The 57,671-nt window shown below is 69.3% G+C and carries 46 protein-coding genes and 3 pseudogenes (2 of these 49 only partly in view); 34 read left to right on the forward strand and 15 right to left on the reverse strand.

Features of this window, described 5'->3' with window-relative positions:
- From KCH87_RS17445 to KCH87_RS17480, 8 genes and pseudogenes are all read left to right on the forward strand, one after another.
- Positions 1-882, forward strand: partial view of a maleylacetate reductase and hydroxyquinol 1,2-dioxygenase domain-containing protein gene (locus KCH87_RS17445; protein WP_210587035.1) — the final stretch only. The gene continues 1,056 nt to the left of window position 1, outside the view; 882 of the gene's 1,938 nt are visible here — the last part of the coding sequence; its start codon lies off the left edge, out of view; its stop codon occupies positions 880-882.
- Between the two features lie 2 nt (positions 883-884).
- A complete protein-coding gene (locus tag KCH87_RS17450; protein WP_210587036.1) occupies positions 885-2,645 on the forward strand; it encodes an FAD-dependent monooxygenase in 1,761 nt (586 codons plus the stop codon).
- An 85-nt stretch (positions 2,646-2,730) separates the two neighbouring features.
- Complete coding sequence (locus KCH87_RS17455; protein WP_210587037.1) at positions 2,731-3,825, forward strand: LacI family DNA-binding transcriptional regulator; 1,095 nt, start codon at positions 2,731-2,733, stop codon at positions 3,823-3,825.
- Positions 3,826-3,935: 110 nt separating this feature from the next.
- Entirely contained in the window at positions 3,936-5,252 is a 1,317-nt protein-coding gene (locus KCH87_RS17460; RefSeq protein WP_210587038.1) for an ABC transporter substrate-binding protein, read from the forward strand.
- A 232-nt stretch (positions 5,253-5,484) separates the two neighbouring features.
- Positions 5,485-5,922: pseudogene (locus tag KCH87_RS17465) on the forward strand (NAD(P)-dependent oxidoreductase); the annotation flags it as partial.
- A gap of 35 nt (positions 5,923-5,957) precedes the next feature.
- The gene (locus tag KCH87_RS17470) at positions 5,958-7,898 is read left to right on the forward strand and encodes a DUF2264 domain-containing protein (RefSeq protein ID WP_210587039.1); all 1,941 of its coding nucleotides are present in this window, start codon (positions 5,958-5,960) and stop codon (positions 7,896-7,898) included.
- Positions 7,899-8,318: 420 nt separating this feature from the next.
- Complete coding sequence (locus KCH87_RS17475) at positions 8,319-8,963, forward strand: endonuclease (protein WP_210587040.1); 645 nt, start codon at positions 8,319-8,321, stop codon at positions 8,961-8,963.
- A 31-nt stretch (positions 8,964-8,994) separates the two neighbouring features.
- Positions 8,995-9,894, forward strand: coding sequence for a fructosamine kinase family protein (locus KCH87_RS17480; protein ID WP_210587041.1), 900 nt, complete (start codon positions 8,995-8,997; stop codon positions 9,892-9,894).
- A 61-nt stretch (positions 9,895-9,955) separates the two neighbouring features.
- On the opposite strand, the gene KCH87_RS17485 is transcribed toward KCH87_RS17480, so the two are convergent.
- Positions 9,956-12,130, reverse strand: coding sequence for a hypothetical protein (locus tag KCH87_RS17485; RefSeq protein WP_247196377.1), 2,175 nt, complete (start codon positions 12,128-12,130; stop codon positions 9,956-9,958).
- Positions 12,131-12,304: 174 nt separating this feature from the next.
- Between KCH87_RS17485 and KCH87_RS17490 the strand changes: the two genes are divergently transcribed.
- The 5 genes from KCH87_RS17490 (at position 12,305) to KCH87_RS17510 (ending at position 18,708) form a co-directional block, all read left to right on the forward strand.
- Positions 12,305-13,375 (forward strand): LacI family DNA-binding transcriptional regulator, encoded by a 1,071-nt coding sequence (locus KCH87_RS17490; RefSeq protein WP_210587043.1) that lies wholly within the window; start codon positions 12,305-12,307, stop codon positions 13,373-13,375.
- Between the two features lie 119 nt (positions 13,376-13,494).
- Complete coding sequence (locus KCH87_RS17495; protein WP_308298847.1) at positions 13,495-14,826, forward strand: extracellular solute-binding protein; 1,332 nt, start codon at positions 13,495-13,497, stop codon at positions 14,824-14,826.
- Positions 14,827-14,840: 14 nt separating this feature from the next.
- Positions 14,841-15,788 (forward strand): carbohydrate ABC transporter permease, encoded by a 948-nt coding sequence (locus KCH87_RS17500; RefSeq protein WP_247196378.1) that lies wholly within the window; start codon positions 14,841-14,843, stop codon positions 15,786-15,788.
- Positions 15,785-16,618 (forward strand): carbohydrate ABC transporter permease, encoded by an 834-nt coding sequence (locus KCH87_RS17505; protein WP_210587044.1) that lies wholly within the window; start codon positions 15,785-15,787, stop codon positions 16,616-16,618. The genes KCH87_RS17500 and KCH87_RS17505 overlap by 4 nt, the downstream gene beginning before the upstream one ends.
- A 29-nt stretch (positions 16,619-16,647) precedes the next feature.
- A complete protein-coding gene (locus KCH87_RS17510) occupies positions 16,648-18,708 on the forward strand; it encodes a beta-galactosidase (RefSeq protein ID WP_210587045.1) in 2,061 nt (686 codons plus the stop codon).
- Here the strand turns inward: KCH87_RS17510 and KCH87_RS17515 are convergent.
- Both KCH87_RS17515 and KCH87_RS17520 read right to left on the reverse strand, forming a co-directional pair.
- Complete coding sequence (locus tag KCH87_RS17515; protein WP_210587046.1) at positions 18,690-19,748, reverse strand: LacI family DNA-binding transcriptional regulator; 1,059 nt, start codon at positions 19,746-19,748, stop codon at positions 18,690-18,692. The genes KCH87_RS17510 and KCH87_RS17515 overlap by 19 nt on opposite strands.
- 316 nt (positions 19,749-20,064) lie before the next feature.
- Positions 20,065-21,258, reverse strand: coding sequence for an MFS transporter (locus tag KCH87_RS17520; protein ID WP_308298848.1), 1,194 nt, complete (start codon positions 21,256-21,258; stop codon positions 20,065-20,067).
- Between the two features lie 126 nt (positions 21,259-21,384).
- Between KCH87_RS17520 and KCH87_RS17525 the strand changes: the two genes are divergently transcribed.
- Entirely contained in the window at positions 21,385-22,185 is an 801-nt protein-coding gene (locus tag KCH87_RS17525) for an SGNH/GDSL hydrolase family protein (RefSeq protein WP_308298849.1), read from the forward strand.
- Positions 22,186-22,213: 28 nt separating this feature from the next.
- Positions 22,214-22,783 carry a PadR family transcriptional regulator gene (locus tag KCH87_RS17530; protein ID WP_210587049.1) on the forward strand — a complete coding sequence of 190 codons (570 nt, stop codon included), beginning with the start codon at positions 22,214-22,216 and terminating at the stop codon, positions 22,781-22,783.
- A gap of 21 nt (positions 22,784-22,804) precedes the next feature.
- Here the strand turns inward: KCH87_RS17530 and KCH87_RS17535 are convergent.
- Positions 22,805-23,139, reverse strand: a pseudogene (locus KCH87_RS17535) (helix-turn-helix domain-containing protein); the annotation flags it as partial.
- A gap of 67 nt (positions 23,140-23,206) precedes the next feature.
- Positions 23,207-23,425, reverse strand: coding sequence for a hypothetical protein (locus tag KCH87_RS17540; RefSeq protein WP_210587050.1), 219 nt, complete (start codon positions 23,423-23,425; stop codon positions 23,207-23,209).
- Positions 23,426-23,540: 115 nt separating this feature from the next.
- Here KCH87_RS17540 and KCH87_RS17545 point away from each other — a divergent pair, with 115 nt between their 5' ends.
- Positions 23,541-24,446 (forward strand): LysR family transcriptional regulator, encoded by a 906-nt coding sequence (locus KCH87_RS17545; protein WP_210587297.1) that lies wholly within the window; start codon positions 23,541-23,543, stop codon positions 24,444-24,446.
- Between the two features lie 54 nt (positions 24,447-24,500).
- On the opposite strand, the gene KCH87_RS17550 is transcribed toward KCH87_RS17545, so the two are convergent.
- On the reverse strand, positions 24,501-25,064 hold the full coding sequence (locus KCH87_RS17550) for an NAD(P)H-dependent oxidoreductase (protein WP_210587051.1): 564 nt from the start codon (positions 25,062-25,064) through the stop codon (positions 24,501-24,503).
- Positions 25,065-25,162: 98 nt separating this feature from the next.
- On the opposite strand from KCH87_RS17550, the gene KCH87_RS17555 reads away from it, so the two are divergent.
- Positions 25,163-25,843: a TetR/AcrR family transcriptional regulator gene (locus KCH87_RS17555; RefSeq protein WP_210587052.1), complete on the forward strand. Its 681-nt coding sequence runs from the start codon at positions 25,163-25,165 to the stop codon at positions 25,841-25,843.
- A 7-nt stretch (positions 25,844-25,850) separates the two neighbouring features.
- Here KCH87_RS17555 and KCH87_RS17560 read toward each other — a convergent pair whose 3' ends face one another.
- Positions 25,851-26,990, reverse strand: coding sequence for an NAD(P)/FAD-dependent oxidoreductase (locus tag KCH87_RS17560; protein ID WP_210587053.1), 1,140 nt, complete (start codon positions 26,988-26,990; stop codon positions 25,851-25,853).
- A 26-nt stretch (positions 26,991-27,016) separates the two neighbouring features.
- Positions 27,017-27,700, reverse strand: coding sequence for a TetR/AcrR family transcriptional regulator (locus KCH87_RS17565; protein WP_210587054.1), 684 nt, complete (start codon positions 27,698-27,700; stop codon positions 27,017-27,019).
- A gap of 167 nt (positions 27,701-27,867) precedes the next feature.
- On the opposite strand from KCH87_RS17565, the gene KCH87_RS17570 reads away from it, so the two are divergent.
- Both KCH87_RS17570 and KCH87_RS17575 read left to right on the forward strand, forming a co-directional pair.
- On the forward strand, positions 27,868-28,905 hold the full coding sequence (locus KCH87_RS17570; protein ID WP_210587055.1) for a LacI family DNA-binding transcriptional regulator: 1,038 nt from the start codon (positions 27,868-27,870) through the stop codon (positions 28,903-28,905).
- Between the two features lie 19 nt (positions 28,906-28,924).
- Positions 28,925-30,103, forward strand: coding sequence for a 4-hydroxybenzoate 3-monooxygenase (locus KCH87_RS17575; protein ID WP_210587056.1), 1,179 nt, complete (start codon positions 28,925-28,927; stop codon positions 30,101-30,103).
- A 62-nt stretch (positions 30,104-30,165) separates the two neighbouring features.
- Here the strand turns inward: KCH87_RS17575 and trxA are convergent, their stop codons facing one another.
- Entirely contained in the window at positions 30,166-30,552 is a 387-nt protein-coding gene (trxA, locus tag KCH87_RS17580; RefSeq protein ID WP_210587057.1) for a thioredoxin, read from the reverse strand.
- A 119-nt stretch (positions 30,553-30,671) separates the two neighbouring features.
- Here trxA and KCH87_RS17585 point away from each other — a divergent pair, with 119 nt between their 5' ends.
- On the forward strand, positions 30,672-32,105 hold the full coding sequence (locus tag KCH87_RS17585) for an NAD(P)/FAD-dependent oxidoreductase (protein ID WP_210587058.1): 1,434 nt from the start codon (positions 30,672-30,674) through the stop codon (positions 32,103-32,105).
- A gap of 15 nt (positions 32,106-32,120) precedes the next feature.
- Here KCH87_RS17585 and KCH87_RS17590 read toward each other — a convergent pair whose 3' ends face one another.
- Positions 32,121-32,768, reverse strand: coding sequence for a peptide deformylase (locus tag KCH87_RS17590; RefSeq protein WP_210587059.1), 648 nt, complete (start codon positions 32,766-32,768; stop codon positions 32,121-32,123).
- A 144-nt stretch (positions 32,769-32,912) separates the two neighbouring features.
- On the opposite strand from KCH87_RS17590, the gene KCH87_RS17595 reads away from it, so the two are divergent.
- A complete protein-coding gene (locus KCH87_RS17595; RefSeq protein ID WP_210587060.1) occupies positions 32,913-34,316 on the forward strand; it encodes a PepSY domain-containing protein in 1,404 nt (467 codons plus the stop codon).
- Between the two features lie 61 nt (positions 34,317-34,377).
- Here the strand turns inward: KCH87_RS17595 and KCH87_RS17600 are convergent, their stop codons facing one another.
- From KCH87_RS17600 to KCH87_RS17610, 3 genes are read right to left on the reverse strand one after another with little or no spacing between them, the layout of a single operon-like run.
- Entirely contained in the window at positions 34,378-34,725 is a 348-nt protein-coding gene (locus KCH87_RS17600) for a tetratricopeptide repeat protein (protein ID WP_210587061.1), read from the reverse strand.
- Positions 34,726-34,783: 58 nt separating this feature from the next.
- Positions 34,784-35,230: a winged helix DNA-binding protein gene (locus tag KCH87_RS17605; protein WP_210587062.1), complete on the reverse strand. Its 447-nt coding sequence runs from the start codon at positions 35,228-35,230 to the stop codon at positions 34,784-34,786.
- On the reverse strand, positions 35,227-35,718 hold the full coding sequence (locus tag KCH87_RS17610) for a MarR family winged helix-turn-helix transcriptional regulator (RefSeq protein WP_210587063.1): 492 nt from the start codon (positions 35,716-35,718) through the stop codon (positions 35,227-35,229). Before KCH87_RS17610 ends, KCH87_RS17605 begins: the two co-directional genes overlap by 4 nt.
- Before the next feature lie 102 nt (positions 35,719-35,820).
- Between KCH87_RS17610 and KCH87_RS17615 the strand changes: the two genes are divergently transcribed.
- The 3 genes and pseudogenes from KCH87_RS17615 (at position 35,821) to KCH87_RS17630 (ending at position 38,055) form a co-directional block, all read left to right on the forward strand.
- Complete coding sequence (locus KCH87_RS17615) at positions 35,821-36,786, forward strand: pirin family protein (protein ID WP_210587064.1); 966 nt, start codon at positions 35,821-35,823, stop codon at positions 36,784-36,786.
- A 208-nt stretch (positions 36,787-36,994) separates the two neighbouring features.
- Complete coding sequence (locus KCH87_RS17620; protein ID WP_210587065.1) at positions 36,995-37,213, forward strand: hypothetical protein; 219 nt, start codon at positions 36,995-36,997, stop codon at positions 37,211-37,213.
- Between the two features lie 12 nt (positions 37,214-37,225).
- Positions 37,226-38,055: pseudogene (locus KCH87_RS17630) on the forward strand (methyltransferase domain-containing protein).
- A gap of 97 nt (positions 38,056-38,152) precedes the next feature.
- On the opposite strand, the gene KCH87_RS50760 reads toward KCH87_RS17630, so the two are convergent.
- Both KCH87_RS50760 and dapB read right to left on the reverse strand, forming a co-directional pair.
- Positions 38,153-38,497 (reverse strand): alpha/beta hydrolase, encoded by a 345-nt coding sequence (locus KCH87_RS50760; RefSeq protein ID WP_210587068.1) that lies wholly within the window; start codon positions 38,495-38,497, stop codon positions 38,153-38,155.
- Between the two features lie 31 nt (positions 38,498-38,528).
- On the reverse strand, positions 38,529-39,275 hold the full coding sequence (gene dapB, locus KCH87_RS17640; RefSeq protein ID WP_210587069.1) for a 4-hydroxy-tetrahydrodipicolinate reductase: 747 nt from the start codon (positions 39,273-39,275) through the stop codon (positions 38,529-38,531).
- Between the two features lie 743 nt (positions 39,276-40,018).
- Between dapB and tcuA the strand changes: the two genes are divergently transcribed.
- The 10 genes from tcuA to KCH87_RS17690 form a co-directional block, all read left to right on the forward strand.
- On the forward strand, positions 40,019-41,467 hold the full coding sequence (gene tcuA / locus KCH87_RS17645) for an FAD-dependent tricarballylate dehydrogenase TcuA (protein WP_210587070.1): 1,449 nt from the start codon (positions 40,019-40,021) through the stop codon (positions 41,465-41,467).
- 260 nt (positions 41,468-41,727) lie between these two features.
- Positions 41,728-43,089, forward strand: coding sequence for a lysine N(6)-hydroxylase/L-ornithine N(5)-oxygenase family protein (locus KCH87_RS17650; protein ID WP_247196379.1), 1,362 nt, complete (start codon positions 41,728-41,730; stop codon positions 43,087-43,089).
- 21 nt (positions 43,090-43,110) lie between these two features.
- Positions 43,111-43,386, forward strand: coding sequence for an MbtH family NRPS accessory protein (locus KCH87_RS17655; RefSeq protein ID WP_210587072.1), 276 nt, complete (start codon positions 43,111-43,113; stop codon positions 43,384-43,386).
- A gap of 74 nt (positions 43,387-43,460) precedes the next feature.
- Complete coding sequence (panD, locus tag KCH87_RS17660; RefSeq protein ID WP_155057330.1) at positions 43,461-43,874, forward strand: aspartate 1-decarboxylase; 414 nt, start codon at positions 43,461-43,463, stop codon at positions 43,872-43,874.
- A gap of 976 nt (positions 43,875-44,850) precedes the next feature.
- Positions 44,851-46,716 (forward strand): siderophore-interacting protein, encoded by a 1,866-nt coding sequence (locus KCH87_RS17665; RefSeq protein WP_210587073.1) that lies wholly within the window; start codon positions 44,851-44,853, stop codon positions 46,714-46,716.
- Positions 46,717-46,753: 37 nt separating this feature from the next.
- Positions 46,754-47,740, forward strand: a complete 987-nt coding sequence (locus tag KCH87_RS17670) for an ABC transporter substrate-binding protein (protein ID WP_247196380.1) — start codon at positions 46,754-46,756, stop codon at positions 47,738-47,740.
- A 44-nt stretch (positions 47,741-47,784) separates the two neighbouring features.
- Positions 47,785-48,783, forward strand: a complete 999-nt coding sequence (locus KCH87_RS17675; RefSeq protein WP_308298850.1) for an iron chelate uptake ABC transporter family permease subunit — start codon at positions 47,785-47,787, stop codon at positions 48,781-48,783.
- Positions 48,780-49,889 (forward strand): iron chelate uptake ABC transporter family permease subunit, encoded by a 1,110-nt coding sequence (locus KCH87_RS17680; RefSeq protein ID WP_210587074.1) that lies wholly within the window; start codon positions 48,780-48,782, stop codon positions 49,887-49,889. Before KCH87_RS17675 ends, KCH87_RS17680 begins: the two co-directional genes overlap by 4 nt.
- Complete coding sequence (locus KCH87_RS17685) at positions 49,886-50,776, forward strand: ABC transporter ATP-binding protein (protein ID WP_210587075.1); 891 nt, start codon at positions 49,886-49,888, stop codon at positions 50,774-50,776. The genes KCH87_RS17680 and KCH87_RS17685 overlap by 4 nt, the downstream gene beginning before the upstream one ends.
- Before the next feature lie 157 nt (positions 50,777-50,933).
- Positions 50,934-57,671 carry the 5' portion of a non-ribosomal peptide synthetase gene (locus tag KCH87_RS17690; RefSeq protein ID WP_210587076.1) on the forward strand. Its footprint extends 729 nt past the window's final position, so the window shows 6,738 of its 7,467 coding nt (coding positions 1-6,738); it begins with the start codon at positions 50,934-50,936; its stop codon lies off the right edge, out of view.

A 57,671-nucleotide genomic window follows, 5' to 3' on the forward strand; every position in this document is an offset into this window, starting at 1 on the left:
CCCGAGGGAGCCCCCGACCTGCGCCCGCTCACCGAAGAGGTCGTGGCGAGCTTCGACCGCTGTACGAACCCGCGGCTGCGGCAGCTGCTGACCGATCTCGCCCGCACCCTCCACGCCTACACGATCCGCAACGACCTGACCCCGCAGGAGTGGCAGCTGGCGATCGGCTTCCTCACCGAGGCCGGCCACATCACCACCGACACCAGGCAGGAGTTCATCCTGCTCTCCGACACCCTCGGTGTGTCCAGTGTGGTCGACGCCCTCACCAACTCCCGTACGCCCGAGACCACTTCGTCCGCGATCCTCGGGCCCTTCTACGTGGCCGGACCGCCCGCCGCCGAACACGGCAGCGACATCGCGGGAGACCTCACGGGCACACCGCTGTGGGCGGACATCCGGGTCACCGACCGGCAGGGGGAGCCGGTCTCCGGCGCCGTCGTGGACGTGTGGCAGTCCAACGAGGACGGCTTCTACGACGTCCAACTCCCCGATCTGGACGGGCCGGTGCTGCGCGCCCGGTTCACCACCGACGAGGACGGGCGGTTCACGTTCTGGTCGATCCTCCCGTCCGAGTACCCGATCCCGGACGACGGCCCGGTCGGCAGGATGCTCTCCGCCGTGGGCCGCCACCCCTACCGCGCACCGCACGTGCACTTCCTGATCGACGCCCCCGGATACCAGCCCCTGATCACCCAGCTGTTCGTCCGCGGCGGTGCCTACCTCGACGGCGCCCCCGGGCAGCGCGACACGGTCTTCGGCATCAAGGACGACCTGATCACGGACTTCGTCCCGCGTACCGGGCCGACGCCCGACGGCCGGCCGGTCGACGGCGAGTGGCGTCGGCTCGACTTCACCTTCCGCATTGCGCGACTGGAGCAGTGAACATGAGCACGCCTGAGCACTACGACACCGACGTCCTCGTCATCGGCAGCGGACCCGCCGGCGGCACCGCGGCCCTGCTGCTGGCGACCTACGGCGTACGCACCCACCTGGTCACCAAGTACGGCTGGCTCGCGGACACGCCACGCGCCCACATCACCAACCAGCGTGCGATGGAGGTCTTCCGCGACCTCGGAATCGAGCAGGAGGCCCTGGAGAAGGGCACACCGAGCCACCTGATGGGTGACACCGTGTTCGCCACCTCGCTGCTGGGCGACGAGATCGGCCGCATCCGCACCTGGGGCACCGGGGACGAGAGCCTGACCGAGTACGGGGCACAGAGCCCGTGCGGGATGATCGACCTGCCGCAGACCTATCTGGAGCCCATCCTCCTGTCCAACGCCGCGAGGCGGGGCGCCGTGATCAGGCTCAACACCGAACTCGTCGACTTCGAGCAGGACACGGACGGCGTGACCGCCACCCTGCGCGACCGGCCCAGCGGAACCGAACACACCGTACGCGCCCGGTACATGATCGGCGCCGATGGCGGACGCAGCCTCGTCGCGGACAAGCTCGGCCTGCCCATGGAGGGGCAGATGGGCAAGGCCGGCAGCATGAACATCGTCTTCGAGGCCGACCTCACGCCTTACGTCGAGCACCGTCCCAGCATCCTGTACTGGATCATGCGCCCGGGTGCCGACGTCGGCGGCATCGGCATGGGCCTGCTGCGCATGGTGCGGCCCTGGAACGAGTGGCTCATCGTCTGGGGCTACGACATCGACAACCCCCCGCCGGAGGTGACCGACGAGACGGCGGCAGCGATCGTCCGTGACCTCGTCGGCGACGACGCGCTCGACGTGCGGATCGACAACGCCTCCCTGTGGACGGTCAACCACGCCTACGCGACACGGCTGCACGCCGGACGCGTCTTCTGCGCCGGGGACGCCGTCCACCGGCACCCGCCGTCCAACGGCCTCGGCTCCAACACCTCCGTCCAGGACTCCTACAACCTGGCCTGGAAGCTGGCGGCCGTCCTCAAGGGACACGCAGGGCCCGAACTCCTGGACACCTACTCCGACGAACGCGCCCCCGTCGCCCGGCAGATCGTCGAACGCGCGAACCTCTCCAGGGACCAGTTCCTGCCCCTGTTCGAGGCTCTCGGTGTGGTCGGAGGCGACGAGGAGGGCATCACCAAGGCGTTGCAGGCCGCCAGGCAGCCGGATGCGGAGGGGGCCAAGAAGCGACGGGCCATCCGCGAGGCGATCGAGCTGAAGAACTACGAGTTCAACGCCCACGGCGTCGAGCACAACCAGCGCTACGAGTCGGCCGCCGTCATCCCCGACGGCACCGGCGAGACGGACTCCGGCGACGCGGAACTCTTCGGCCGCCCGACCTCCCGCCCCGGTGCGAAACTGCCGCACGCCTGGCTCGTCGACCACAAGGGTGGTCGTATCTCGACGCTGGACCTGGTCGGAAAGGGCAGCTTCTCCGTCGTCACCGGCCTGGCCGGAACGCCATGGGCCGAAGCCGCCGACGCGCTGGCCCGCGAACTCGGCCTCGACCTGCGCGGCGTCGTCGTCGACCGCGACGCGCACGACGCGTACGGCGAGTGGAGCCGCCGCGCGGAGATCGACGAGGAGGGTGTGCTGCTGGTCCGCCCCGACGGCTATGTGGCCTGGCGGCGGCCGAGCGGTGCCGCCGATGTCGCCGAGGCGACACGTCTGCTGCGGGAGGCGCTGACGACGGTCCTCTCCCGGCCCGCGTGACAGGTGCACCGTTCCGCCGCTCGTCTGATCGATTGATCGGTATCATGGAAGATATCGCGGGCAATCGATCGGAAACGGTGGGGGCATGCGGGAGTCGGCGGAGCAGCGGCAGACCCGGATCGCGGAGCTGGTGCGGGCGCGGGGCGTCGCGCGCATCACCGATCTCGCCGACGAGTTCGGAGTCTCGGTCGTCACCGTGCGCCGGGACGTCGAGGACATGGCCCGGCGCGGAGAGGTGCGCCGGGGGCACGGGGTGGCCCGGTCGCTGCGCCCGGTACCCGAACCGGACTCTGCCGGGGGCGACGCCGTCGCCATGATCGTGCCCGAGCGCAACACGTACCTCACCGAGGCCGTCCAGGGCGCCCGGGAGGCCGCGGAGAAGGCCGGGCTGCGGGTCGAGCTGCACATCGCGGCCGGCGACGGCGGGGCGGAGCGCGAGGCCGTGCGCCAGGCGCTCGACGGCGGTGCGCGCGGGCTGCTGCTGTCGCCGCACTGGCGCACGCGCGCGGAGGAGACGGAGGCGGACCACGGGTGGCTGTCCGCCCTGTCGGTGCCGACCGTGCTGGTGGAGCGGCGCCCCGCCCGCACCAGCGCCATCTACCCGCTGGACTCCGTGCGCTCGGACCACGCGTACGGCGTGCACCTGGCCCTGGAGCACCTGGCCGGCCTGGGGCACCGGCGGATCGTCCTGGCCGCGCGCGACGACAGCCCCACCGCCCGGGTGATCCGCGAGGAGTTCGCCGGGCAGACCGCCGCCCGGGGCCTTGCCGCGGGATGCCGTACGATCCTCAGCTCCCGCACCGCGGGCCCCGACCCGTCCGCCGCCGACCCGCGCTCCGCGGACCTGGTGGAGGCGGTGCGGAAGACCGACGCGACGGCGGTGCTGATCCACAGCGACATGGATGCGTTGGTGCTGGTGCAGCGTTTGCAGGCGGCCGGGATCGATGTGCCGGGGCGCTGCTCGGTGGTGGCGTACAACGACGTGGTCGCCGACATGGGACCGGTCCCGCTGACGGCCGTCGCCCCGCCCAAGGCCGAGCTCGGCCGGATCGGTCTCGGCCTGCTGCTGCGTCGCCTCGGCGCGGCCCGCGAGGGACTGCGACCGGGGCCGACGCGGCACGTGGAGCTGCTGCCGAGCCTCGTGGTCCGGGGGTCCACGGGTCCGACCTCTGCCCGGTGACACAGCGCTCTGTTCGTTTGACCGCTTCGGTTTCTTCTGTTCGATGTATTGACGCCTTTTTCGTCTTCCGCTCAGGATTTGGGTGACCCAGCAACGAGGCGGGAGGCCCCATGCCTGCTCGACCACGCGCACGCCTGGTCACAGCCGCACTCCTCGCCACCCTCACTCTGTTGCTCGCGGGCTGCTCCTCGGGCGGCAGCGACACCGCCGGGACCGGGCCGCTGCACCTCACCTTCTGGTCGGCGCTCCGCGGCACCCAGGAGGTCGTGGACGAGTACAACCGCAGCCAGGACAGGATCCGGGTGGACTACGAACAGGTCCCGTCCGGCCCGCAGGGCGGCTGGGCCAAGCTCAGCAACGCCGCCCGCGCCGGCAACGCCCCCGACGTCGCCACCATGGAATACCCCCAGCTGCCCGGCTACGCCATCGACGGCGTGCCCCGCGACCTCACCGACCTGCTCCCCGACGACGTACGCCGCAAGATCCTGCCGCAGGCACTCGACCTGACCACCCTCGACGGCCGTATCTACGCCGTGCCCGTCGACATCGAGCCGATGGTCTTCTTCTACCGCAAGGACGTGTTCACCCGGTACGGCATCCAAGTCCCCAAGACCTGGGCGGAGTTCGAGACCGCGGCCCGCGCGCTGAAGAAGGCCGACCCCGGCTCCCGAATCGGCAGCTTCTTCACCAACGGCTCCCAGCACATGGCCGGTTACGCCTGGCAGGCCGGCGGCCAGTGGTTCCGGACCGCCGACGACACCTGGCGGATCACCATGGACGACGCCCCGACCCGCAAGGTCGCCGCCTACTGGCAGCACCTGGTCGACCAGGACCTGGTGCGCGTCGAGCCGGTGGACAGCCAGCAGTGGCGGGCGCACCTCCAGAACGGCGAGACCGTCGGCTATATGGCGGGCGCCTGGGCGGCCGGCTCGCTGATGAACTCCACCCCCGGCGGCAAGGGCAAGTGGGCGATCGCGCCGCTCCCGCAGTGGGACCCCGCCAAACCGTCCCTCGGCACCCAGGGCGGCTCCACCTTCGCCGTCACCAAGGACAGCCAACACCCCAAGGAGGCACTGGAGTTCATCACCTGGATGGTCACCAGCCCGGACGCCCTGCGTGCCAAGCTCTCCAGCGGCATCAGCAGCGCCTACCCCGCCGTACCCGCACTCGTCCCCGTGGCCCGCAAGGAGATGGACACCGCCTACTACTCGGGCCAGGACATCTTCGGCCTCTTCCAGCGGTCCGCCCGGCTGGTCTCCCCGCGCTGGCAGTGGGGGCCGCGCATGACCTCCACGATCACCTCCGTGGAGGACGGGTTCGCCAAGGCCGGAGCCGGCAGCGGCAGCATCATCGGCGCCCTGCGCCAAGGGGAACGCAGAACGCTGCCCGACCTCAAGAGCCTCGGCCTGTCGGTTACTACCAACTGAGGTGCAGCCGTGAGCACAGTGCTCTCTGAAGAGAAACGCAAGGCGACGCGACCGTCGGAAGCGAACCCCGGCCGTCCCCGCCGCGCCGGACGCCGCCAGCAGATCCTCGCCTGCGTCACGCTTCTGGCCCCGTTCACGGTCCTGCTCGTCGCCGTGTTCCTGATCCCCGTCGGCTACTCGGTCTACCTCAGCCTCTTCTCCCAGGACCACGAGGGACTCGGCTTCGGCGGCCGACGAAGCCCGCGAACTCGGGGCGCGGGCGGTCCCCCTTCCGGACCTCTTCGCGCACAGCGACGTCGTCAGCGTCCACACGCCGCTCCTGCCGGAGACCGGCGGCCTGGTCAGCCGCGAACTCCTCGCAAGGCTGCGAACCGGCGCCACTCTGATCAACACCGCGCGCGGCGCCGTGGTCGACCAGGACGCCCTCACCGACGAAGTGGTGTCGGGGCGCCTCCATGCCGTCCTGGACGTCACCGAGCCCGACCTACTGCCCGCCGACTCCCCGCTCTACGACTGCCCGAACGTCCTGCTCACCCCGCACATCGCCGGCTCCAAGGGCGGTGAGCTGCGCCGCCTCGCCGAACTGGCCCTGGCCGAAATCGAGTCGTACGTCCTCGGCCGCCCCTTCGCCCACCCCGTCCGGCCCGAACGCCTGGCGCGCCTCGCCTGAGGCCGCCCGAGACGAACAGGAGGCGTGGCCCCGCCATGCCCGAACTCCCGCTTCCCCTCCCGCCCGAGGACCGCACCCTCAGTCCGTACACCGGCTACACCCGCGCCCACTGGGAAGCCGTCGCCGACCACTTGCTCCAGTCCGCCCTCCGCTACGCCACCCCCGGCCATGCCCTCATCGACCTGCCCGGCCCGCCGTCCAAGTCCGGCGTCCGCTCCGACGGCCTGGAAGGCTTCGCCCGTACGTTCCTGCTGGCCGCGCTCCGCACCGCCGGAGCCTCCGGCAAGGACCCGCACGGCTTCCTGGAGCGTTACACCGCCGGCCTCGCCCGCGGCACCCGCACCCCCGGCCGCGACGACACCGAGTCCTGGCCGGAGATCGGGCACCACGGCATCCAGGGCCAGCCCATGGTGGAGTCCGCCTCGGTTGCCCTCGCCCTCCGCCTCACCGCACCCTGGACCTGGGACGCCCTCTCCGCCGCCGACCAGGACCGCGTCGAGCGCTGGCTGCGCGGTGCGCTCACCCACGCGCCCGCCCCCAACAACTGGTACCTCTTCCCGCTGACGGTCGCAGGGTTCCTGGAGTCCGTCGGCCGGGGTGACGCCGAGACCCGTCGCGCGATCGAACGTGCCCTCGACCTGCTGGACGGCTGGTACCAGGGGCAGGGCTGGTACTCGGACGGCGACGGCCGCTCCTTCGACCACTACAACGGCTGGGCCCTGCACCTCTACCCCCTCCTCCACGCCCACCTCGCCGGGGACCGGACCCTGCTCGACCGACTCGGCCCCCGCCTGCACGAGTTCCTCGACGGCTTCGCCCTCCTCTTCGACACGAACGGAGCCCCGATCCACCACGGCCGCTCCCTGACGTACCGCTTCGGCGCGACCGCCGCCGTGGCCCTCGGCGCCCTCACCGGCACCACCCCGCTCGCCCCCGGCACCACCCGCCGCATCCTCAGCGGAGCCCTGCGCCACTTCCTGGACCGGGGCGCCCTCACCGAGGACGGCATCCTCACCCTCGGCTGGTACGGCCCGCACGCGGCGACCCTCCAGCGCTACTCCGGACCCGGCTCCCCGTACTGGGCGTCGAAGGGCTTCCTGGCCCTGCTGCTCCCGCCCGAGAACCCGGTATGGACGGCGACGGAGGCGCCCGCCCCCGTGGAGGGCCCCGACCGCCTACTCGCCCTGCCCGCCCCCGGACTGCTCGTCCAGACCACCACCCGGGACGGCCTGGTACGCCTGCACAACCACGGCAGCTACAAGCTCGACTCCCGCGAACCGGAACGGCCCCCCGGAGACCCGCTCTACGCCCGCCTCGCCTACTCCACCCGCACCGGCCCCACCAGCGCCGCCAACACCCCCGACAACCACATCGCGTTGGAGGCCCGCGGCACGCGCAGCGCCCGCATCCGCATCAACCCCCTTGGCCACGGCCCGAACTGGCTGGCCTCGTGGCACCGCCCGGTCTTCCCGGAGGGCGGCCCCGTCCTGCCGTCGTCCCGCATCGAGAGCCTGACGCTCGCGCGCGGCAGCCTCGAACTGCGCGTGCACCGCACCATCGGCGTGCCGCCCGGAACGCCCGTCCACCACACCGGCTGGGCCGTCGCCCTGACACCGGAGGCCGCCTCCGAAGCGGAACAGCCCGATGAGATCCGCATCGAGGGCCCGGAGGTGACCAGCCAGTTCCTCGGCCTGTACGGCTGGCAGACGCGCCGGGTCGTCCGCGCACCGCAGGGCACGGCGTACGGCCCCTGGGCCCTGCTCCCCGAACTCACCGGAACCGTCGGTGATCACGGGTCCGGCACCGTCTTCGCCGCACTCGCCTCCCTGACCGCCGAAACGGACCCACCCCCACTCACCGGCCAGGTCACCGTCGAGGTGGACCACCTCGTCCTCACCGCCCGCTGGGCCGACGACACCAGCACGGTCGTGCACCTCGGCGAGGGCGGCCCGACCGTCAGCGAGCACCCGGCATGACCCTGCGCCTCGGCCTGTGCTCGGATGTCTTTGCACGCTCGCTGGAGGCGGCCGGCCGGCGGGTGGGTGCGGGTGGTGTGGCAGAGGTGAGGCCACGGGCACGGGTCCCATCGTGCCCGCGGCCTCAGACCCGCGGCCGCTCAGCCACTGCGTCGAGTGCCCCAGGAGACTCCGGTGAAACTCACTCCCCTTTGACCTGCCTCGTCAGCTGAGCGCGGTCACCGGGGTGGCACTGTCCGTGCTGTGCGGCGTGTACCTGCTGGGCGACCGGCCCACTCCGCCGGGTGTCCGGCGGCACGCTTCGACCGGAAGCGGAGCGGGTACCCGGATCCGACAAGCCGAGGGAACCTTGGGACAAGGGAACCTTGGGGTTGCGAAGAAGACCGTAGAAGTAGAAACCGTTGAATCGGCGGCCTGACAATGAGCGCGAAGAACGACAAGGCGGTGGTCCGGGCCCTGCTCCACCGGCAGGAACGCACCTACGCGGCGCAGGCCGGGATCAGGCTGCGCAATACCCCGGGGCCCCTGTACCAGACGCTCGTGCTGGCGATACTGCTCAGCGCCCGCATCAAGGCCGACATCGCGGTGGCGGCGGCACGGGCACTGTTCGACGCCGGAATGCGCGACCCTCGCTCGATGGCGGACGCGTCCTGGCAGGAACGGGTCGACGCGCTCGGCGAGGGCGGCTACCGCCGCTACGACGAGCGGACCGCGACCATGCTCGGCAAGGGGGCCGAACTGCTGCTGGACCGCTACAAAGGCGATCTGCGGCGACTGCGCGAGGAAGCCGACCCCAAGAAGGCCCTGCTGGACATACCGGGGATCGGTCCCACGGGAGCCGATATCTTCCTGCGCGACGTACAGGGCGTGTGGCCGGAGTTCGCACCGTACTTCGATCGCAAGGCCCAGGACGGTGCGCGGCGGCTCGGACTGCCCACGTCGCCGGAGGAGCTGGCCGGATTCGTGGGCGAGCGCGACATGCCTCGGCTGGCGGACGGCCTGGTCCACGCGGCCCTCGACAAGCCACTGGCCGACGAGGTGCTCGGCGCCGCCAGGGCGGCGTGACAAGCAACCGGGTGCGCCGGCACCCCGGCTCATGACCCCCGGTTCGGCGGGCCCCGGTGAGGACCCGCGTGCCGCAGCGGCGCGACTCACGGGGTGCCCGGTGACGAACGAACGCCGCCTCGACGCGACGCTGTCCGAAGTCACCCTCGACGGTGGCCACATGGTGATGGTCAAGCGCGGTGACGGCCCCGCCGCCACGCAGGCCGAGGCGGCCGGGCTGCGTTGGCTCGCCGATGCCGGCACGGTCCGCGTACCGGAGGTGCACGGTCACGACCGGCACTGGCTGGTGATGGACCGTGTCCCGCCCGGCGCACCGACCCCCGCGGCGGCGGTTCGCTTCGGCCGGGAGCTGGCCGCTCTGCATGCGTCCGGGGCGCCCGAGTTGGGCGCCCCGCCGCCGGGTGGTCCGGTGGACGCGTACATCGGGCTCGCACCGATGCGGAACACCCCGGGCACCGACTGGCCTGGCTGGTACGCCGAACACCGGGTGCTGCCGTACCTGCGTCCCGCGGTCGACGACGGCACGATCCGCTCCGCGGAGGCGGCGGTGATCGAGCGGGTCTGTGAGCGGCTGCCGGAGCTGGCGGGCCCCGCCGAGCCGCCCGCCCGGCTGCACGGCGATCTGTGGAACGGAAACGTGCTGTGGGCTGCCGACGGACACGCGTGGCTGATCGACCCGGCCGCGCACGGGGGCCACCGTGAGACCGACCTGGCGATGCTGCGGCTCTTCGGCTGTCCCCACCTGGACCTGGTGCTGGGCGGTTACCAGGAGACGACACCGCTCGCCGACGGCTGGACGGACCGCGTCGGGCTGCACCAGCTCTTCCCGCTGCTGGTGCACACGGTGCTCTTCGGCCGGAGCTATGCCGAACAGGCCCTGACGGCGGCCCGGTCGGCCATTGAGCAAGGGCGAGGAAAGCGAACGGACTAGAGCCATTGAGTTGGAATAGAAGGAAGCCCGTTCATGGCCTCGCCGAGACAGACCGTAGCAGTCAGCCCGGGATCAGGTCGCGCAGGTTTTCCGGCGTGAACACCCGGGAGTCCGGGTGCAGGCCGTCGGGGCGGTCGAACCCGATGTACGTGACGGGGCCCTCCGGGACCGTCTTGCCGTCCCACAGAACCGTGCCGGTCGCTCCGTCCGTCATCAGGTCGGTCAGGTAGCGGACCGTGAGGTGGTCCCGCTCGACGATGCCGCGCAGCAGCGTCGCGACGGAAATACGGTTGCCCTCCACCTGGTTGGCCGAGGGATGGCCCTTGAGGTACAGGTGCAGCCACAGCGCCCGCCAGCGGCCGTCGCCCCCACGCTGGAACGCCAGCGGCAGCGCGACCCGGCCCGGCCCGCGCAGCTCGGACTTCATACGCACGGTGCGCGGCTCGAACGGGCGCCCCCGCTGCTCGGCGTCGCGCACCATGAAGCCGAAGAACGACTCCTCCACTTCCTCGAATCCCTCGCCCGAGTAGATGTCGACCTGCGGCACGATGAAGCTGCCGCGCACGGCACCCAACCGCAGGTTGATGAACTCGGAGGCACCCTCGGGCGCTTCGGTGATGTCGCCCGAGTGCTCACCCTCGACGTCCGAGAGATGGGTGTACGACAGCCAGGAGACCGTCGAGTAGTCGGCGGCCAGCAGCAGAGCCGCCAGGTCGTAGTCGGTGTCCCGGTTCTTCTGCTTCCAGTGCACGAAGAAACGCAGCAGGTCGCCCTCGACCGGCGAAACCGAGCCACGGGGCAGCACCCCGAGCCCTGACGAAGTCGCCTTGCCACTGAGCGGGAGTGCCACGTCGAGGAAGTCCGGATCGACCAACAGCCGTTCCGGCGACGGGAGTCGGCGCCGTATCTCCGCGTCGAGAGCCGCGATCAGACGCTTGCGTTCCGACGGAAGCACAGGTGCCCGCTCGTCGTCGGCGACCCAGGCGCGGCCGAGGCGGTTGACGTAGACACGGCGCTCGCCGGACTCCTCGGGCCGGTTGTGGAGATGCTGCCGGACCGACAGCACGACGCGACCCGAGACCTGGGGCGCGACCTGCTCGGCGGCAGTGACGACGGCGTCCCGTTCGTCCTGAGTGAGTGCCGTGCGCAGCAGCCGGTCCAGGGACCGGAACAGCCTGCCCGGCGCGGACGTCAGCAGCGCCGCCGCACCCGTGACGTCGTTCCGGCCGAGGAGTTCCTCGACCCGGCTGTCGAAAGATCGCGCCGGCTTGTCACCCCGCGCGACGGCGAACACGTCAGCGGCGTGCGCCAGTTGAGGGTACTCGTGCGGGTGCAGACGCTCACCGAGCCGCTTGAAGGCCTCGCGATGCGTGCGTACGTCGGCCAGCTTGGCCTCGGACTCGGCGACCACCGAGTCCAGGCCGGCCATCAGCGTGCGCCGGACCCGGCGGGACAGACCCCGGAAACGCGTCGGCTCCTGAAGGCTCACGTCCCCGTCCGACAGTGCACAGGCCAGGCGCAGCACATCGGTCACCGTGTCCAGCAGCAGGTCGTAACCGGCGTTCAGACGGGCCCGGTTGACCATGGCCCGGTTCTCCCGCACCGGGATCGCCTCGGGCTGCGGACCGTGCACGCACAGCTCGGCCAGGTGCCCCAGGTCGCGCAGGTGGTCCTCGCTCAGCGGCGTGGTGCTGCCGGCGAGGGTCAGGTAGAGCGCGGTGACCTCGGCGTCCAGGTCGCCGCCCGGCCGCAGGACCGTCATCCGGTCACCCGCCGCCCCGATCAGCTCCTCGTGCGCGGCGAGCATCTCGGCGTATGTGTGCCGGTAGTTGCCGTACGTCGGCAGGGTGAGGAGGTTCACCACACCGGTGCTCAACTGCTCCAGCGTGCGTTCGCGCGACGTACCGTCGGCGAGCGCCTCGGCGATGCAGCGCATCCAGAAGTCGAACGTGTCGGGCACGTTGGCCGGGAAGTCGATGAAGTACACGTTGTGCGCGACATGGTCGCCGACCATCTCGCGGACGGTCCCCAGCGTACGTACGGCCGTGTCCACGACCGTTCCCTCCGACAGCCCCGACAACCGCTCCATCAGCTCGGCGGAGAGCTTGAAGCCCACGGACATCAGCGCCGCGTCGAACTGCCGTGCCGCGACGGCGCCTTCGCCTGCGGGTCCGGTGCGGGAGGGAAGCCGGCGGGTGTGGCGTACTACCAGTGCTTCGGAGCTGTGGACGAACATCCCGGAATGGTCCCAGAGCCCTGTGAGCCGGTGCATTCGAGTTTTTGGTTGGTGCCGTCCCGACCATTGACGCGCCCACTGTGACTCCCGACACTGGCATGACTACGTAGTCATAGGCGCTTCCAACAGGCTTGCGCGCCGGCATGACTACGTAGTCGGAGATGAGGAGGGCGCATGGCGACCACCGCAGCCGAGGGCGGACGACGCCGTCGCGGCCCCGGAATGACGGAGGTCGCCCGGGCCGCCGGTGTCTCGCAGAAGACGGTGTCGCGGGTCGTCAACGGCGAACCGCATGTCAGCCCAGAGGTACGCGACCGCGTCCTGCGGGTCATCCGTGAGCTGGACTACCGCCCGAACAACGCGGCGCGTGCCCTGCTCCTCGGCCGGTACCGGCGGATCGGCGTCGTCTCACTGGGCACCGCGCTCTACGGACCGTCCGCCCTGCTCAGCGCGCTGGAACGGGCGATGCAGCGGGCGGGCTACTCCTTCGCCCTGGCCGGAACCCTGGAAGGCGAGCGAAGCGAGATGGGGGTCCCCCCGGACGAAGTCTGGGGGAGGGTGTCCGTGGCCGTCGAGGCGCTGCTGGAGCAGGGCGTGGACGGGATCGTCCTGTCCGAGCCGATCGACGAAGGCACTCCGCTCCGGCTCAGCGCGGACGTGCCGGTGGTCAGCCTCGGCGAGGGCGTGGAGCTCACCGAAGGGGTGGGCGCCGTGGTCGGCGCCGATGGTGTGGCGGCAGCCCGGATGGCCACCGAACACCTGCTCGCGCTCGGCCACCGCACCGTCTGGCATCTTCCCGGGCCGCAGGACTGGTTCGCCGCCCGCGACCGTCTGCGCGGCTGGCGCGAGGCGCTCGCGGCAGCCGGTGCCCCCGAGCCGCCGCTGCCCACCGCGGGCGACTGGACCCCGGCCTCCGGGCACGCGGCCGGCCGTCAACTGGCCCAACTCTCCGACGTCACCGCCGTGTTCGCCGCAAACGACGACATGGCGATCGGCGCCCTGCGGGCGTTCGCCGAGGCGGGACTGTCCGTCCCCGGCGATGTGAGCGTCGTCGGCTACGACGACATCCCCGCCGCCCCCTACCTCTCCCCGCCCCTGACCACCGTCCGGCAGGACTTCACCGCCGTCGCCGACCACGCCGTAGACACCCTCATCGCCATGATCGAAGGAACGTCCCGTCCGGACCGACACGCCGCACTCGCGGTCGAGTTGGCCGTACGGTCCTCCACCGCACCCCGTCCCTGACCCGTCGGCGGGACGGCCGACGGCACTCCGCCGTCGGCCCGATCCGCCCTGCCCGCGTGCGCCGCCCGGGACGGCCGCGCACGCGTGACCCCGTAGCCGCACCACGTGAGGAGTCACGTGTGTACACCCCACCACGCCGAACCCTGCTCCGCAGCGCCCTGGGACTGGGAGCGGGTGCCGCACTCGCCGCCTGCGGCGCCGGGAGCACCACCGCCCGTACGTCCGGAGACGTGACGCTCTCCCTGTGGACCCACGACCCCGGCTACGAGGCCTTCTTCGCCAAGGGCATCCCGGACGCCGACCGGCTCACCGAGTTCCGCTACGGCCTGAAGGTCACCCGCGCCGGAGCCGCCGACCTCGTCACCAAACTGCTGGCCCAGGCCGTCGCCGGACGCGGCACACCCGACCTCGCGGGATTCGAGATCGGCAGCTTCCCGCGGATGCTGCGCGGCGACATCGCGCCTCGTCTGCTGCACGACCTCACCGCAGACATCGCCGCCGTCCCCGGCCTCAAGGACGACCTGCTCCCAGCCCGCACCGCGCCGTACAGCATGGACGGCAGTGTCTACGCCCTCGACTCGGACACCCCGATGGTCGTCTACTACTACCGCGACGACCTCTTCACCGAGTACGGCCTCCCGGACGCCGTCCCGACCTGGGAGGAGTTCGCCGAACTCGGCGCCCGCGTGCACCAGGACCACGACGCCTCGCTGTGCGTCGTCTCCACCGCCGGCAGCGATGTCGGCCAGGTCGTGCAGTCCTTCCAGATGCTGCTCTACCAGCGCGGCGGAGCCTTCTTCGACGCCGACCAGAACCTGGTCCTCGACTCGGCGGAGGCGGAGGAGGTGCTGCGCTTCCTGTGCGACGGGCTGCGCAGCGGATTCGTCGTCGACATCTCCGACTACTACGGGGCCGCCATGCAGACCGCCCTGAAGCAGGGCAAGGTGATCGGGCTGCCCATGGCCATCTGGTACAAGAACTACGGCCTGCTGCCCAACGTGCCCGAGCAGAAAGGCAAATGGCGGGTCAGGGCGCTGCCCCGGTTCGCCAAGGGCGGCGGGGTGACGGCCGCGGCCGGCGGTACCGGATTCGGCGTCCTCAAGGACGAGGCCAACACCCGGGCCGCCACGGAGTTCCTCCTCAGCACCTGGCTCACCCACAACGGCCAGGTCCGCCGCTTCAAAGAGACCGGCTACCTCCCCACCCGCCGATCCGTGTTCGAGGATCCCCGACTCAACGCCCTCACCGATGAGTTCTGCGGCGGTCAGCGCCTCTTTCGCCTCTACCGCTCGCTGCTCCCGGACGTGCCCGCCTTCCACCAGAGCCCCGACCAGTCGATTCTCTACGACGTCCTCGCCGGCAACCTGCTGCGCGCCTACCACGGAGACCTCAGCCCGCGTCAGGCGCTGAAGCAGACGGCGCGGGACTTCCGCGACCAGGCCGGACGCTAGGAGGGAGGCCCGACATGACCACCACCACGACCGCCGCAGGCCAGGCACGCACCGCCCGCGCACACGGCGACCCGGCGAGGACGGGACCACGCCCGAAGAATGCCTGGGCGCCCTACCTCTTCATCTCGCCCTTCTACCTCCTCTACGTCCTGTTCATGCTGATCCCCGTCGCCGTCTCGCTCTGGCTCAGCCTCACCGAATGGGTCGGCCTGGGCACCCCGCGCTGGGTGGGCCTGCGCAACTACCGCAACCTCGCCACCGACATCAGCTTCCACCGGGCCCTCGGCAACACGGGCGTCTTCGTCCTGATCTCGGTCTGTGTCGTCGTACCGCTCGCGCTGCTGATCGCCCAGGCCCTCAACACCCGGGGGCTGAAGCTCCGGGACCTGTGGCGTACGGCGTACTTCGTCCCGGTCGTCGTCTCGCCGATCATCGTCGCGCTTGTCTTCGGGCTGATCTTCGACCGGCAGTTCGGGCTCTTGAACTCCGTGCTGCGCGCCCTGTTCGGCACCGGCGGCGTCGACTGGCTCGGCGACCCCGGCATGGCCAGGATCAGTATCGGACTGGTCATGCTGTGGCGCTGGACCGGCTATCTCACCGTCTTCTTCCTGGCCGGACTCCAGGCCGTACCAAGGGAGTTGTACGAAGCCGCCGCCATCGACGGCGCCGGACGGCTGCGCACCTTCGCGACGGTCACCCTCCCGGCGCTGAAGCCGGTGACCGCGTTCGTCGTCGTCACCTCGTTCATCGGCGCGGCCCAGATCTTCGAGGAGCCGTATCTGCTGACCGGTGGCGGACCGGCCGAATCCACCCTCTCGGTGACGATGTTCATCTACCGGGCCGCTTTCCAGCGCCAGCAGTTCGGGTACGCGGCCGCGGCCGCGGTGGTGCTGTTCGTCGTGGTCTTCGGCCTGAGCATGCTCTTCAACCGGCTCCTCGGCATCGGGAGGGCGACCTCATGAACACCACCGCCACGAGGACCGGCCGCGTCCTGCTGTACGCGACACTCGTCCTGCTGCTCATGGCCTTCCTGGCCCCGCTGCTCTGGGCGCTGAGCGGTTCGTTCAAGCCGCGCGGCGACATCTTCGCCTATCCGCCGGAGCTGATCCCCGACCCGTTCACACTGCACAACTACCGTGCCCTGATAGATGATCAGCCCTTTGTGCGCTGGTTCGTGATCAGCACCGTGGTCGCGGTCGTGGCGACGGTGGTCTCGGTGTTCGTGTGCGCCCTGGCCGGCTATGGCTTCGCCAAGTTCCGCTTCGCCGGCAAACGGCCGCTGTTCGCGGTCATGTTCAGTTCGCTGTCCATCCCGTTCGCGGTGATCCTCGTGCCGCTCTTCGTGATCCTGGTCAAGACCGGCCTGGGCAGCCCGTGGTTCGCGCTGATCGTGCCATGGGTGGCGCCCGCGTTCGGGATCTTCATGATGCAGCAGTACATCGTGCAGTCCGTCCCGGACTCCGTGCTGGAGGCCGCCCGCATCGACGGGGCGAGCGAGTTCGGCATCTTCCGGCGCATCGTGCTGCCCCTGCTGCGACCCGCACTCGGCGCGCTGGCCGTATGGACGTTCCTTCAGAGCTACAACAGCTTCCTGTGGCCACTGGTGCTGGTCTCCGACAGTTCCCAGTACACCCTGCCGCTCGGCCTCCAGACCCTGTTCGTCTCCGAACAGCGCCAGTACGACCTGGTCCTCGCCGGAGCCGCCCTCGCCGTCCTGCCCGCCGTCGCCCTCTTCGTCCTCCTCCGCAAACAGCTCCTCGAAGGCCTGTCCACGGGCGCCGTCAAGGGCTGACGCCGCCTCGATCAACGTATAGGAGAAGCATGTTCGAGCTGCCCCGACGGGTCCTGTTCGGTGCCGCCTACTACCACGAGTACCAGCCGTACGAGCGCCTCAGGGACGACCTCGACCTGATGGCCGAGGCCCGCTTCACGGTGATCCGCGTCGGCGAGTCGGTGTGGTCGACCTGGGAGCCGGAGAACGGCCGCTTCGACCTCGACTGGCTGCAACCGGTGCTGGACGGCGCTCACGAGCGCGGCATCTCGGTCGTCCTCGGGACACCGACGTACGCGGTGCCGCCGTGGCTCGCCCGCCAGTACCCGGAGATCGCGGGGGAGCGGCGCACCGGCGAGCGCATCGGCTGGGGCGCCCGGCAGGAGGTCGACTTCACCCACCCGGCGTTCCGCTTCCACGCCGAGCGGATCATCCGCAAGGTGGTCGGCCGCTACGCCGCCCACCCGGCCGTGATCGGCTTCCAGGTCGACAACGAGCCCGGCCTCGAACTCTTCCACAACCACGGCGTGTTCCAGCGCTTCACCGACGAACTGCGCGCCGACTACGGGGACGTGGAGAGCCTCAACCGCGCCTGGGGACTGGTCTACTGGTCGCACCGGCTGTCGACCTGGGCCGACCTGTGGACCCCCGACAACAACGCCCAGCCGCAGTACGACCTCGCCTGGCGCCGCTTCCAGGCCCGCCTCACCACCGAGTTCATCGCCTGGCAGGCGGACATCGTGCGCGAGTATTCTCGCCCCGGCCAGTTCGTCACCACCTGCATCTCCTACGACCGCCGAGCCGTCGAGGACGACAAGCTGACCGCGCGCCTGGACGTCACGGCCGGCAACCCCTACTACACGATGCAGGACGCCCTGACCCTGCCCGACCTGGGCCGCGACGACCAGGGCTGGACGACGAACGGCACCTGGGCGCTGTACCGCAGCGCGGACCGCATGTACTCCTCCCGCCAGGAGCCCTACCTGGTCACGGAGACCAACGCGCAGGCCATCGGCGCCCCGTGGGACAACCGCCCGGCCTACGACGGTCAGTGGCGCCAGGCCGCCTGGGCCCTGATCTCCCGCGGTGCCTCGATGATCGAGTACTGGCACTGGCACACCCTGCACTTCGGAACCGAGACCTACTGGGGCGGCATCCTGCCGCACAATGGCCGCCCGGGCCGCGTGTACCGGGAACTCGCCGTGCTGGGAAAGGAGTTGGAGACAGCGGGCGACCTGGTGACGGCCCTGACGCCGGACGCCGACGTGGCCTTCCTCTACTCCTCGCCGAGCAAGTGGGCGCTCCAGGGCCAACCGCCGCTCGCCACCCCCGACGGCGGCCCGGACGAACGGTCGTACCAGACCATCTTCGACGCCTTCTACCGTGGCGCCTTCGACGCGGGCCTCCAGTCCCGCATCCTCCACCCCGGCCAACTGCCCGACCACGAACTGCCCCCCGTACTGGTCGCCCCCGCCTTCTACGCCGCCGACGACGAAACGCTCGACCGGCTGAAGGAGTACGCGGCGAACGGCGGCCACCTGGTCCTGGGCCCCCGCACGGCCTACGCCGACCCCGAGGCCAGGGCCCGCACCGAAGCACAGCCGGGACGACTCGCCGAGGCGGCCGGAGTGACGTACGACGAATTCAGCAACTTCAGTGCACCGCTGCCCGTGACCGGCACCTCCGAGCTCCAACTCCCGCCCGGCGCCCACGCGTTGCACTGGGCGGACGGTCTGCGCACGCAGGACGCCGAGGAGCTGGCGACCTACGAGCATCCGCACTTCGGCCGCTGGCCCGCGGCCACCACACACCGCCATGGCGCCGGCCGGATCACCTACGTCGGTACGGTCCCCGACCCCGAGTTCGCCCGCGCCCTGTTCCAGTGGGCCGTCCCGGCGGACGAATGGCGCCCGACCCTGCCCGGCGTCACCTCCACCGCGGCCACCGCACGCGACGGCCGCCGGGTCCGCTTCCTGCACAACTGGTCGTGGGAGGAGGTGTCGGTACCCGTGCCGGCGGCCGTACGGGATGTGCTGTCGGGTGCGGTGTTCCCGGACTCGGTGCCGCTGGGGCCCTGGGACGTGAAGGTCCTTCAGGAGGAGCGGGCGTAGGGACCGCTGCTGCGGCGGACGACGAGTTCGACCGGGACGAGCGGCTCGACACGGGGCGGCTCGGCGGGGCTGTCGATGCGGTTCAGCAGCAGCCGCAGCGACCGGGTGCCGATCTCGGCGAAGTCGGTGCGGACGGTGGTCAGCGGGGGGAGGAAGTGGGCGGCCTCGGGGATGTCGTCGTAGCCGACGACGCTGACGTCCTCGGGGACGCCCCGCCCGGCCTCGTGCAGGGCGTGCAGGACGCCGAGCGCCATCTGGTCGTTGGACGCGAACACCGCGGTGACGTCGGGGCGGCGGGCCAGCTGCCGTCCCAGGTCGTATCCGGACTCGGCGCTCCAGTCGCCGGTCAGCGGGGCATGGATCTCGGCCCCGGCCGTCTCCAGCGTCGCCTGCCAGCCGGCGAGGCGCACGTCGGCCGAGGTCCAGCCCGTCGGGCCCGCGATGTGGAAGACGGTGGCATGCCCCAGGCGGAGCAGGTGCCCGGTGGCCTCCCGGGCGCCGGTGCGGGAGTCCGCGGTGACCAGGGGCGGGCCGCCCTGGAGGTCGTTCTCCAGGACCACCAGCGGGGTGTCGAGGCGGGCTTCCGCCAGGGCCCGGCCGACCCACAGCTGCGGGGCGATGGCGATCACGCCGTCCGCGCCCTCGGCCGACAGCCGGTCCACGGCACGGACCACCGTGTCGGGGTCGGCCGTGTCGAGGGCGATGGAGCTCACCAGGTAACCGGCGCCCTGCGCCGCCGTGTTGATCGCGGTGAGGATGGAGGCGGGCCCGTAGCGCGCCGCGTCGAAGGAGATGACGCCGAGCATGCGGGTCCTGCCGCTCGCCAGGGACCGGGCGCTGCGGCTCGGGCGGTAGCCGAGGGTACGCATCGCGGCCTGGACCGCCTCGCGGGTCTCGGGCCGGACCGCCGGGTTGTCGTTGAGGACACGGGAGACCGTCTGCTTCGAGACCCCGGCCAGCCGGGCCACGTCGTCCATGACGGGACGCGCCCCGGCGAAGTTCCGTCGGCTGCGCCCCTTCGGAACGGCGCTACTGGTCATGGCGGGTGTTTCCTCGACATCGTGACGGCTGGCCCTCAGCATAGGCCGGACGCATCCCGTGCCCTGTCCCTGCCGGACCGCACACGACCGGCCGGCCGGCCACTCGACCCGCTCGACGGCCGCCGTACCCCAGCAGGCAGCGGCCGGTCACCTCGATCGGGTCGGGTGTGCCCGGGGCGTCGGCGAAGGGCAGCCGGGCCGGTCAGCGGGGGCGCGGGCGGGGCGGGGACGCGCAGGCGGTGCGGGTGCGGCATCAGGAGTCCTCCCGTCCGGGCCGAGGGTGGCGCTGGTGGCGTGCGGCCTCGGCGGAAGGGGCTCAGCGCGGCCGGGTGGCGCGGATGAGCCAGAGCGTGGCGGCCAGGCAGAGAGCCGAGACGGCGCAGAGCAGCAGCGGGACCGCACGGATCCCGGACCACTCGATGGCCTTGCCCAGCGCTGGACCAGCAGCGACACCGCCGACCATCGAGGCGGCGATCACGACGGCACCGGCCCGCCGGGCGCCGGGGGCCGCCCGGTTCAGCCAGGGCAGACCGGTGGGGAAGATCGGCGCGATGAACAGCCCGACGCCGGCGTACGCGTACGGGGCGAGGCCCGGCACGGCGGCCAGCAGCAGACAGACCGTCATGCCCGCGCAGGAGACGGTGATGATGGCCTGCGCCGAGAAGCGCAGCGCGAGCGGCGCCACCAGGAAGCGGCCGGCGGTCATCATCAGCCAGTACACGGACGTGGCAGTGGCGGCGACCCCGGCGCCGTACCCCACGGTCTCCAGATGGGTCGGCTCCCAGCCGCCCACACCGGCCTCGATGCCCACGTGCAGGACGTACAGCGCGACGAACACGGCGAGCACCGAGCCGAGGCTGCGGACGAGCACGCCGTCACCGGACTTGGGCACCTCACCGGTGGGCGCCGGCACCTGGTTCCGTACGCCACTCAGGCACAGCAGCAACGGCAGGTTGGCCAGCGCGAAACCGAGGAACACCGCGGGATAGTGCTCGGCGCCCACCCCGCCGATCAGCGCCGGGCCGAGGATCGCTCCCACGCCGAAGTGCGCGTTGAGGATGTTCAGCATCGCGGTCGAACGGCGGCCGAAGCCGACCGCGAACAGCTGGTTCAGCCCGTAGTCGATCCCGCCGAACCCGAGCCCGGCGAACAGCGCCGCGCACAGGGCGACGGGCCAGCTCTGCGCCAGCGCGAACCCCGCCGCGCCGACGGCCATCAGCAGATACGAGGCCCCGAGGATCCGCCGGTTGCCGATCCTGCCGTACAGCCGGTCGAAGAGCAGCACACCGGCCACCCCACCGACGAAGTGCGCGCTCAGCCCCAGCCCGGCGGCCGAGGGGGACAGGCCGAACTCCTCGCGGAAGGCGGGGATCGAGGGGCCGTACAGGGCCTGGAGCGCACCGATGAGTACGAAGCCCACACAGGACGCGACTACTGCGGAGGGGCTGAAGACGGGAGCTGTCAGGGGAGAGGTGACGGTGATGGGCCGAGCGGTCTGAGGGTCGGTCACGGGACGGAATGTTACCGGTAACATCACGCGGGTCAAGGGCCGGGGCATTGCTGAAAGCCGGCCACTTAGTCAACAATGCGAATAGTTAATTGGTCGTCTATGGTGATGCGGAAGGTGGTTCCACGCGTGCCGGTCAATGGATATCTGCGGTACGTCGCGCTGGGCGACAGTCAGACCGAAGGGCTCGGCGACGGGGACGACGTACGCGGCTTTCGTGGCTGCGCGGACCGGCTGGCCGAGCAACTGGCGCTCAGGAGCCCGGAGTTGCGGTACGCCAACCTCGCTGTTCGAGGGCGCCTCGCCGGTCAGGTCCGGGCCGAGCAGCTCCCGCCCGCGCTCGCACTGCGGCCCGACCTCGCCACCGTCGTCGCCGGAGTCAACGACCTGCTGCGGCCTCGCTTCGACGCCGACGAGGTGGCCGCGGAGCTGGAGGCGATGTTCGCCGCACTCACCGGCCAGGGCGCCCGCGTGGCCACGGTCACCTTCCCCGACGTCACCCGCATCACCCCGCTGGCCCGACCGATCGGGCACCGCGTCGTCGCGCTCAACGACCGCATCCGGCAGGCCGCCCGACGGCACGGCGTCGTCGTGGCGGAGACGGCACCGCACCCTGTGATGACGGACCCGCGCCTGTGGAGCGCCGACCGGCTGCACGCCAGCCCCCTCGGCCACGCGCGCATCGCCGCCGCGGTCGCGGACGCCCTCGCACTGCCGGGCAGCGACGACGGCTGGACGCGGCCGCTGCCCGCCGGTCCGGGGGTGGCCCCGGGGTTCCGGGCCGAACTGCGCTGGGTCGGCTCCTTTCTGGGGCCGTGGCTCGTCCGGCGGTTTCAGGGCCGCTCGTCCGGCGACGGACGCCAGGCCAAGCGGCCCACCCTGCTGCCGGTCACGGCGTTCGTCGAGGAGCTTCCATCGTCGCCCCGTTGAGTAATCAACGGAGTGTAAATTTGGGGCCATGGCGTTGCGAAATGCGGTGATGGCCGCGCTGCTGGAGGGCGAGGCGTCCGGGTACGACCTTGCGAAGGGCTTCGAGGCCTCGGTCGCCAACTTCTGGATGGCAACGCCCCAGCAGCTCTACCGGGAGCTCGAACGCATGGAGAGCGAGGGGCTCGTCTCCGCCCGGGTCGTGGAGCAGGAACGGCGGCCCAACAAGCGGCTCTTCTCGCTCACCGAAGCCGGCCGCGACATCCTGCGTGCCTACGTCGCCGAAGGTCCCTCGAAACCGACGGCCATCCGGGACGAGCTGATGGTCAGGGTGCAGTGCGTCGACATCGGCGACATCGACGCCGTACGTGACGCGGTCGTCGAGCGCGTGGAGCGGTCCACCGCCAAGCTGGCCCGGTACGAGCGGATGCGTGAGCGGCTGCTGGCCGGACGCAGCGAGGACGAGTACTTCGCCGCCGCCGAGCGCGTCGGGCCCTACCTCACGCTGATGGGCGGGATGGCCTTCGAGCGGGGGAACCTCGAGTGGGGCCGCACGGTGCTGCGGCGACTTGAGCAGCGTGCGTCGTCCGGAGTCAGGTAGGGCGCCGTACCGGCCGCGCTGTTATGAGCGCGCCAAGTGCCGCATCGCCGGCTCCAGTTGCAGCCTGAGTCGGCCGTTCGGCGTGCGGACCGGCCGGCCCGGAAGGTGCTCGGCGTGGGCCAGTCGGTCCTGGAGTGTGGAGTGGTGGACGTCGATCTCGGTCGCCGCGGCGCGCAGGCTCGCCGTCGAGGCGACTGCGTTCAGCGTGGCCAGGAGCCAGGGTGCCGCCGCGGCGGCCGTCTCCACGGAGTGGACGTCGGGCGGGGGTTCGGCGCCGGGTACGACCAGTCGGCGAGGAGCGCGATTCCGCCCAGGTCGTCGGCGTGCACGACGCGGACGCCGGGATCCTGCGCGGTGCAGCAGGAGACCGAGCCGGAACGCGTGGCACAGCCCGCGTTCCGGCTACGAAGGTCCGCCGGCCGCTCACCGGCTCGCGGGACTCGGCTCGGCGAGGGCGGGCCGGCTGCGGGAGACGATGCGCATGCCGCGGGCGTCGACGACCCGGACCTGGAGCGATCCGCAGCCGCAGCGGGTCCACACCGTTCCGCCGGCCGCGGTGACGTGCCGGGACACGACCTGGAAGGGCTCGGCGCCGTCGGGCCAACCGCAGTACGGGCAGCCGGTGCCGGGCGTGCTGGTCATGGCAACTCCTTGAACGTCGTGGCTGATGTGACCGTCGCGACACAACCAGCGTGCAGCCAAGCATCTGTACACGTCCAGGTTGACTTTGTGGACTTCACCTTGAAGCGTGGACTTCATGATTGACCTGCGCCGACTGCACGTCCTGCGGGCCGTCGCCCACTACGGCACGGTCACCGCGGCCGCCAGTGCCCTGCACTTCACGCCGTCCGCCGCGTCCCAGCAGATCCGGCAGCTGGCCCGAGAGCTGGGTGTCGACCTCCTCGAACCCCAGGGTCGCGGAGTACGTCTCACCCCGGCCGCCGAGAGCCTGCTCGCGCACGCCGACGCCATCGAGGCCCGCTGGGACCAGGCCGAACTCGATCTCCGGGCCGACCAGGGCGATCCCGCGGGACTCTTGCGTACGAGCGGATTCCCGATGGCCGTTTCGGTGCTGCTGGCGCCCATGGCGGCCCGGTTGCGCGACCGCCATCCGCGCCTGGACGTACGGATTCAGGAGGCGGAGGTGCCGCAGAGCTTCAACCAGCTCTTCGAGGGCGAGATCGATCTGGCGGTCGTGGAGGCCACCGTGTTCAACCCGCCCCTGAGCGACGCACGGTTCGATCAACAGCCGCTGCTGGACGACCCGTTCGACCTCGTGGTCCCCGACGACCATCCCCTCGTGGGGCGGCGCCGGATCGATCTCGCGGACGCGGCGCACGAGCGCTGGATCGCGCCCGTGCCCGACAGTCCCTGCCGTCCGCATGTCCTGTCGGCGTGCGGTGCGGCCGGGTTCACTCCGGACGTCGTGCACCACGCGCTGGACTGGAACGTGACGGCCCATCTCGTCGCGCACGGGCTCGGGGTCGCCCTCATCCCACGGCTGGCCCAGCTGACCCCCCACCTGCCCATCACCCGGGTGCAGTGCGTGACGGAACCGCACCGGAAACTGCTCACCTGCACACGCCGCGGCGGCCACGAGCGTCCCGCGATCGCGGTTGCGCTGGCGGAACTGCGCGAGCTGGCGCCCAGGGCGGTGGCCTGACACACGTAGGGGCCGGAGCCGCTCGGCTCCGGCCCCTTGTGGCGTGGTGTCCGCTCAGGCGGCGACGGTCTCGCCGGCGTGCCCGTGCAGCCGGGCGACGACCTCGGCGAGGTCACCGGCGACCTCGGCGTCGTCGGCCGGGTGGGTCTCGGCGAAGCGGATCACGGAACCGGGGATGGACAGCTTGACGTCCTCCAGCACCTTGCCGCCGGCGATGCCCACGGCCTTGCGGGTTTCGTCCTGCGCCCACACGCCGCCGTACTGGCCGAAGGCGGTGCCGACCACGGCGACCGGCTTGTCGGTGATCGCACCGGCGCCGCGCGGGCGGGACAGCCAGTCGATCGCGTTCTTCAGGACGGCCGGGATGGTGCCGTTGTACTCGGGGGTGAAGAGCAGGAAGCCGTCGGCCTCGGCGGCGGCCGTGCGCAGGCGGGCGGCGGCTGCCGGGACGCTGCCCGCGACGTCGATGTCCTCGTTGTAGAAGGGGACGTCGGCCAGGCCCTCGAAGAGCTGCACATCGGCGCCCTCGGGAGCGAGCTTGACGGCCGCCTCGGCGAGCTGGCGGTTGTGCGAACCGGCGCGCAGGCTGCCGACGAGCGCGAGGATGCGAACAGACATGGGAACTCCAAGGTGCTGAAACATTGCCGTTACGAACCGGACCGAGGTCCGTTGAATGTTGTACCACCCCAACCGGACCGCGGTCCAATTTCTTCCCGATGCTTTACGCTGTCTTCATGTCCGCGCCCCTGCCACCCCTTCCAGGGCCCCAAGAGCCCTTCGGTGAAGACGAGTTGTTGCAGCTCGGCAACGCCGAGGACGCTGCGTGCCTGCGTGCCGACGCGGCCCGCAACCGGGCCCGGCTGCTGGAGGCCGCGGCCGAGCTGATCGCGGAGCACGGCGCGGCCGGGGTCACCATGGAGGCCGTGGCCGTGGCGGCCCAGGTGGGCAAGGGGACGGTCTTCCGCCGCTTCGGCGACCGCACCGGCCTGCTGATGGCGCTGCTCGACCACTCGTCGAAGAAGCTCCAGTCCGACTTCCTCGGCGGACCGCCGCCCCTGGGGCCCGGGGCGCCGCCGACCGAGCGGCTGCGGGCGTTCGGAGTGGCGGTGCTGTACCGCTCGGCCGAGCAGTTGGAGCTGCGTCTGGCCGCTCAGCCGGAACCGACCCGGCGGTTCTCCAACCCGCCGTTCCGGGCGCTGCGCACACATGTGGTGATCCTGCTGCGGCAGATCGTGCCCGACGCCGACTGCGAACTCCTCGCCCAGACGTTGCTGGGCTACCTTGATCCCGCCGTGGTCCACCATCTGACCCAGCAGTGCGGGATGCCGATGGAACGGCTGGAGGCGGGCTGGGCCGACCTGGTCGACCGCGTCACGGGTACCGCGCCCCGCCCTTGAACCCCGCTCAGGCGTGGGCGGCGAACATGTCCAGCAGGCCCTGCGGTGCGTCGGCGCGGAACAGCAGGGCGCCGTTGTCCGCCGACTCGGCCGCGGAGGTCGCGCTGCGCGGGAACAGCTTCTCTTCGTAGGCGGCCAGTGCGGCTTCCACGTCGGTCGGGTGCGCGGCCAGCGCCAGACCCAGCTCGGCGCCGTCCAGCATGGCGAGGTTGGCGCCTTCGCCCGCGAACGGGGACATCAGGTGCGCGGCGTCACCGAGCAAGGTGACGCCGGGGACGCGGTCCCAGCGGTGGCCGACCGGCAGGGCGTGGATCCGCCGCGGGGTCAGGGTGCCGTCGGCGTCGGCGACCAGCGCCCGCAGACTCTTGTCCCAGTCGGCGAAGTGCTCGAGCACCCGCGCCTTGGCCGCCCCGGTGTCGGTGAAGTCGATCCCGTCGAGCCACTCCTCCGCGACTTCAAGAGCCGCATAGACGTGCAGGCTGCCGTCCGTCTCTCGATGGACGAGGAAACCCCGGCCCGAGCCGAGCGCGAACAGCGCGCCGCCGCCGACGATCTCGGCGCTCACCGGATGGTGTACGTCGGCCTCCACCAGGTACGCCTCGGCGAACGACACGCCGGTGTAGGCGGGCCGGGTGCCGGAGACAAACGGGCGGATCCGTGACCAGGCCCCGTCGGCGCCGATCAGCAGGTCCGTGGTGAAGACGGTGCCGTCGGCGAGGGCCACCTCGTGCAGGCCGCCGCCGAGCGGTCGCGCACCGGTGACCTTGGCGCCCCAGCGGACGGTGCCCTCGGGCAGTGAGCGCAGCAGCAGGTCACGCAGCCGGCCGCGGCCGACCTCTGGACGCTCGCCCTGACCGTCGTCGCTCTCCTCCATGCGGACCACGGCGTCCTGGTCGAGGATCCGCATGGCCTGGCCGCCCTGATGCACGAGCGCCCGGAACTCTTCGTGCAGACCTGCCGCGCGCAGGGCCTCCTGGCCGGAGTCGTCGTGGATGTCGAGCATGCCTCCCTGGGTGCGCGCGGTGGGGGAGGGGTCGAGGTCGAAGACGGCCGCTTCGATTCCGTGCACGTGCAGGACGCGGGCGAGCGTGAGACCGCCCAGACCTGCGCCGACGACGGCGATGGGGTGGTGGGTCGTGGTGTCCATGGTGGGCTCCTTCGGGTTGGTACGGATCACTCGGGTACGGCCGTTCGCTCGATGCCGTTGATCAGCGCCCGGATTCCCCACGACAGACGCGCCTCGGGAGACCCGGACAGAAGAGGGCCGGCGAGGGCGGCGATGTTCGGGTGGGTCCGCGCGGACGCCTCACGCACGGCGCGGCTGACGGCGTCCCAGTCCTCCTGCGCCGTGGCGGACTGGTCGTTCGCGGTGTGTTCGGCGGCGGTCGCCGTGGCGTGCTGGAGCAGCAGGTCCACACCCCACGCGGCCTGCGCGGGCGGGATGCCGCCCGCGGCGAGCAGGGTCAGCAGTGTCTCGATGAGGTTCAGGTAGTGCGGGCCGCTGGGCCGGGCCGACAACGCGGCGCGGGCGAGGCTCGGGTGCTCGAAGAGCATCGCGGTGTACGCGGAAAGCACCTTCTCAAGCTGTGCCCGCCAGGACCCTTTGGCGGGCACGGGCCCGATGGTGCCCAGCAACTCGTCCAGGACGGCGGCGTGCAGCTCCGCGGTGTTGCGGACGTAGACGTACAGCGAGGCAGGGCCGGTGTCGAGCTCCTGGGCCAGGCGTCGCATGGTGACCTTCTGTAGGCCTTCGGTGCGCAGGATCGCGACCGCGGCGCCCACGATTCCCTCCCTGGTGAGGGCGGGCTTGGCGGGACGCTCGCGTCGGCTGCGGGGGGTTTCGGGGCGGGGTGTCATGCGTCCAAGGTAACGAACATGTTCGTTGCGAACAAGTTCGGCACGAACAAGTTCGCAACGAACGCGTTTGTTACGAACGCGTTCGTTGTGAACATGTTCGTACAACGCTCACCGGTCCGAGCCCGCCCCCAGCCCCGCTCCCGGCTTCTGCCAAGATGCGGTACGTCATGGTGCAGATACCGAAAACGCCCGCCCCCGCGGCGTCGCCCGCGCAGCGCTCCGTGCCCACGAGCGCCGATGTGGCCCGCCTGGCCGGCGTCTCGCGCGCGACTGTCTCCTACGTCCTCAACAACACCAGCGCCGTCCGGATCAGCGAGCCCACCCGCCGCCGTGTGCACGAGGCCGCGAAGGAGCTCGGGTACGTGCCGCACGCCGCGGCCCGCAGTCTGCGCGCCGGGCACAGCCGGCTGGTCCTGATGCCCGCGCCGACCATCCCGGTCGGCCCGCTCTACAGCCAGTTCATCAACGAACTCCAGTGGGCGCTCAGCCGACTCGACTACACGGTCGTCCAGTACGGCACCGTCGGCCTGCACGGCGACGAAGCCGCCCGCGCCTGGGCGGAGTTGCGGCCCGTCGCCGTCCTCGTCCCCGGCGCCGGCCTGGGCCCGCAGGGCGTCGCGGTGCTGAAGCGTTCCGGCGCCCGGGCCGTCGTCACCCTCGGCCCCGAGACCGTCGACGGCGCCCACGCCCTGCTCATGGACCATGAGACCGTCGGCCACTGTGCCGCCGTCCACCTGTACGACCGCGGCCGGCGCCGGATCGGCGTCGTCGTACCGGAGGAGTCCGGCCTGGAGACCTTCTCCGGGCCCCGTCTCGCCGGTGTGCGCCGGGCCCTGCACGGCACAGACGCCTCCGTCACCGAACTGCACCTCGCCTACGAGGAGTCGGCCGGCGCCCGGCTCGCCGCGCGCTGGCGGGAGCTCGACCTGGACGCCGTGTTCGCGTACAACGACGAGTACGCGATGCTGCTGATGCGCGCTCTTCAGGACGAGGGGGTCGACATTCCCGGGGACACGGCGATGATCGGAGCCGACGACCTGATGCTGGGCCGGCTGCTGCGGCCCCGGCTGAGCACGGTCCACATCGAGCTGCCGTCCGGCCGTGACCTCGCCGAACTCGTCGACCGCGCCGTGCGTGACCCGGGTATCCCACCCGAGCGGCACACCGTCCTCGGCGCCACCGTGGTGCACCGCGAATCCAGTTGAACTCCTCGGGAGGCGCGCCATGCGCACGACGGTCGGCATCATCGGCGGCGGTCCCGCCGGACTGCTCCTCGCCCGCCTGCTGCACCGCACGGGCATCGACTGTGTCGTGCTGGAGAGCAGAACCAGACAGTACGTCGAGCAGCGCCAGCGCGCCGGAATGCTGGAGCAGGGCACGGTCGACGCCTTGCGCGAGGCCGAAGCAGCCGACCGCCTGATCGCCGAGGGGCTGATCCATCAGGGCATCGAGCTGCGCTTCGACCGGGAACGGCACCATCTCGACTTCCCGGCCCTCACCGGCGGCCGCACCGTCACGATCTACGCCCAGACCGAGATCGTGAAGGACCTCGTGGCGCTCCAGCTGACCGAAGGGCCACCGCTGTTGTTCGAGGCGGAGGCGCTCGCTGTGGAGAAGGCGGAGAGCGAGGCGCCCGTCGTACGGTTCCGGCACGAGGGCCGTGAGCAGGCGCTGACCTGCGACTGGGTGGTCGGCTGCGACGGCTCCCACGGCATCGCCCGCGACGCCTTCCCGGCCTCGTCCAGCCGGACGTACGCGCACGACTACCCGTACTCATGGCTCGGGATCCTCGCCGAAGTCCCGCCGTCCGGCGACGAGTTGATCTACGCCCGTGGCGAGCACGGCTTCGCGCTGCACAGCATGCGCTCGCCGAGCGTCTCACGGCTGTACCTACAGGTACCGAACGGCACCGACCCCGACGACTGGTCCGACGACCGTATCTGGGACGAACTCGCCGCCCGCTTCGCCATCGACGCCGACTGGACCCTGCAACGCGGCCCGATCACCGCCAAGTCCGTGACACCGATGCGGAGTTACGTCCACGAACCGATGCGCCACGGACGGCTGCTGCTCGCCGGGGACGCCGCCCACATCGTCCCGGCCACCGGCGCCAAGGGCCTCAACCTCGCGGTGTCCGACGTACGCGTCCTTGCCCGCGCCTTCGCGCAGCTGCACCGCACTGGTTCCGAACAACTCCTCGACAGGTACTCGGCGTTGTGCCTCGCACGGGTGTGGCAGGCGACGCGGTTCTCGTACGACATGACCACGATGCTGCATCTACGACCGGACGGCGACGCCTTCGACGACAGGCTCCAGCGCGCACGCCTGCGTCGGATCACCGAGTCCCGTCACGCGGCGGCCGAGCTGGCCGCGAACTACGCGGGTCTGCCGCTGTCACTGTAGGAGGCGGGGCACCACGCCGCCGTGCACACGGCGGCGTGGCCACTCGGCCCCAGGCCCTGCGCCTACTCCCCGTTCTGCTCGGCCTTGGTCTGCTGCTCCTCGACGGACTTGCGGACCTCGTCCATGTCCAGCTTCCGGGCCTGTCCGATGACATCCGTCAGCGCGGCCTCCGGCAGAGCGCCGGGCTGCGCGAACACGGCGACACGGTCCCGGACGATCATCAGCGTCGGGATCGACTGGATGCCGAAAGCGCTGGCCAGCTCGGGCTGGGCCTCCGTGTCGACCTTGCCGAAGACCAGGTCGGGGTTGTCCTCGGCGGCCTGCTCGTAAACCGGGGCGAACTGACGGCACGGCCCGCACCAGGACGCCCAGAAGTCGATCAGGACGAAGTCATTGTCCGTGACCGTCTGGTCGAAGTTCTCCTTGGTGAGCTCCACGGTGCTGCTCATGCGTTAATCCCTCTTCCTGACGTCGGGGCGAAGCCGTCCGCACAACACGTCCGACCCGTTGTGTATTCCGCGCACGTACCCGTGTGGCAACCGCGCACACCACCCACCAGACTGACCCCATGACGGAAACGGATTCCAACATGTACGACGTCGTGGTCCTCGGAGCCGGGCCCGTGGGGGAGAACGTCGCCGACCGCACCCGTGCGGCCGGCCTCGCCACTGCGGTCGTGGAGAGCGAGCTGGTCGGCGGTGAGTGCTCGTACTGGGCGTGCATGCCCAGCAAGGCCCTGCTGCGCCCGGTCATCGCCCAGGCCGACGCTCGCCGTCTTGCCGGTCTGCGCGAGTCGGTGCGGGGCCCCCTCGACGCGGCCGCGGTCCTCGCCCGCCGCGACGAGTTCACCTCCCACTGGAAGGACGACGGCCAGATCCAGTGGCTCGACGGCATCGGCGTCGACCTCTACCGCGGCCACGGCCGCCTCACCGGACCGCGCGAGGTCACCGTGACCGGCCCGGACGGCGAGCAGCACGTCCTGACCGCCCGGCACGCCGTCGCCGTCGCCACCGGGAGCAGCGCCGTCCTGCCCGATCTGCCCGGGGTCGCGGACGTCAAGCCGTGGACCAGCCGTGAGGCCACCAGTGCGAAGGCCGCGCCCGGCCGGCTGATCGCGGTGGGCGGCGGTGTCGTCGCCACCGAGATGGCCACGGCCTGGCAGGCCCTCGGTTCGCAGGTCACGCTCCTCGTCCGCGGCAAGGGCCTGCTGAACCGCATGGAGCCGTTCGCCGGCGAACTGGTCGCCGAGGCGCTCACGGAGGCGGGCGTGGACGTCCGTACCGGCACCTCGCTCACGTCGGTGACCCGCGAGAACGGCGCGGTCGTGGCGGTCACCGACGCCGGCGACCGTATCGAGGCCGACGAGATCCTGTTCGCCACCGGGCGTGCCCCGCGCACCGACGACATCGGCCTGGACACGGTCGGTCTGGAGGCGGGCTCCTGGCTGACGGTCGATGACAGCATGCGCGTCACCGGCAGCGACTGGCTGTACGCGGTCGGCGACGTCAACCACCGCGCCCTCCTCACGCACCAGGGCAAGTACCAGGCCCGGATCGCGGGTGCCGCCATCGCCGCCCGCGCCTCCGGCGTACCGCTCCTGGAGTCGGACCCGTGGGGCGCCCACGCCGCCACCGCCGACCACGCGGCCGTACCCCAGGTCGTCTTCACCGACCCGGAGGCGGCGTCCGTAGGGCTCTCCCTGGCCGAGGCGGAGCAGGCGGGACACCGCGTCCGCGCCGTGGACGTCCCGCTGTCCGCGGTCGCCGGCGCGGGCCTGTACGCCGACGGCTACCGCGGTCAGGCTCGCATGGTCGTCGACCTGGAACGCGAGATCCTCCTCGGCGTCACCTTCGTCGGCCCCGGCGTCGGCGAGCTCATCCACTCCGCGACCGTCGCCGTCGCAGGCCAGGTCCCGATCAGCCGGCTGTGGCACGCGGTGCCGTCCTACCCGACGATCAGCGAGATCTGGCTGCGCCTGCTGGAGGCCTACCGGGACAACTGAGTCACGCGGGCTCCTTCAGTCCGGCAGCCGGAATCCCAGCGCAGCCGCCGCCGCATCCGGCGTCGGCTGCGCCCAGAGTTCCGCCATCGCCTGGCCCGAGGACAGCGAGCGCAGTTCCGCGCGGTCGAGGTACAGCGCGCCGTCGAGGTGGTCCGTCTCGTGCTGCACGATCCGCGCGGGCCAGCCGCTGAACACCTCGTCCACGGCACGGCCGTACTCGTCCTCGCCCGTCAGCCGCACCTCGGCGTGCCGTGCCACCACCGCCTGCCAGCCCGGGACGCTGAGGCAGCCCTCGAAGAATCCTGCCCGGGCGGTGCCGACAGGTTCGTACGACGGATTGACCAGTACCCGGAACGGCTGCGGCACCCTCCCGCGCGCCACCCGTACCTCCTCGGGAACCGGCGCCGGGTCCTCGATCACCGCGATCCGCAGCCCCACCCCCACCTGCGGGGCCGCCAGGCCCACACCCGGCGCCGCATGCATCGTGACGCGCAGCGCCTCCACGAAGCGCGCCAGCAGCGCGGAGTCCAGCTGCCCGTCGAAGGGCTCGGCGGCGCGTCGCAGCACCGGGTCACCGGCCGCCACGATGGTCAGCGGCCCTTCGGTGGCGAGGAGTTCCTCGACCAGCTCGGCAAGGGGCGCGCGATCAGGGGGAGATGCCATCGCGCCAGAATGCCACGGCGCCAGGACGACAGGGGCACGCTCACGTGACGCAGGTCACTCGGGTCGCCGGGAACTCGGGGCCCCCGCTTCCCGACCACTGGACCGTCAGACCCCGATCGTCCCCCTGACCCGGAGATGCCGCCGATGTCCATCGCTCCCTCGACCTCCACGGACGAGGCCCCGAAAGCCGCTGCCCCGGCGCCGTCCCCCAGCAGATGGGCCCCGCTCCGCCCGCTGGTTCTGCGCCTGCACTTCTACGCGGGACTCCTCGTCGCACCGTTCCTGCTCGTCGCCGCCACCACCGGTTTCCTGTACGCCGGCTCGTTCCAGGCCGAGAAGATCATGTACGCCGACGAGATGACCGTCCCGGTCGGTGACACCAAGCTGCCGATCTCCGAGCAGGTGGCCGCCGCACGCAAGGCCCATCCCGAGGGCACGGTCTCGGCGGTACGCCCCTCCCCGGCGGACGACGAGAGCACCCGGGTCATGCTGTCCGGCGTCGAGGGCATGGCCGACACCCATACGCTCGCCGTCTTCGTCGACCCGTACACGGCCGAGGTGCGCGGTGCCCTCGAACAGTACGGCTCGACCGGAGCGCTGCCGCTGCGCACCTGGATCGACGAGTTCCACCGGGACCTGCACCTCGGTGAGAACGGCCGCCTCTACAGCGAGTTCGCCGCGAGCTGGCTGTGGGTGATCGCGGGCGGCGGCGTGGTGCTGTGGCTGTCCCGCCGCCGCGCCCTGCGGAAGGTGAGGGGGACCAGCGGACGGCGCCGCACGCTGGGTCTGCACGGGACCGTGGGCGTCTGGGCCGCGATCGGATTCTTCTTCCTCTCCGCGACCGGCCTGACCTGGTCGACCTACGCCGGCGCCAACATCGACGAGCTGCGGACCTCGCTCGGCCACTCCACTCCGGCGATCTCGTCGACCGCCGGCGGTGATCACGGCGGCCACGGCGCCGCGGCCGGCTCCGGCGGGACCGCCGAGCACGGCGTCGGCCTCGACCAGATCCTGGCCGCCGCGCGGGCCGAGGGGCTCGGCGATCCGGTGGAGATCGTCCCGCCCGCCGACGCGTCGTCCGCGTATGTCGTCAAGCAGGTGCAGCGCAGTTGGCCGGAGAAGCAGGACTCGGCCGCGATCGATCCGGCCACCGGCGAGGTCACCGACGTGCTGCGGTTCGACGACTACCCGCTGCTCGCGAAGCTGACCCGCTGGGGCATCGACCTGCACACCGGAATCCTCTTCGGCCTGGTCAACCAGATCGCCCTGATGCTCCTCGCGCTCAGCCTGATCGTGCTGATCCTGCTGGGCTACCGCATGTGGTGGCAGCGCGGCCGCGGCTCCGCCTTCGGCCGGCCGATCCCGCGCGGCGCCTGGCAGCAGGTGCCACCGCAGATCCTGATCCCGCTGGTGGCGGCGATCGCCGTCGTCGGGTATTTCGTGCCGCTGCTCGGCATTCCGCTGGCAGCGTTCATCGCCGTGGACGTCGTGCTCGGTGAGATCGCCCACCGCCGGGGACGACGGACGCCGGAGAGCGCGGGGGTGTGAGTCGACCGGGGGCGACGCAGCGGGGCCCGGTTCCGTCGAGGAACCGGGCCCCGGTCGGGTCTCAGAGCCGCTCGAAGTCGCCGGCGAGCGCCGAGGCGACGCGCAGGTGCCGCTCCGCCTCCTCGTGCCGGCCCTGCCGCTCCAGGGTCCGGCCCAGCATCAGACGGGCGTAGTGCTCGACCGGGTCGAGCTCGACGATCGCGCGCAACTCGGTCTCAGCGCGGCGCAGTTGGGCCGAGTGGTAGTAGGAGCGCGCCAGCAGCAGCCGCGGTCCGGTCTGCTCCGGCACCTCCTCGACCAGCCCGGCAAGAACGCGCGCGGCGGCGGCGTAGTCCCTGGCGCCGAAGAACAACTGCGCGCGCTCCCAGCGCTCCGTCCCTGTTCCGTGGTCGTAGTACGTCGTGTCCACTCGTGACCTCCTTCGACGCCGTCAACGGAGCGCAGTGGTTGAATATTCCACTACTGGATCACTGGGCCATCGCCGCGAACTCGGCGTCGGCCCGCTCGGTGATGAGGGTCAGCACCCGTCCGGCGGCGGTCAGTTCCTCCGTCGGGATACCGGCGTAGATCCGGGCAGTGATGGGGGCGGTCTCGGCCGAAGTCGCGTTGTACAGCTCCCGTCCGGCGTCCGTGATCCGCACCCGGGACGGCTCTTGAGGTGCCAGCAGGCCCGCGGTGAGCAGCTCGTCGACCACGGAGTGTGTCTCCGCGGCGTCGATCTTCAGTGCGCCGACGACACTCTCGACGAGGCGGTCCCGCTCGACCGGTCCGTCGGCGACGGCGACGAGCCGGAGGGTGACGGACTGCTGGAACGTGGCGCCGTGGCGGGCCAGCACCTTCTCGAGAAGCGCGCGGCCGGCGTAGTGCGCCAGCGCTATGACTCGGGGGTCGACCGGGGGAGTGGTGGTGGTCATGACTGCTCCTTGTCGGACTCACTGTTCATGGCGAACGGGTCAAGAGGCGCGTCGAGCAGGATCGCCAGGTCGCGGGTGAACTCCCGGGTGCGCGGGCTGTCGAGACCGCCGAGGGGCTCCAGCAGCTGTTGCAGCAGCCCGTGGACGACCTTGATCGCCCGCTGGGTGACCTCCCGGCCCTGGTCGGTGAGCGCCAGTTGGACGGCGCGGGGGTCGTGCGGGTCGCGCATGCGCTCCAGAAGGCCTGCGGTCTCCAGGGTGCGGGCGAGTTTGGAGACGTAGAGCGGCTCGAGACCGGTGTGGTCGGCGAGGCGCCGCTGACTGGGCCGCAGCCCCGAGCGCTGCATGCCGTACAGCGAGGCCACCAGCGCGTACTGCGCGTGGGTCAGTCCCAGTGGGGTCACCGCGCGGTCGACCGCGACCCGCCATTTCGTGGACAGCCGCCAGACCAGGAAACCGGGCGTCGCACCCTCAGAAGCCTTGCTCATGCGAATAAAGTACATGGCTACTATGTACATGGCTACTATTTTCGGGCTGCCTGGCCTGCGTTGGACTGACGCGAAGAGCCCCGCGGGGCTAGGTTGGGCGCCATGAGCAATCTTGATCGGGAGGCGGTTCCCGCTCTGTGCGGTGGCCGCGGTTTCGTGGTGGCGGAGCCCGTGCGTGAACTCCTCAGCCCTCGCCACGTCAAGCTCGGCGAGTCCACCGAGGTCCGCCGCCTGCTGCCCAATCTGGGCCGCCGTATGGTCGGCGCCTGGTGCTTCGTGGATCACTATGGTCCCGACGACATCGCCGACGAACCCGGTATGCAGGTCCCGCCGCACCCGCACATGGGGCTCCAGACGGTGAGCTGGCTGCACGAGGGCGAAGTGCTGCACCGCGATTCGACCGGGAGCCTACAGACCATCCGCCCGCGCGAACTGGGCCTGATGACCTCGGGCCGGGCGATCAGCCACTCCGAGGAGAGCCCCCGCTCGCACGCCCCCCTCCTGCACGGCGCTCAACTCTGGGTCGCCCTCCCCGACGGCCACCGCCACACCGACCCGCGCTTCGAGCACCACGGCGACCTGCCCGTGGTCACGGCACCCGGCCTCAAGGCCACGATGATCCTCGGTGAACTCGACGGCGCCGCCTCGCCCGGCACGACGTACACCCCGATCGTCGGCGCCGACCTGGCCCTCGACGGCGGAACGGACGTACGGCTGCCGCTGGAGCCCGACTTCGAGTACGCGGTGCTGTCGATGTCCGGTGAGGCTCGTGTAGACGGGGTGCCGGTGCTGCCCGGCTCGATGCTCTACCTCGGCTGCGGCCGTACCGAACTGCCTTTGCGTGCCGAGTCGGACGCGGGGCTGATGCTTCTCGGCGGCGAGCCGTTCGACGAGGAGCTGATCATGTGGTGGAACTTCATCGGGCGGTCGCAGCAGGACATCGCGCAGGCGCGTGAGGACTGGATGAAGGGCACCCGGTTCGGGGAGGTCGAGGGGTACGACGGTGATGCCCTCTCCGCACCGGAGTTGCCCGCGGTGCCGCTCAAGCCTCGGGGAAGGGTGCGCTGAGCTGCGAATTCGGCAGCTCGAGACCTAACCGACGCGGACGCGGTGTTGCGTGGCGCGAGAGGTTCGGTGCGGATGCAGGCTCGGTGGTGGGCCGCCTCTCGTCGGGGCGCCGCCGAAGCTGGGGTGTGCGCATCTGTGCCACGGTCTGCCAAACCTGATGCTGACCCAATGCTGATTCTACTGACGTGTCATCAGGTGGGATTCGAGGTTGCGATTAAAGCCGACGACGCTGCGCGCGGAGATGGTCGCCAAGGTCCGCAAGGCGGGGTACGCGCAGCTCAACGAGGTTGAACGGGTCCTGCTGGACACAGCACGCCACGAGTTCGTGCCCGACGTCCCACTGACCACCGCCTACGCCCCGTGGCAGGCGATGATGACTCACCGCTTCGAGGACGGCCGGTCGTTGTCCTGTGCGTCGGCGCCGTAGCCGGTCGCGGCGATGCTCGATCAGCTCGACGTCCGGCCGGGCAACCGTGTTCTGGAGATCGGTGCGGGCACCGGCCACAACGCCTGTCTTCTCGCCCAGTTGACCGCCCGCGCGGCCTGGTGACCACGATCGACATCGACCCGGACGTGACCGCGAAAGCCTCACAAGCGCTGACCGCCACCGGCTACGGCGATGTGCACGTCGTCACCGGCAATGGTGGAGTCGGCTACCCCGACCAGGCGCCGTACGACCGCATGATCGCCACGGTCTCAACTTGGGACATCCCCGCCCAGTGGTGGAAGCAGCTCGCGCCTGGAGGACGGCTGGTCGCCCCGCTGGGCCGGCGTGGCCAGGGACGCAGCGTCGCCTTCACCTACACCGATGGCTGCCTGGTGTCCGATTCGCTCCACCTGTGTGGCTTCGTGTACCTGGTCGGTGACGGCGAGGGCGAACTCAGCGGCTCGATCACCGCCGATGAACTGGTCACGCTCCACTGGGACCGCGACCAGGCCGTGGACCCCGAAGCGCTGCGCGGGGTGCTCGACCAGCCGCGTGTCACCGCGTGGTCGGGGACCACGATCGGCAGGAACGAGTCGCATGACGGGCTCTGGCTCCGCCTGACCGTGACCGACCCGCGCGTGTGCCGGATCAAGGTCCACGCCGACGTCCCACCCGAGGTGTGCGATCCGGTTGGCAGGGTGGTGGCGCCTGGCGCTGGTCGACGGCGACACGCTGGTCTACCTCACCGCCCGCCGGCTGGAATCCGGCGACGAGGTGCGATGGGAGTTGGGCGCGATCGGTCACGGCCCGTCCGCCGACGAGCTGACCGAGTACCTCTGTGACGAGATCCGATCCTGGGCGCCCGAGCGGAACCGGCACACGCCATCGCTCAATGTCGCGGGGAACAGGTTCAAGATCGCGTCGATTGCGGCCTTGTACTCAGCCGGCAACGCCACGGACGTATCGAACAGTTGTCGCTCGCCGGCGGTCAGGCGCCCGTTCACCTAGTCGAGGCGCCCGTGCGCTGCCATCGCCACTCCTCGCCGCACGAGTTCCGGGCGACTCAGCGCCAGCTCCTGTAACGACGCGTGCGCCCAGTGACGTTCCGACCACGTGCGCGGGTCCACCGAGGTGCGCTGTCAGTTTCGCGACATCGTCGACCAGGTCGTTGATCGTCATGCGGAGAAAGCCGGAATCTGCCTGCCGAGGCATCGGGCTGATCCCGCGGGCATCGAAGGTCGCCACCCGGTATCCGGCGCCGACCAGCGCCAGGACCTGGTGCAAGGTCCATACGTTGCCCTGTCGTTGCTTCGTTTCAGCCCAGGCCCAGTACGGCGTCGAGTCCGACCGTCACTCCGGTGAGATTTGGGACGGCGCGTAGCGCGGTGAGCACTCCGGGCATGAGGGACTCGCGTGTTACGGAGTCGTATCGCAGCCTCAGAATTTCGCCGTCGACGCCGAACAGCACCTCTTGCGATGACATGAACCCACGGACTCGGACCGAGTGTACGGAGACTCCCTCGATCCGCCCGCCCCGCACGCCATGTGGGTCGAGGTAGGTGGCATCGGGTGATGGGGCGCAACCCGCTTCGGCGCGAGCGCGACCGATCAGTTCGGCCGTGTGCAGCGCCGTTCCCGATGGCGCGTCCACCTTGTCAGGATGATGCATCTCGATGATCTCGACAGACTCGAAGAACGGGGCGGCCTTTGTGGCGAACTTGGTCATCAGCACCGCACCGACCGAGAAGTTCGGAACGACGAACACGCTGACGTCACCATGGTCGACCAGCGCGGCGCGGATCTGCCCCACAGCCCGCTCGTCGAAGCCGGACGTCCCCACCACCACATGAATGCCTTGCTTGATGCACCACTGGACTTGCTCGTGGGCAACGTCCGGTGGCGAGAACACGAGCACGACATCAGCGTTGTGGTCGACGATGTCTTGCACGTCGTCATCAATGTCGATCTCGGCAACCACGGTCAAGTCGGAGCTGGCCTCAATTGCGCGGACCGACGCCACGCCCATCCGCCCGCGGGCCCCCAACACAGCAACTCGAGTCATATGGTTAGCCTAACCTATGTTGACCGCCCGGCTCCAGTGCCTGAGTCTCCTCCAGTGCCTGAGTCTCACGGATGGGATCTGCGAGCGGGGCGGATCTGGATGCCGGAAGCTGCTTCAGCGGCGCAAGCGCCAACAAGCCAAGGGGCTCAGCGAGTTGACGCGCACTGGTTGGCTGCGGATGTGAGCTCTGACATCGTCTTGTGGTCCGTTTCGGCACCACCGAACGGCCTCGCGCTGGGCCGGGTCAACACCCCTTCCAGCAGCCCCGGGAGGGGCCCGGTCAAGCGGCCGACGATCGCAGCGCAGAGCCGCGGATCGGTGAACGTTTTGGCCTCAGCCGACGAAGGACTCGTCGGAAGCGATCGCAACTGAGTTCGGGTTCGACAGCCTCATGCACCGGATCGTGGCCACGGCGCGCAAGGCACTCAACGACGCGATGTACGGCGAGGCGTGGTTGATCACCTTCAACCCGGCCGTCAAGCTACCGCGCACGCTCCCTCGCCCGACTCGTCACATCAGTGGCAGTGGTCCAGAACATACGAACATTCAATTTAGGTAAGGCTAAGCTGCGTTGGTGCAGGCTGAGCGGCGGACCAGGGACCGGCTGCGGCTCACACGGATAGTGCCGCCGCTCAGTCTGGCCACGGTCGATGCCGGCCGGTCGGGTTATCGGTGGCAATTCACCTGGGTTGACGAGGCAGCTTGGTTGCCGAAGGAATGTGGCTGCCGGTGGAGAGGTGGACATGCGCGATCCGGAGGTTGTTGTGGTGGGCGGAGGAAACGCCGGTTACTGCGCAGCTCACGCGGCGGCCGAGCGTGGGCGACGCGTAGTGCTGCTGGAGAAGGCGCCGCGGGCGCATGCCGGTGGGAACAGCTACTACACCCTGGGTTCGACCCGGATGGTGCACGACGGGCTCGGCGACCTGCTCGAGGTCCTCGAGCCTGATGAGCGTCACGCGCGTACTGAGGTCCCGCCGTATCCGGCGGCGGAGTTCCTGGCCGATCTGGAGCGGGTCACCGGAGGGCGGGGCGACAAGGAACTTGCCGAGGCTGTCGTCGAAGGCTCGCGTGACGCTGTCCGCTGGCTGCATGCATTGGGGCTGCGATTCCAGCTGATGTACGAGCGGCAAGCTCACGAGCGTCCCGACGGGACCTTCGTGTTCTGGGGTGGATCGCACGTGTGCAACGTCGACGGCGGACCTGGGCTGATGTCGGCCCATGAGCGCGTCGCATCACGACTCGGAGTCGAGGTGCACTACAGCTGCTCGGTCACGGGGCTGATGACTGACGGTGGTTCGGTCGTTGGCGTTCGGATAGGCGATCAGGAGCTTCCAGCGGAGTCGGTGGTGATCGCCAGCGGCGGTTTCGAGGCGAATGCGCAATGGCGTCAGCGCTACCTGGGAGACGGCTGGCAGCACGCGAAGGTGCGTGGCACGCCGTACAACACCGGTGACCTGATCGGCGCGGCGCTGGAGATAGGTGCAGATCGTGGAGGCGACTGGTCGACTTGCCATAGCGTTCCGTGGGACGCGTCATTTCCCGAGAACGAGAGCAATCGTGCCTTGACGAACCGGCTCAGCCGATACGGCTATCCGCTCGGCATCGTTGTCAACCGCCGGGGTCAACGGTTCTTCGACGAAGGCGCGGACTTTCGCAACTACACGTACGCGAAGTACGGCAAGGTGATCCTCGAACAGCCGGGTTCGGTAGCGTTTCAGGTATTCGATGCGAAGTCGCGCCCGATGCTGGCGGCGTACGAGTACGAGATGCCCGGGATCGTTCCGGTTGTCGCCAACAGCGTCGAAGAGCTTGCCGCGGCCATGGATGTCGATGTCGACGGATTCGTGCAGACGGTTCGGGAGTTCAACTCATCGATCGACACCAGCCGTCCGCTCGATCCGACGATCAAGGATGGCCGCAGCGCAGCGGTGGAGCCCGTCAAGAGCAATTGGGCATCGGCGGTCGAGGCGCCGCCGTACTACGCGTATCCGGTGACTTGTGGAATCAGTTTCACCTTCGGTGGCCTTCGCGGTGACGTTGATGGCCGGGTGCTTGATCGGTCGGGTGAGCCCATCCCCGGACTCTTCGCGTGCGGTGAAACGCTCGGCGGGCTCTTCAGCGCGAACTACCCGACAGGTGCTGGCCTGACCGCGGGAATGGTGATCGGGCGACGTGCCGGCTCGCTCGCCTGAGCCGCTGCCCAGGACGCGTGCACACTTGCGGTCGGAAGCCGCCGTGCGGCCCGCATGCCTCGGGACGAGCGTCGGCCGCCGATCGGACCGGCGATCTCCTCAGAGGTGTGTCGCGGTGGCTTGCGGCGCACACCAACCGAAGTTAGGTTTACCTAAGTTGTTGGTGCTATGGTTGGCCCTCGATGAGGGATGGCCGGTCATTGCGCCGTTCGTTCGCGACCTGCGGCAAAAGGGGCCATCGCCGGATGACGAGGGGTAAGTTGATCGAAGGCGGTGACCGTCGTCTCGGATCGGGAGATTGTGCCGGCGGCGAGGTCGACATTCTTGGTATCGGTTTCGGGCCGTCGAATCTGAGCCTGGCGATCGCGATTGAGGAACTCAATGATCGTCGTCGTGCGGGCCGGCGGCTGACGGCGAGGTTTGTCGATGTCCGGCAGCGGTTCGGGTGGCATGACGGGATGTTGTTGCCGGGCGCGACCATGCAGATCAGTTTCCTGAAAGATCTGGTCTCGCCGCGGACCCCGACCAGTCCGTTCACCTTTCTGAACTATCTGCATGAGCAGGGGCGGGTGACCGACTTCATCAATCTCAAGACGTTCTTCCCGACGAGACGTGAGTTCCACGGGTACCTGAGCTGGGCCGCGGGCCGGATCGACCTTCCGGTCTCCTACGGTACGAGGGCGACCTGTATCGACTGGAGTGGCGGGAGGTTCGAGGTCACGCTCGAGTCCGTGGTCGACGGCTCGGAGGTGACGAGGGTCGCGGCACGTCATGTGGTGATCGGCTCCGGTAGCCGGCCGGTGCTGCCGGAGGGGATCGTGCCGGGAGCCAGGGTGTTCCACAACCATCAGTTGCTGAACAGGCTCGCCGAGTTGCCCTCGCGGCCGCACGGCCGTTTCCTTGTCGTAGGGTCCGGGCAAAGTGCGGCGGAGGTCGCTGCGTACCTGCACGATTCGTATCCCGATGCCGAAGTACACGCGTCCTTCCGCCGGTACGGCTATACCCCGTCCGATGACACGCCCTACGCCAACCGCATCTTCGATCCGGAGGCGGTTGACGAGTTCTACACGGCACCGCCGGAGCTCAAGCAGCAACTGCTGGACTATCACTGGCAGACCAACTACTCCGCCGTCGATGCCGACCTCATCAAGGATCTCTACCGGCGTGAGTACGACGAAAGCACGCGTGGTGTGCGTCGGCTGATCGTGCACCGGGTCACCGGGATCGAGCAGCTGAGCGAGGGCTCCGACGGGGTCACAGTGACGATCCGTGACCTGGGAAACCGGGGCAGCACCACGCTCGAGGTCGACGCTGCCATCTTCGCCACCGGGTTCCGTCCCGCGGACACCCGCAGCATGCTTGGGCCGAGCATTGACGGGTCGTCCTCGTTCGAGGGGGACCTCCCGATCGTCGAGCGTGACTACCGGCTGCGTCTGCGCAGCGTTCCCGAACGGATCTTCCTCAACGGCGGGGTCCTGCACAGTCACGGGTTGACCTCGTCCCTGCTGTCCAACGTCGCGATCCGCGCCGCCGACATTCTGCGTGCGATCACCGGCGAGCAGCCCGATCACCCCGCCACCCAGCAACGATTGCCTGCTGCGATCCGGACCGACCCCCGATAGGAACAACGAGGAGCAGCACTCATGGCCCAGAACCCGTTCGACGACGACAACGGTTCCTTCTACGCGCTGATCAACCGCGAGGAGCAACACTCGTTGTGGCCGACGTTCAAGCCGGTGCCGGCCGGTTGGAGCATCGCGTACGGCGAACCCGGCGGCAGACCGCGCCAGGAAGTACTCGACTGGATCGACGAGCACTGGACCGACATCCGCCCGAAGTCGTTGCGCGATCACGTTTCCCGGTACGAGACACACAACACCGACAAGGCCGCCGGCACCTCCGATGCCGCCCTTGCGTAGCAAGGCGGCCCGAACATCATCGACTGATCCGCAGAACCCACCCCGCACAACTCATAGAGGAAGAGGAGCCGGGCATGCTTCGCGAAGTCCTGGGCGGAAAAATCCACCGCGCCACCGTCACCCAGGCCGACTTGCACTATGTGGGTTCGCTGACACTCGATGAAGACCTCGCGCGTGCCGCGGGCCTGACCGAAGGTGAGAAAGTTCAAGTCGTCGACATCACCAACGGGGCCCGTCTCGAGACCTACATCATCATCGGGCCCGCTGGAGGTGGCGACATCTGCATCAACGGCGCGGCGGCACATCTCGTCCACCCCGGCGACCTGGTGATCATCATGTCTTTCGTGCTGGCCGAGGAGTCCGAACTGGCCGGCTACCAGCCCAAGGTCGTACACGTCGACGCCACCAACCGCATCATCGCGTTGGGCAACGACCTCGCCGAGCCGGTCCCAGGGGCGGACGATCAGGTTTCTTCTCGCGTGAGGTGAGCCTTCGGCACCAAGCCGGTGATATCGCGAACGGGTGCTTGTGGGCGGCATGGTTCCCCACCGGCAACTGCAGTGGCCCACTGAACTTGAGCCGGCCACCGGCACCCGACTCGACCAGTGTGGTTTCGCAGGCGAGTCCCAACACCACTGGTTTGGTGGCAGGCTCCTTCGGGTCTGTTGGTGGAGGCGGGCATGTCGCCGGTTCTGAAGGTCGATCTCTACGCCGCGATCCGTCGTCAGCTCGTGCTGGGCTGACGAATCGGGCGTTGCAGCGTGAGTACGGGGTGGGCTACTGCGCGGTCGCTTCGGCGTTGGAGCCGGTGTGGCTTCGCCACGCAAGCAGCGTCAAGCTGGCCAGCGAGCAGGTCACACGCTATCTGGGGCTCGTTTCGGTCGTCGTATTCAGGCAAGGCCGTGCACCGGGTGTTCGCCTCCTCCGGCCAGGAGGTCTTCTTCGAGGGCCGCCAACCCCAACATCGACCCCGCCGTCGTGCACTCACTGGCCAACCATGAATGGGTGAAGAAGGGCCTGCCGCTGTGTCGATCGGCGACTCCGGCACCGGTAAATCGCACCTGATGATCGCCCTCAGCACGGAAGCCGCCCGCCACGGCCGAGTTGATCTGCTCTGCATTGATCTATCCCGACGCTGCGACTATGCCGGCAACGGTGCCCGGCTCGGTCACAACCGCACGGTGGTTCCACCCGTCCGCGGGAATCCAGGCGCCCGCTCCGACATTGAGGTGGAACGCCTCAGCGCCGTCGATGCGTACGTGTGCTGTTCCGGTGTGGACCCAGATCAGCAACGGACGGCGGGGATGACCTGTCGAATCCGACCGTACTCCCGAAGTCGGCGGCTGGCAGCCGGTGTTCATAGCTGGCTTTTAAGGTAAGGGTTACCTAATATGATCCGAGGCTTGCGTCGATGGAGCGCGACCTCATCAGCCCGGAAGAACATCGGAAAGGCCCGCTCTCAGCATGCCGAAGACCTCACGCCGTCTCACGGTGCACCCCCTGACCCTGCGGGAGGTCGAAGTCGTGCGGGTGGTGGACCTGACGCCGGGGATGCGACGGATCACGCTGAGCGGCGACCAGCTCTGCGAGTTCACCTCGGCGAACGGCTTCCCGCAGCCGGCCTTCAACTCCCCTGGATTCGATGACGACATCCGTCTGGTGTTCCGTTACCCCGGCCGTGCCGAGCCGGTGCTGCCGGTGCAGCAGGAGAAGGGCGTGGACCTGCCGAGGAACCCGCGGCCCCTGTCGAAGGCATACACGGTGCGCCGCTGGGACCCCGAGGCAGGCGAGCTGGACGTGGACTTCGTCAGGCACGGCGTCGGTGTGGGTACCACCTGGGCGTACCGCGCCCAGGTCGGTGACCGCATCCACTTCTACGGCCCGAGCGCGTCTCGTGCGCTACCGCACGACACGGACTGGCTCCTTGTCGCCGGTGACGACACTGCGATCCCCGCGATCGCCCGCCTGCTCGACGAACTCCCTGACAACGCGCGGGCACAGGTGTTCATCGAGGTCGCCGAGGATGCTCACCGGCTGGAACTGCGGGCGCTGCCGCACGTCGAGGTGACCTGGTTGGTACGCGACGGCGCTGAGGCGGGTACGACCAGCCTCCTGCGGGACGCGGTCGGGAACACCGACTGGTGGGAGGGTCGCCCGTTCGCCTGGGTCGCCGGGGAGCACACAGCGGTACGGGATCTGCGCCGCCATCTGGTCGAAGACCGGGCAGTGCCGAAGGAGGACATCGAGTTCACCGGATACTGGCGCCGTGGCGAGGTCGTCGTCCTGGAGACCGACGAGGCGGTACCCGACCCCGAGCAGTCGATCACGCCGTTCGAGAAGCTCCATGAGCTGACCGAGCTGATCCGGCCGATCGCGATCCGTACCGCCGTCGAGCTGGGCGTACCCGAGCTGATCTCCCGCGGCGTCACCGGTGTCGCGGACCTGGCAGGCAGGACCGAAAGCGATGAGCGAGCGCTGGGCAAGCTGCTGCGCTACCTGCACGCTGTGGGCATCGTGACCGAAACCGAACCGGGCCGCTTCGGGCTGACGGCGGTGGGCGAGGTTCTGACCAACGAGTTCATGGCCGACACTCTGCATCCTGCCGGGGTGGTGGGCCGGGAGATGCTCGGCGTCCACGGACTCACCGAGTCGATCCGCACCGGCCGTCCCTCCTACGCGTCTGCGACCGGGCAGACCTTCGCCGACGTGCGAGCCGAACAGGACTACGAGGACCGCTACCTGGAACGCCTGGCGAAGTTCCAGCCCGCGCTGGCCATGTCGATCGCCAAGTCCGAGCTGCTCGCCGGGGTCCGCCATCTGGTGATCCACTCCGGTGGCGCGGGCGCCCAGGCTCGTGAGTTCGTCGCCGTCCACGAAGACCTGCGCGTGACGATCTGTGCGCTGCCCGCCCAGGCCGACTGGCTGCGCCGCGACCTGCCCGCCACCATCCCCGACGAGCAGCAGCGCGAGCGGGTCAGCCTGATCGAGCAATCCGTCTTCGAGGCCGGCCCGGACTCCGACGCCGTGTTCATCAGTCGCGCTCTCAAAGCCCTGCCCGACCCGGACGCCGCCCACGCACTGCGCCGGGCAGCCGAGAACCTCCGCCCAGGCGGCCGGGTGCTGCTGATCGAGGAGGTCTTCGACACCGGCGTCCTGGACGAGCACGACGGCGAAGCAGACCTGCTCGGCCTCACCGTGCACGGCTCCGGCCTGCGCACCGCAGCCGAACTCGACTCGGTGATCACTCGCGCCGGACTGGTCCGCACAACCACACACACCGTCGGGTGGGGCACCACCGTCCACGAACTCGTACCCGCCGGCACCCACTGACCTTCCGCCTACATGAAGAAGAAGGAAGAGCACGCCCATGACCACGACACCCCTGAGAGGGCGCGGCGCGGCCCTGACCGCCGCGATCCTGAGCGCCACGCTCGTCCTCACGGCCTGCGGCAGCGCCGGCGACAGTGGCGACAACGCCGCCGGCAAGTCTGACGAGACCCGCACCGTCAAGGCCGGCAACGGCGACATCAAGGTCCCCGCCGCCCCGCAGCGGGTCGTCACGATCGGCAACACGGACCTGCCGTTCATCGACATGGGTGGCAAGCCGGTGGGCGTCACCGGGGTGGCCGAGTCCGAACTCAGCTTGTTGCCGCAGGAGCAGCGCGCAACGTTCGAGAAAGCCACGAACCTCGGTGAAGAGGTGGACCTCGAAAAGGTCGCCAGCCTCAAGCCGGACCTCATCCTGGTCCAGATTCCCGATGCCGAGTTCAAGAAGATTGAGAAGCAACTCGGGGCGATCGCCCCCACGGCCTTCTGGGGGCTCGACACCGAGTGGAAGGCACTCGCCGAGTCGATCGCGGAGGCCGGCAACGTGAAAGACGCGCTCAGCCGGCAGAAGGCGGACTTCGAGGGACGCGTCGCCAAGATGAAGCAGACGTACTCGGACGCCATCAAGAACACCAAGTTCGTCAATCTCGACCGCTACGCGAGTTCCGATCCCGGGACGTTCGTCATCGGGGACATCGGGTGCGTCGAAATCGCCCAGGACGACATCGGCCTGAACTTCCCCAAGGCGGCCGCCGGCGCCGACCCCTTGGCCTACGCGAACTTGCCCTTCGAGAAGATCGCAGAGCTGTCCAAGTACGACGTGATCACCTACCCCGCCGACGCCAAGGGTCAGCCGACAGAGGTCTTCGCGCCGGTGGTTCAGACCAACACCTGGAAGGCGCTGCCCACCGTGCAGTCCGGTCACGCGCTCGGCGTCTTCTGCCCCGGCAACAACTCCTACGGCGCCGTTCTGCGGTACTTGGAATCGCTCGACACCGCACTGGCGACCCTCCCCGCCAAGAAGTGACGGATCTCGCGCTGCGACGACCTGTCGGTCCGGGCACCAGGACGGTGTCCGGACCGCGTCGTCGTCGGATCGGCCTGGTCGTCGCGCTCGCGGTGCTCCTGGGGTTGGTGGTGGCGAGCATGATGATCGGTTCGACGGCCATCCCGCCCACCGTGGTGTGGGATGCCCTGTTCCACCCGTCGAACGACATCGATCAGTTCGCGATCCGGGACTTCCGGCTGCCGCGCACCATCGTCGGACTGGTCGTGGGTACGGCGCTCGGGGTCTCGGGGGCATTGATCCAGGCGCTGACCCGCAATCCGCTGGCCGATCCGGGCATCCTCGGAGTGAACGCGGGCGCCTCCTTCGCGGTGACGGTCGCCGTGGGGGTGCTCGGAGTCCGCGACATTCAGAGCTACATGTGGTTCGCCTTTGCCGGAGCGCTGATCGTCACACTCGTGGTGCTCGCCCTCGGGTCGACCCGACGCGGCCAATCGCCGGTGACGACGGTTCTTGCCGGGGTCTGCGTCGGCCTGGTGCTCAATGGTGCTGGTTCGGCGCTCGAGCTGACCAACCCGGACGCCTTCGACGAGATGCGATCCTGGAACGCCGGTTCGATCGTGAGCCGCCCGCTCGACCTGCTGTGGCCGACCCTGCCGTTCTTCGCGATCGCGCTCATCCTGACCTTCGCGGTGTCAGGCTCGCTCAACGCGATGGCTCTCGGTGACGAGCTGGCCGTCGCCCAAGGCGTCCGGTTGGTGCGCACCCGGATCCTCGCGATCATCGCGCTGACCCTGCTCGCCGGCGGCGCCACCGCGATCGCCGGGCCGATCGGCTTCGTCGGACTGATGGTCCCGCACGTCGCGCGCTGGATCGTCGGCCCGGACCAGCGCTGGATCTTCGCCTACAGCGTGCTGCTGGCCCCGATCCTGCTCCTGGCCTCCGACATTCTCGGGCGGGTCGTGATGCGGCCCGGCGAGATCCCCGTGGGCATCGTCACCGCCTTCGTCGGCGCCCCCGTGCTCATCGCGCTGGTGCGGCAGAAGAAAGCGAGCGGGCTATGAGCGCGCGCAGCGGACTCGATCCGCATGCTGGTTCCTCCCGGACTGCCTGGTCACCGGGGACGCGCCGGGTGGACTTCGGGCGGCGGGTGCTGGTGCTGCGGCGCCGGAGGGTCGCGGTCCGGCTCGACTGGCGCTCGGTCATCGTCTGCTCGGTCCTCGCGCTGGCGGTCGCTTGCATGGCCGTGCTCGCGCTGATGACCGGCTCGTACCAGCTCAGTCCAGGCGAGGTGATCTCCGCGCTGACCGGTGGGACGACCGGGCTCGTCCACGACATCGTGGTCGAGTGGCGGCTGCCCCGCGTCGCCGCGGCGCTGGTGTTCGGCGCCGCGCTGGGGGTGAGCGGCGCGGTCTTCCAGTCGACGCTGCGCAATCCGCTCGCCGACCCCGGCATCATCGGGTTCGCCGACGGCTCCTACACCGGGGCGCTGATCGTGATCCTCCTCGTCAACGGAACCTACTGGCAGTTGGTCGGCGGAGCCCTGATCGGCGGAATCGCGACGGCCCTCGCCGTGTACCTGCTCGCCTACCGGCGAGGTGTGCAGGGGTTCCGCCTGATCATCGTGGGCCTCGGCATCTCGGCGATGCTCGGCTCGCTCAACGTCTGGCTGATCCTCAAAGCCGAGCTGGACCAGGCGATGGCCGCCGCGGCATGGCGGGCCGGGTCGCTCAACGGCGTCTCCACGGGCCAGGTCTTCTTCGGCGGCGCCTGCATCGCCGTGCTCCTGCTGCTGGCGGCGATGTCGAGCCGGCAGATGCGGCAACTGGAACTGGGTGACGATGCGGCCGCGGCCCAGGGAGTGCGGGTCTCGGCAACTCGTCTCGGGCTGATCGTGTTGGGGGTGGCGTTGACCGCGACGGTCACGGCCGCGTCGGGCCCGATCGCGTTCATCTCGCTGGTCGCGCCACAGATCGCACGCCGGTTGACCCGCAGCGCGGGGATCACCCTCGCTCCCGCCGCCCTGGTCGGCGCGCTGCTCTGTCTGACGGCGGACTACCTTGCCCAGCACGTCGCCCCAACCCCGTTGCCGGTCGGCATCATCACCGTCATGCTCGGCGGTGGGTACCTCGGCTGGCTGCTGATCACCGAGGCCAGGAGACACCTTTGAGCACCCACACCAGCGCCGTCAACGGTCGTCTTACGGCAGAGGGAGACGCACCCGCTTCCACTCCGCACCCGAGCGGCTCACGACTCCACGTGGAATCGGCGACGATCGGCTACGACAAACGCGTCATCTCCCGAGAACTGTCAGTGGCGATCCCCGACGAGTCGTTCACCGTGATCGTGGGTCCGAACGCGTGCGGCAAGTCCACCCTGCTACGCGGCCTGTCCCGGCTGTTGAAACCGTCGGCCGGGCAGGTCGTTCTCGACGGCGCCGACATCAACTCCTTCAAGACCAAGGAGGTGGCACGGCGGGTCGGACTGCTACCGCAGACCTCCCTCGCCCCCGAGGGCATCACCGTGGGCGATCTGGTGGCCAGGGGCCGGTATCCGCATCAGGGGTTCACCCGGCAGTGGACCGAGGCCGACGAGCAGGCCGTACTGCGGGCGATGGACCAAACCGCGGTCACCGACCTGTCCGGCCGCCTGGTGGACGAGTTGTCGGGTGGTCAGCGCCAGCGGGTGTGGGTGGCCATGGCACTCGCGCAGCACACGAGCATCATGCTGCTCGACGAGCCGACCACCTTCCTCGACATCACCCATCAGATCGAGCTGATGGAACTGTTCACCGACCTGCACCACGTCGGCCACACCCTGGTCGCCGTGCTGCACGACCTGAACCATGCCGCCCGCTATGCCACCCACCTGATCGCCATGAAAGACGGCCATGTCGTCGCCGAAGGCCCGCCGGCTGAGATCGTGACCGCCGACCTCGTGCACGAGGTCTTCGGACTCCGCTGCCTCGTCGTACCCGATCCGGTCGCCGGTACCCCGTCAGTCGTGCCCTTGGGCCGTGAACGCCCACCAGCGGCACCCACAACCGAAACGACCTGACCACTCACACCGTGCCCCGCGTTTCCCGGACAGCGCTTCGACAGTGCTGGGGTGGGCGGCACCACGTTGTGAAGGTTAGCCTAACCTTCATTAAGGTTGCAGTGATCCTTGCCCCGGTCGGCTCGACCTGGTCTCAAGAGAAGTGGGTGTGCTTCCGTTGACGACTTTCGATCGTGTGGAGTTGACTGCGAGCCAGCGGGGCAATTGGGTGGCACGGAAGCTTGCTCCCGAGTCCTCGGTATTTTGTGCGGGTCAGCTGATCTGGCTGAAGGGCCCGGTCGATCCGGCCCTGTTCGCGTCCTCGGTCAGTGTTGTTTTCGCAGAGACCGACGCGTTGCGGGTACGTTTCGGCGACGACGACGGTGTCCCTTTTCAATACGTCGACACCACCACGACACTCTCGACAGAGATCGTCGACGCCGGCCACGGCGACGACCAGATCCGGGTACTGGCCCGCGGGCAACTCACCGCAGCACCAGCCACCGCCGCCGGGGAACCGACGACGAAGTCGACCCTTGTCCGTCGCGAGAACGGCACCTGGGCATGGATCCTGATCACCAACATCCTGCTCGTTGACGGCTACAGCATCTCTCTGTTCATCCGCCGCGTCGCCGAGGTCTACTCCGCACAGCAGGCCGGCGACCCGGTCCCGGACCGCTGGTTCGGCACCCTGAAAAACATCACAAACACCAACAAGCACAACGATTCCAGCGCCGAAGTAGACGTCACGTACTGGAGCAGTGTCCTCGGGGTCGAGAACACCAGCCAGGTGGAGGACTTGTCGGGAGTCTTCGTATCCTCAAGCCAACCAGTTGTCGTCCCGATACCCGACGACACTTACTCGAAGGTTCAGCAGTTCGCCCGCACGGCACGGGTCTCCTGGACCGATTCCCTGATCGCGCTGTGGGGCGTCTATACCGCTCTGGTCGACGGTCGTGACTGCGTGGCGGTCCGGGTTCCTCTGATGATGCGAGACGATCGCGAATCATTGAAAACACCGAGCGCGATCTCAAGGGCAATCCCGGTCGTCACCGAGATCAGCCCGTACGACACCTTCGAAAGTGTCCTCGATATCGTCGCAAACCAGCTGAAGACTTCCCGGCGTTACACGACTGTTGAAGATCATCAGATTGCCCGTCTGTGGCCAGGCGGCCAGGCTTCGTATCTCGCGCTCCCGACGATCAACATCAGACTCTTCGAATCGATGCCGCGCCTGGGCGACATCGACGCGATCCCTGAAACAATCAGCACCGGCCCCGTCGGATCACTCGACCTCGCGATCTACCGCCACCCCGACACCGGAATCCGGCTAGAACTGTCCACAGGCTCCACCACCGGCAACCCACTCCGGCACGCCGAACAATTCAGCCGTTTCCTCAACACCGCCCTCCACGGTTCCCCCACCCAGACCCTGCACCAACTGAGCACCGGATTCACACCCGATGGTGATGGTCCGGACTCGACGTGGGCACGAGGCGAGACGCTCGATGTTGCGCCCGCGACAGTGGACGCACTGGTGCGCCACCGGGTCGCGGCCGATCCGGACGCGGTCGCGGTCGTCACCGACAACGGCACCGAACTCACCTACAGCCAGTTCGATGCACGGGTCAACGCTCTCACTCACCTCCTGATCGATGAGGGCGTGCGGGTCGGGGACCGGGCCGCGATCGCCATGACGCGCTCAGTGGACCTGGTCGTGGCGCTTACCGCAGTAATGCGCGCGGGAGCGGCCTACGTGCCAATCGATCCGGGATACCCCACAGAACGCATCAAACACATCCTCGACAACGCCGCACCCAGCGTCGTGATCACCGACCAACACACCGCCGAAACACACAAAAAGGCACTGGGCGAACATCCCGCACCACTACTCCGCATCGATGACCGCGACATACAGCAGCACCTGGCCACCGGCCAGAAAGCCGCCCCTGCTCTGACGCGGCCGCTGAACGACCTCGACGCTGCCGTGGTGATCTTCACATCGGGAACGACAGGCAACCCGAAAGGCGTCGCCGTTTCGCACCGTGGCCTGGTGAACCGCCTCGCATGGGGTCACCAGGTACTGGACTACAAACCAGACGATGTGGCGCTCTCGAAAAGTGGTGTCGGTTTTGTCGATGCCGTGACCGAGCTGTTCGGGCCGATGATCGCCGGTGCCCGAATCGTGGTCGTGCCCGCAGAAACCGCGCAAGATCCAGCCGGCCTGCTCGACACAATCGTCCGACACCGCGTCACACATCTGCTGACCGTGCCCAGCCTGGCCGACGTCCTCGTCCGCCACGACGACGCACCCACAGCGCTGACCACGATCCGGTCCTGGATTTCCTCCGGTGAAGCACTCACCCCGGGCACCGCGACCACCATGCGCACGACCGCACCACAAGCAATACTGCACAACTTCTACGGTTCAACCGAGGTTACCGGCGATGGCACAGCAGCCATCATCACCGACAACACCCCGATCGGTGCACCGGTCGCGAACACGACAGCGCACGTTCTTGACGCGTGGCTGCGCCCGGTGCCGGTCGGTGTGGCAGGTGAGCTCTACCTGGGTGGAGTGCAACTCGCCGACGGATACGTCGCACGCCCGGGCCTCACCGCTGACCGATTCGTGGCTGATCCGTTCAGTGACAACGGCGCGCGGCTGTATCGCACCGGCGATGTCGTGCGATCGAACTCCCAGGGACAGTTGGAGTACCTCGGCCGCAGCGACGATCAGGTGAAAATACGCGGATACCGGATCGAACCCGGCGAAATCCGCGCCGTCCTCGAACAACACCCAGCAGTGTCAGGCGTCGCCATCACCGCCTTGGACCATCCCGCCGGCGGAAAATACCTCGCCGCATACATCACCACGACCAGCACCACGGATGCAGTGCGGTTCGACGCACTCCGTGAGCACCTGGCACGATCGCTGCCGGACTACATGGTCCCCGCAACGTTCACACGCCTGGACCGATTCCCGGTCACCGCCAACGGGAAGCTCGATCGCCACGCATTGCCGCAACCAGACCTCGGTGCGGGTGCAGCCGATGGCCGGCCACCGCAAACCGCCACCGAGATCGCCCTCGCCGGCATCTTCCGCGATGTGCTACACCTCGACAACAACACCGATCTCGGCGTGGGCAGCGACTTCTTCCGCATTGGCGGACACTCACTGCTCGCCACACGAGTCGTCGCACGCGCCAACGCACTGCTCGGCACCGCACTCACGTTGCGGGATGTCTTCGACCACCCCCGCATCAGCGAACTCGCCCGAATCGCCGACACCACCACCGCTACCACCGAGACGTCCAGCACACGAATCGGCGACCTACCACGCCCAGCCGTCCTACCAGTCTCATACGGACAGCAAGCACTTTGGCTGATTGGTCAGTTGGGTGGGCCGGGTGGGCGGTATGTGGTGCCGGTGGTGCTGCGTTTGGGCGGCGATCTGGATCCTGATGTTCTGATCATGGCGGTACGGGATGTGGTGTCTCGTCACGAGGCGCTGCGCACGCTCTTGGTGGAGAAAGACGGCACGCTACGTCAGGTCGTCATTCCAGCGAACGAAGCGGCCGACAGGCTCTCTCTGCTCGTTGAGGATGTCACGGGTGTGGATGCTGCCGGCGTGGATGCGCGGGTGGGCGCGGTGGTGCAGGCCGGGTTTGATCTCGCGGCCGACATCCCGATCCGTGTCGCGCTGCTACGCGCCGGCGCTGACGACTGGGTGTTCGTTGTCGCGGTACATCACCACGCAGTGGATGAATGGTCGTTCCCGTCGCTGCTGAGCGACCTGTCGACCGCTTATCAGGCGCGGGCCGCAGGGCAGGAGCCGGTATGGACGCCGTTGCGGGCCCAGTACGCGGACTACGCGATCTGGCAACGCGACGTCCTGGGTGAGGCGTCGGATTCGCGTTCACTGCTTTCCCAGCATCTTGCCTATTGGCGTGACGTCCTCGCGGATGCGCCCGAGGAGTCCACGATCACGCTGGACCGGACCCGACCGGTGGCACCGACCCACCGCGGTGCGGATCTGCGGTTCACCATCGATCCACAGGTCGTGACCGGCCTGCGTCAGGTCGCGGATGAGCAGGGCGTGAGCATGTTCATGACGCTCCAGTCTGCGACCGCGTTGACCGTTTCGGCGCTGGGCGCCGGTGCGGATGTGGTGATCGGTTCACCGGTCGGTGGACGCACCGAGGACGGCCTGGAAGACCTGGTCGGATACTTCGTGAACACACTGCCGATCCGCCATCGGTTCGACGCCGGTGACTCGATCACCGACGTTCTGCAGAACACCAGACGAACGGTACTCGGCGGGTTCGAGCACCAGGCCGCACCCTTCGAAGAAATCACCCGTGCGCTGGGCACCGAGCGATCCGTTGGCCGTAACCCTCTCTTCCAGATCATGCTCACCCACCGCGTCGCTGACAGCCGCCGCGCGAATGGCCTGCACATCGGGAATGTCACGACGACACCGAGTCCCGCGGCGGTAGGCGCGGTCAAGACCGATCTCGACCTTGACATCTTCGATTCGCTCAACGATCTGAAGGGGAAACTCTCTTACGCGACCGATCTGTTCGATGGTGCTACTGCTGAGCGGTTTGTCGCCGTCTTCAAGTCGGTGCTGGAGACGATCGCTGCCGGTCCAGAGGCGCGGGTCGGTGACATGGACCTGTTGCCCGCACCGGAGTCGCGACAACTCGATGCGTGGTCGTGTGGTGAGACGCTCGATGTTCCCGGGGCGACTCTTGACGAGTTGGTGCGCCGGCAGGTCGCGGCGAGCCCGGACGTGGTCGCGGTCATCGCTGACGACAGCACTGAACTCACCTATGGCGACCTTGATGCGCGGATCAACGCTCTCGCCCACCTCCTCGTCGAGGAGGGCGTGCGGGTCGGGGATCGGGTCGCGGTCGCACTGCCGCGCTCGGCCGATCTGGTGGTCGCTCTGGCCGCGGTGATCCGTGCCGGGGCGGCGTATGTGCCGATCGACCCCGACTACCCCGCCGAACGCGTCAAGCACATTCTTGCGGACGCCGAACCACGTGCGGTGATCACAGACCGGCACACCGCCGGTGTTCATCATCATGTGCTCACCGATCATCCTGTGCGCAACCTGTTCATCGACGACGAATTGGTGCGGCAACACCTCGATGCCGGCGTGATCGACCCACCGCAGGTATCGCGTCCGCTGCTCCCGGCGGATGCCGCGTACGTGATCTTCACTTCCGGCACCACCGGACGCCCCAAAGGCGTTCAGATCACCCACCGAGCAATAGTCAACCGACTGTTGTGGATGCGTGATCTCTACCGGATCGGTGCGCCGGATCGGGTGCTGTTGAAGACCCCGTTCACGTTCGACGTGTCGGTGTGGGAGTTCTTCCTGCCGCTGGTCACCGGCGCAGTGGTGATCGTGGCGCAGGAGGGCGGACACAAGGATCCACAATATCTGCTCGAAGTGATTGATCGTCGCGCGGTGACGATCACTCATTTTGTGCCGTCGATGCTGCAGGCATTCCTCACCTCGGACGCGGACCGGACGTCGGTGGATTCGGTACGACGAGTGTTCTGCTCCGGCGAGGCATTGCCCGTGTCTCCCGCCGCCGGTGCCGTTGCGCTGTTCGAGAACGCGCACTTGCACAACCTCTACGGGCCGACGGAGGCGGCCGTGGATGTGACCGCTCACCCGGTGGTTCAGGCCGAGCTCGTCGATGCGGTGGGGGTGCCGATCGGTGTTCCGGTGGCGAATACGACGGCGCGTGTTCTTGACACGTGGTTGCGTCCGGTGCCGGTCGGTGTGGCAGGTGAGCTCTACCTGGGCGGGGTACAACTCGCGGATGGATATGTGGCTCGCGCGGGCCTGACCGCTGACCGATTTGTGGCTGATCCGTTCAGTGACCAGGGCGCACGGTTGTATCGCACGGGCGATGTGGTGCGGTGGAACTCCCAAGGGCAGTTGGAATACCTCGGTCGCAGCGATGATCAGGTGAAAATACGCGGATACCGGATCGAACCCGGCGAAATCAGTGCCGTCCTCGAACAGCATCCAGGAGTGTCGGGTGCGGCGATCGCCACCTTGGATCACCCGGCCGGCGGAAAGTACCTCGCGGCATACGTGACCACGGCCAGTGCCACGACGGCCGAGGACGCGGTGCTGTTCGACGCGCTGCGCGAGCATCTCGCACAGTCGCTGCCGGACTACATGCTGCCCGCGACGTTCCTGCGCCTGGACCGATTCCCGGTCACGGCGAACGGGAAACTGGATCGCCGCGCGTTGCCGCAACCGAGCCTGGCTGCCGGCACAGCCGACGGCCGGCCACCGGAAACCGACACCGAGATCGCCCTCGCCGGCATCTTCCGCGACGTACTGCACCTCAGCGACGACGTCGACCTCGGCGTGGACAACGACTTCTTCCGCCTGGGTGGCGACAGCATTTCCGCGGCACGACTCGTTGCCCGCGCTCGTGAGCACGATCTGACGTTCAAACTGTCCGAGGTGTTCGTGCGACGGACTATCGGCGCCCTCGCCGCGCTGCTTGCGCCGTCGACGCACGGCGCCATTTCGGCCGAGCCGGTTCTTGTGCCGACTTCTGCTGCCCTCGAGCGCTTGCGCGAGGCGGACGCCGCGCCCGATGAGTACGTCTTCACCGAGCTCATCAACTTGCCCGCGCGGTCGACGAGCGAATCGGTCGCCTCGTCTTTCCGCTCACTCGTCGCCAACACGGACGCGCTTCGCCTGTCAGTCGACGCTACCGGCCGGCGGCTCTGGTTCACCTACCTCCTACCTCCAGAAACAGTCCAGCCCCAGACCGTGGAGCTGACCGCCGACACGAACGTCGACGTTGACGCAATCAGGTCGGCCGCCGTTGATCTCATTGACATCTCGACCGGCCGCCCGGCTGCCCTCGCATTC

This window comes from Streptomyces sp. GESEQ-35 (genome assembly GCF_017948485.1).
GTDB lineage: Bacteria > Actinomycetota > Actinomycetes > Streptomycetales > Streptomycetaceae > Streptomyces.

What these genes read in the sequence shown, in the direction of transcription:
- KCH87_RS17575 (WP_210587056.1), top strand. Translation starts at nt 28,925, where the DNA reads ATGCGCACGACGGTCGGCATCATCGGCGGCGGTCCCGCCGGACTGCTC.
- tcuA (WP_210587070.1), top strand. Translation starts at nt 40,019, where the DNA reads ATGCGCGATCCGGAGGTTGTTGTGGTGGGCGGAGGAAACGCCGGTTAC.
- KCH87_RS17455 (WP_210587037.1), top strand. Translation starts at nt 2,731, where the DNA reads ATGCGGGAGTCGGCGGAGCAGCGGCAGACCCGGATCGCGGAGCTGGTG.
- KCH87_RS17475 (WP_210587040.1), top strand. Translation starts at nt 8,319, where the DNA reads ATGAGCGCGAAGAACGACAAGGCGGTGGTCCGGGCCCTGCTCCACCGG.
- KCH87_RS17530 (WP_210587049.1), top strand. Translation starts at nt 22,214, where the DNA reads ATGGCGTTGCGAAATGCGGTGATGGCCGCGCTGCTGGAGGGCGAGGCG.
- KCH87_RS17590 (WP_210587059.1), bottom strand. Translation starts at nt 32,768, where the DNA reads ATGGCATCTCCCCCTGATCGCGCGCCCCTTGCCGAGCTGGTCGAGGAA.
- KCH87_RS17670 (WP_247196380.1), top strand. Translation starts at nt 46,754, where the DNA reads ATGACCACGACACCCCTGAGAGGGCGCGGCGCGGCCCTGACCGCCGCG.
- trxA (WP_210587057.1), bottom strand. Translation starts at nt 30,552, where the DNA reads ATGAGCAGCACCGTGGAGCTCACCAAGGAGAACTTCGACCAGACGGTC.
- KCH87_RS17485 (WP_247196377.1), bottom strand. Translation starts at nt 12,130, where the DNA reads ATGTTCGTCCACAGCTCCGAAGCACTGGTAGTACGCCACACCCGCCGG.
- KCH87_RS17605 (WP_210587062.1), bottom strand. Translation starts at nt 35,230, where the DNA reads ATGACCACCACCACTCCCCCGGTCGACCCCCGAGTCATAGCGCTGGCG.
- KCH87_RS17665 (WP_210587073.1), top strand. Translation starts at nt 44,851, where the DNA reads ATGCCGAAGACCTCACGCCGTCTCACGGTGCACCCCCTGACCCTGCGG.
- KCH87_RS17595 (WP_210587060.1), top strand. Translation starts at nt 32,913, where the DNA reads ATGTCCATCGCTCCCTCGACCTCCACGGACGAGGCCCCGAAAGCCGCT.
- KCH87_RS17480 (WP_210587041.1), top strand. Translation starts at nt 8,995, where the DNA reads ATGACCCCCGGTTCGGCGGGCCCCGGTGAGGACCCGCGTGCCGCAGCG.
- KCH87_RS17510 (WP_210587045.1), top strand. Translation starts at nt 16,648, where the DNA reads ATGTTCGAGCTGCCCCGACGGGTCCTGTTCGGTGCCGCCTACTACCAC.
- KCH87_RS17540 (WP_210587050.1), bottom strand. Translation starts at nt 23,425, where the DNA reads ATGACCAGCACGCCCGGCACCGGCTGCCCGTACTGCGGTTGGCCCGAC.
- dapB (WP_210587069.1), bottom strand. Translation starts at nt 39,275, where the DNA reads ATGACTCGAGTTGCTGTGTTGGGGGCCCGCGGGCGGATGGGCGTGGCG.
- KCH87_RS17555 (WP_210587052.1), top strand. Translation starts at nt 25,163, where the DNA reads ATGCTTTACGCTGTCTTCATGTCCGCGCCCCTGCCACCCCTTCCAGGG.
- KCH87_RS17570 (WP_210587055.1), top strand. Translation starts at nt 27,868, where the DNA reads ATGGTGCAGATACCGAAAACGCCCGCCCCCGCGGCGTCGCCCGCGCAG.
- KCH87_RS17610 (WP_210587063.1), bottom strand. Translation starts at nt 35,718, where the DNA reads ATGAGCAAGGCTTCTGAGGGTGCGACGCCCGGTTTCCTGGTCTGGCGG.
- panD (WP_155057330.1), top strand. Translation starts at nt 43,461, where the DNA reads ATGCTTCGCGAAGTCCTGGGCGGAAAAATCCACCGCGCCACCGTCACC.
- KCH87_RS17470 (WP_210587039.1), top strand. Translation starts at nt 5,958, where the DNA reads ATGCCCGAACTCCCGCTTCCCCTCCCGCCCGAGGACCGCACCCTCAGT.
- KCH87_RS17515 (WP_210587046.1), bottom strand. Translation starts at nt 19,748, where the DNA reads ATGACCAGTAGCGCCGTTCCGAAGGGGCGCAGCCGACGGAACTTCGCC.
- KCH87_RS17680 (WP_210587074.1), top strand. Translation starts at nt 48,780, where the DNA reads ATGAGCGCGCGCAGCGGACTCGATCCGCATGCTGGTTCCTCCCGGACT.
- KCH87_RS17450 (WP_210587036.1), top strand. Translation starts at nt 885, where the DNA reads ATGAGCACGCCTGAGCACTACGACACCGACGTCCTCGTCATCGGCAGC.
- KCH87_RS17655 (WP_210587072.1), top strand. Translation starts at nt 43,111, where the DNA reads ATGGCCCAGAACCCGTTCGACGACGACAACGGTTCCTTCTACGCGCTG.
- KCH87_RS17545 (WP_210587297.1), top strand. Translation starts at nt 23,541, where the DNA reads ATGATTGACCTGCGCCGACTGCACGTCCTGCGGGCCGTCGCCCACTAC.
- KCH87_RS17550 (WP_210587051.1), bottom strand. Translation starts at nt 25,064, where the DNA reads ATGTCTGTTCGCATCCTCGCGCTCGTCGGCAGCCTGCGCGCCGGTTCG.
- KCH87_RS17500 (WP_247196378.1), top strand. Translation starts at nt 14,841, where the DNA reads ATGACCACCACCACGACCGCCGCAGGCCAGGCACGCACCGCCCGCGCA.
- KCH87_RS17560 (WP_210587053.1), bottom strand. Translation starts at nt 26,990, where the DNA reads ATGGACACCACGACCCACCACCCCATCGCCGTCGTCGGCGCAGGTCTG.
- KCH87_RS17505 (WP_210587044.1), top strand. Translation starts at nt 15,785, where the DNA reads ATGAACACCACCGCCACGAGGACCGGCCGCGTCCTGCTGTACGCGACA.
- KCH87_RS17585 (WP_210587058.1), top strand. Translation starts at nt 30,672, where the DNA reads ATGACGGAAACGGATTCCAACATGTACGACGTCGTGGTCCTCGGAGCC.
- KCH87_RS17460 (WP_210587038.1), top strand. Translation starts at nt 3,936, where the DNA reads ATGCCTGCTCGACCACGCGCACGCCTGGTCACAGCCGCACTCCTCGCC.
- KCH87_RS17615 (WP_210587064.1), top strand. Translation starts at nt 35,821, where the DNA reads ATGAGCAATCTTGATCGGGAGGCGGTTCCCGCTCTGTGCGGTGGCCGC.
- KCH87_RS17490 (WP_210587043.1), top strand. Translation starts at nt 12,305, where the DNA reads ATGGCGACCACCGCAGCCGAGGGCGGACGACGCCGTCGCGGCCCCGGA.
- KCH87_RS17565 (WP_210587054.1), bottom strand. Translation starts at nt 27,700, where the DNA reads ATGACACCCCGCCCCGAAACCCCCCGCAGCCGACGCGAGCGTCCCGCC.